Raw genomic sequence first — 57,671 nt, 5'->3', positions numbered from 1 at the left:
CCGACTCAGCATTGTACTGGCGAACCAGTTGCTGAGCGAAACGCGTGAGCACGTACGGTCGGCGATTGGCAATATCGGGATGAGGCATCTCCACTTGATCGGCCAGCATTTTGTAACGGTGGTACCGCAGTCGCGGCCACATGCGATCGGCGTCGGGCAGTACCCCTTCGCCTTGCTTGATGACCTGACCTTTGTCGTCGACCACCTGGTATTCGTATTCCACGATCATGCTCGGCCCGGGATCGGGACCAAAGAAACCATGGCCATGATTCAAATAGAGCGGTTCGGCATACCAGCGAAGCCACGGCGAGCGGGCGATCGCCGTGGCGGTCGGCGAAGGCTTCGAGCTGTAAGCGAAAGGATAGAAGAAGATGATGAACACGTGGAACGCCAGCACCAGAGTCAGCAGGACGCGAACCCACAGGCTCGGACCTTCGGTCGGCTCCGCCGAATCGTCGGTCGACCGCTTCTTCTTGGGAGGGGCTTCCTCCTTCTTGCCGCCGGTGCTCATGCTTTGCCTACCAGGTTCGTGTCGCTCCAGAAACGCTAGAAAGGAGTAATACGCATTCTAATTTAAACCTGCGCGTTTGAGCCGCCATCAACATACGGGGCGGCACAGACGGTTTTGATGAGTTCTTCGTTGAGCACGGCGGTCCGCCATGCGGTCATGGCCGCTTCTTCCAAGTCATCGTAGTCGTCGTAGGCCCGGTTGCTCCAGAAGTGGCTTTTGAGGTAATGCCAGAGGTTTTCGATTGGGTTAAGTTCAGGGCTGTAGGGCGGCAGTTGCACCAGCGACACGTTTTCTGGGACCTGAATTGCCTTGCTGGTGTGGAAGCCGGCGCCATCCCAGATCATCACGGCGTGCTCGCCCTCGGGGATCGTTTCGGAGAACGATTCCAAGAACGAGTTAATGATCTTCGTGTTCAGTTGCGGGCTCAGCAGGCCCTCGGCGTGTCCGGTTTCCGGGCAGACCGCCCCAATCACCCACAAGTATTCGTATTCGGTTTGACGGACGGCGGTCGGTCGGGAGCCCCGCTCGGCCCACAGGTTGGTGTTGGTCCCCTGCTGTCCGAACCGTGATTCGTCCTGGAAGTAGACCCGCAGCTGTTTATGGGGATGCTCCGCGGCGATCTCCTTGATTCGCTCAGGCCACTCCCGCTTGAACGCCTCGATCTTTTCAGGGTCTGCTTTGCGATGACGCGGCCTGGGACGCAGGTAGCTGTAGCCCAATCGGTGTAGCAGCCAGTACACCGCAGGCAACGACCGCCTCACGCCGAACTCCTCGGCCAAGATGCGTTGGAAGTCCTTGCCCCGCAACGAGCAGACAAGGTCTTCGCTCGTTGGCCCTGCCGCGAGACGCTCACGAAACGTCTGCTCTTGGTCGGCTGTGAGTGGCAGGTTCAACGACCCACCGCGGTGGTCGTCCAGCCCCGCCAGCCCGTGTCGATTGTATCGGGCGACCCACTCCTGGCACGCCCGTCGCGATAGCCCAACAGCGGCTGCCACAGCGGGGGCCGTCCAGCCCTCGTGACCTAAGATCAGAATCCGCAACCGCTTGGAGCGATTGACGTTCTTCTCCACACGCTCCAATCGCTTTAACTCCGCAAGCGGAAGATGCCCCGCCACTTTCATCGCGACCTCCATGTTCTCGGAAAGTCGCATTATGATGGGGGGAATAGGAAAGCGCAATAGAAAGCGCGCAGCTCTTCTTTAGAATGCGTATAACTACCAAAAATGCCTAGCTTACCCCAAGGCCAATTATGCGGGACCTGGCTGGCTGAATGTAGCCCACCCCCCTGCCCTGCGGTTTCGGCACAAAAAAAGCCACCCTCAACCATGCGGTCGAGGGTGGCTGGGTCGACTTGTTGCCAGGCCGAGCCTGCGAGGGCGTCGGCGGCTGGGCTTGAGTCAGTCGCGAAGCGCCAGGGCGTTTTCGCCGAAGTGGAAGTCGAGAGAGGTCACATCGCCTGCGTGCAGGGTGATGGTCTTCTCTTGCTTCTGACCGTTGGCTTCCACCACGATCTTGTAGTCCGACCAGTCGCGGCCAGCAGCCAGCTTGGTGGTCACGAACTCACGCTCGGTACCGGTTTGCTGAGTGGCAGCGCCAGCCAGGGTTACCTTGGCTTCAGCGGGAACGTTCAGCTTGAGCGTCGTGGCGACGGTTTCCACCGCAGCGGGAGCCGAGAAGGCGAGCAGCTCTTCGCCACCGGCGATGAGCGTGATCTGCTTCGACTCGGTCACGGTTTCGCCGTTACGCTCGTACTCGACGCGTACGTCGTACGAGTAGCTGCGACCAGCTTCAAGACCGTGCGACACGAACTGACGCTCGGTGCCGGTGCTGGTGGTCAGGTAGTCGTTCACGTACACCTTGGCATCGGCGGGAACTTCCACGCGAAGGGTGCCGCTGCCGGTGGTGGTCGAAGCGTACGACTCGTACTTGGTGGCCGGCGTGTTGTCGGCGCAACCACAATCGGAAGTCGTGGTTTCGATGTAGGTCGGTGTGCTGTAAGTTCCGTAGCTACCAGACGAGCCATACGAGCCGCTGCAGCCATAGCATCCACTGCAGCCATACGACACGGTGTAGCCACTGCAGCCGTAGCAGCCATAGCAACTACGTGCAGCGCGACGGGCGGCAATACGATCGTGAATACGAGCCAGCAAGCCATAGTGGCCATAGCAACCCGAGCAACCGTAGCTACCGTAGGAGCCGGTCGAGCCATAGCTACCAGACGAGCCATACGAAACCGTGTAGGTACGGCCGTAACTACCGTAGGATCCATAGCTGCCGGTCGAGCCGTAGCAACCATGACATCCCCAGAATGCATCGGACTGGCCAGCCAGTGCGAGCATTGCAATGAGAGCGAACGCGGTGGTGATCTGCTTCATAACGAATTGGTACTCCCTGTTTCACCTGTCGAATCAAAAACCAAAACCGTGCTTAGGGCGGAGGTCACGGTAGTGTAGCGCCGCGGCTCGAACTGAGTCGCTGGAATTTTTACCCAAACGCTTCACGGGTTAGCGATTCGCGCCAGGCACAGTGCCCCCACAAAGACAACTAAGAATACCAGTTGATTGCTTCAAATCAAGCAAATAGCGTAAAAACCGCGGGTCAGAGTGGTAAAGCCGATTGTGCTGGGTGGGAAATCCACGAGGTTTGGTCTGTCGAGATAAAAAGTGCGATTTTATGAAGCTTTTTTCACTCCGCCGACACTTCGATGCCGTCGAGATCGAGCTCGCCGGTCGCGCCGAGCAGGCCGATGCGGATGATCGCCTCGCGGCTGTGAACCGGAACTTCGATGTCGCGCAGCACATGAATCCACTCGAATGAATCGCGATAGGGACCAATCGCCTCGGTGGCTAGCATCCTGCGACGCTTGTCGTAGAACGTGATCGCGACATACGGCCATTGGTTGCGATCCTGCCCTGGGCGGATCGACTTGCCGCGGATGTGGAACTTGACCGACAGCTTCGAGACCTCGCGACCGTCGATGGCAAACCCCTGCAGGGCACGGCAACCGCGGCCTGGTTCCTCATTTGCGAAATGGATGTACCGCTGGCCGTCGGCCGCGTCGGCCGAGTTCTCGATGACCGTCGCCTGACGCAAGTAGTGCCAGCCTTCGGGAAGCTCTTTCTCGCCGACCACGGTTTCGAAGCTGCCGTTGGCTACCTCTGGGCGGGTGGGGTCGGGCTGCAGTTGTCGCTGGTCCTCGGCGGTGCCGGTCATCGGAACGAACAGCGTCGCCCGCAGGGCTTCGGACTGAAGCTCCCCTTCGCGTTTGCGGAACAAGTACAGGTTCTGCTGGTAGCGTTCGCCGACCGGCACGATCATCAACCCACCTTCGGCAAGCTGTTCGACGAGGGGATCAGGGACCTTCTCTGGCGAACAGGTGACGATGATCTTGTCGAACGGGGCATGTTCTTTCCAACCCTGAAATCCGTCGCCGATCTTCGTGTGCACGTTGTCGTACTTCAATCGCTTGAGCGTCTTCGCGGCGGTCCTGCCCAGTTCGGGGACGATTTCGATCGAGTAAACGTCTTTGACCAACGGGCTCAGCACTGCCGCCTGGTAGCCGGAGCCAGTGCCGATTTCGAGCACGCGGTCCGTAGGTTGCGGGTCGATCTGCTCGGTCATGTACGCCACGATAAACGGCGGCGAAATCGTTTGCTGCGAGCCAATCGGCAACGCCATGTCGTAGTAGGCCCGGGCGCGTTGGGCGCGGGGCACAAACTCGTGACGCGGCGTGCGGCGGATGGCCGCGATGACCCGCTCGTTCTCAATGCCGGCGCCGGCCACCTCTTCGTCGACCATCAAGTCGCACAATTGTTCCCAATTGCTGAGCGACTGCGCATGACCGATGGAGCTGGCGAAGCAGCTAAAGAGAACGAGAAAGTACTGGAGTTTTATGGCATTCATGATCGAAAGGCGGGCGAATGGGTCGCTCGTGTAGAAAGGGATAATGGCATACAATCCCAGCATACCACGTAATCCCGCATGACCAACTTTTTGATATGACAACCGAACCAACCACTACAAACGATCCGCTGGCACTGCTCTGCGAAGCGATGGAGCCCAGCCGCCAGATGGCGTATTTCGACCACGCCGCGCTGTCGCCCCTTCCTCGCCAAACCGCCCAGACCATTGTGGACTACGCGAATAAGTCGACTCAGGTGGGCAACGTGCACTGGCTCGAATGGCTGAACCAGGCCGAAGAGGCCCGCGACGCCGCGGCCGAGATGATCGGCGCCTCGCGCGACGAGATTACCTTCACGCCGAGCACCACCTACGGAATCAATCTGGTTTCCGAAGGGCTCGACTGGCGCGAGGGGGATAACCTGGTGACGCTCGAAGACGAGTTTCCCACCAACCTGTACCCGTGGATGCACTTGGAGTCGCGTGGGGTCGAGTGCCGGCGCATCGTGTCCGACAACGGTATCATCGACTACGACGCTCTCGCCGAAGCCTGCGACAGCCGCACCCGCTTGATCTCGGTCAGTTGGGTCGGCTACCGAACCGGCTACCGCATCGATCTGGCGAAGATGAGCCAGTTCTGTCGCGAGCGGTCGATCCTGTTCAACCTCGACGCCATTCAGGCGCTCGGCGTCTTTCCGATTGATGTGTCGAAGGTGCATATCGATTTTCTGGCAACTGGTGGGCAAAAGTGGTTGCTGGGTCCCGAGGGTATTGGGTTTGCCTATATCAAGCAGGAGCACATTGAGAAGCTGCGGCCGATTAACGTTGGTTGGAACAGCGTAGCGAATCCTTTTGATTACGGTCATATCGAACTCGATTTCAAACCCAACGCTGCCCGCTTTGCCGGCGGCGGTTGGAACATGTGCGGCACCATGGCCATGGGCCAGAGCCTCAAGTTGCTCAATCAGGTCGGCGCCGAGGCCATGTCGGAGCGAGTGCTGGACTACACCGACCTGGCCTGCGAGCGGCTGGCTTCGGCAGGTGCGGTGATTACCAACAACCGCGACAAGCAGCATCGAAATGGCGAGCACCGTTCGGGCATCGTTTATTTCGAGCTTCCTGGCCGCGATCCGGTAAAGGTTCGCGAGCAGTGCATCGAGCGAAACATCGTGCTGAGTTGCCGGGCAGGGAAGCTACGGATCAGCCCGCATGCTTATAATACGACAGAGGATCTCGATCGGTTGATCGAAGCGATTAGCGACGCCCAGTAGCGGCAGTTCGGCGGCGAGCAGGCTCGTCGGTTTTTGATTTCTAATTTTTGCCTTTTGCCCCCCTTTGTTGCTATGTCTCGTCGTGCTGTTTACACCGGTTCGTTCGACCCCGTTACGCTGGGGCATCTGAATGTGATTGAGCGTAGCGCTCGGCTGGTCGATGAATTGATCGTCGGCATCGGCATTAACATCGAGAAACAATCGTTGTTCACGGCCGACGAACGGGTAAGGCTGATCGAGCGATCGACCAGCCATCTCACCAATATCGTCGTCAAGCAATTCAATGGTTTGGCGGTTCGCTTCGTGCGAGAGTGCAACGCACGAGTCATTGTGCGTGGCGTGCGTTCGCTTTCGGATATCGAGGCCGAGTTCACCATGACCCTGGCGAATCGAAAGCTCGACGCCGAGGTGGAAACCGTGTTTCTGATGGCCGACGAAGAGTTCACGCACGTGTCGAGTTCGTTGATCAAGCAAATCACCCCGCTGGCCGAGGACGAAGAGCTGGCTCGATTTGTGCCGAAGTGCATTATCGGGGATATCCGCGCGAAGATTTCGGGGATTAGTCGTTAGCCTCCTTAGCTGGCGAGTTTCATTAGTTGCAGGACGATGGCCAGCACGCCGACGACCGCCAGGCCGTTGCGCAGGTTGTCGAATAGCCCGCCGGAGAGTAGCGGCGAGCTGGGCACCGCAGGCTCTGCGGGAGCAGCTTCGGCAACAGCCGGCCCGCTCTCGGCGGGTGGCTCCGAGGCTTCTTGGTCCGAATCGAACCGTGGCCAGGGCTCGCTGGGGGGAGCGGTCTGGTTGGCCACGCTCCACCGCTCGTCGGATCGCCAGTCGGGCCAGGCGTTCTCAGTCGCCGTGGGCGGCTTGGCGGCTGGCTTTGTCCCGAGCGGCTTGGTCGCGGTCGGTGTTTCGTGATCGGCTACCTGGTCGCAGCCAAAGCAGACATTGCCCAAATCGTCGTTCACCATGCATCGACCATCCTGGCAAGCCCATTGATTCGTCGCTTGCGGGCAGGTGGGGCAAACCGGTGGAGCCGCCGACCGCATCGCGATCTGCGGAGCGCCGTTAGAGTGCCGACCGACGTCGGGACCCAGCGAGGCGAGAAATGTCTTCACGCGGCCTTCGAAGCTGCCGAGGGTGGTCCCCTGCCCTGCCCCGAATAGTACGCCGGCGAGTTCGCCGCGGGCGTTGAAGATCGGCCCGCCGGAATCCCCTTGCCTGGCTTGCACGTCGAGCTCTACCAGTTCCTGAGGCAGGTTCAAACGCGGGGCGTAGTACTGCGTGCACCGCCCAGTAATCGAGCGATAGATGCCCGAACCGTAGCCGCAGATCGTGAGCGGCTCGCCAGGGCGCGGCGGACGGGCCGCCAGCTTCACCGGCTCGCAATCGGGACGCCAGACCACTAGCGCGGCCAGATCCCATTCGCTATCCATCTTGATCGCCCGCGCTTGCGACGTGAAGCCCGACGGAAAGCGGACCTCGATCGGGCCAGTCGCATCACGCACGACATGCCAGTTGGTGAGCACCAAACCGTACTCGTCGCGGGCGTCGATCAGCGTACCGCTGCCGTAGGCGGTGCCATCGCTTTCGGGCGTTACCACGCGCACGACCGCTGGGTGCGGGGTGTTCGGCGCAGCACGACCCGCCAACGGCAAAGCCGCGGTGGTCAGGCAGATAAAGCTGAACAGCAGGTAACGCATAGTGGCCCGAGTTGGGACTTCGTAAGTTGTGTTACTGAGGTGGTTGGTCCTCTTCATAAACGGATTAATTCACCAACCGAAACCGCGAAGCTTTTCGCTGGCGTTCGGTTTCGACGATCAAGTCGAGCAGACGGGCTCGCAACGATTGAATCTCGTCGAGTTCCTCCTGATGAAGTTCGATACGATCTAGCGGTGGGATAGGTGGTTGTGGATCGGCGGCTTTCGTGAAGGGGCGTCTAAGAATCGATAACAGCTTGGCACGGCGATGGACCGAACGCATGGAATTGACCTTTCATGCGGCAATCGGACGGCCTCCTTTCAAGTCCTCTTTGCATTGAGGGAAATCTTGCCTCTGCTGCGAATGTTGAAAGCAATCGAGTTCGCGACCTTAGCCTGTTTGGCCCATCGCAGGAGCCGGTTGTGGGCCCCATGGTCCACCAGGTCGTCAGTCGCGTCTCGAGCAATCCTCCAGCATTTGTTTGTCAGCAGGTGCAACGTCGCACGAACCATGTGCAACGCAAATCCAATCAAATCACGCTCGCAGGCCATGTGGTGCTCAGTCGCCTGAACCAGCCCGCACAAACACATACGGGCGAGTCGGTCGACTGTTACAGCTTGCTAGCAACGAAAATCGGACGATTTCCTGAGCCACTGCAAAAATCCGTGGGTTTGCCTTAAAGCTTCACGGATCGCGAGCACCGGGTGATTCGCAATAGATTTCCCCACATGCAAAACAGGCAGGATTAGCCGTGCTCCTTTCATTGATTTGACTTGCTTTATGCCCCACCAGAGAGAGGGGGGCGGGTTATGCGGGCCGCCGAGCCGCGGCGACACCCTGTTCGATGGCGGCTACCAGGCCGGCCATCGTGTAGTCGCTGGCTACCACCTTCGGGGGGAACCCGAGATCACGAAGCACCTCGCCGGTCAGCGGGCTGATGGCCGCCAGTTGGCTGTAGTTTAGCGACTCGCCAAGCATGGCGACCAGCGAGCGGGCGATCGCCGAACTCGTTGCGGTGACCCAATCGATATCGCCCGCAGTGAGTGCTTTCTCAACTTCTGGTGCGGGGCTAGTCACGTCGTGGCTTTCGTAGACCACCACCTGCTCCACTTCTCCGCCGGCCGCGCTCAGCGTTTCAGCCAGCACCTCGCGTCCTCGGCTGGCGCGCAGCAGCAGGAACCGCTGCCCACGGGCGCTGGTCGAAAGTTCTGCGGCCAGTGCTTCGGCGCGATACTCTTCCGGCTGGCAATCGACTCGCAGGTGATGCTCGGCCAGAGCGGCCGCGGTGCCGGGGCCGATGGCCGCGAGTTGGCAATGAGCCAGCGCCCGCCAGTCGTGGCCGAGCTTCCACATCCGCCGCAAGAAGTACTCCACCCCATTGCGACTGCTGAACACCAGCCAGTCGAACGATTCGATGCGAGCGATCGCCTGGTCGACCGGAGCCCAGTCGCTCGCCGGGGTGATCTCGATGGCCGGCTGATAGACGACGTTCGCGCCGAGTTCGCGGAGTTGGTCGCCGAGTTCGTCGGCCTGGTGGATTGCCCGGGTAACGAGAATCGACTGCCCAAACAGCGGACGGCTCGTGAACCACTCCGTCAGGCTCTGTTGCTGGGCGACCTTGCCGACGATCACGATCACCGGCGGGCGCAGCTTGTCGTGGCTCAGCAGCGTGGGGACCTCACCGAGCGTGCAAGTCCAGGTTTGCTGCGTGGGTAGCGAGCAATGTCGCACCACCGCTACCGGCGTGTCGGGCGACTTGCCGCCGGCAATCAGTGCGGTACTCCATACGGGAGCGGTGGTTACTCCCATGTAGAAGACGAGCGTTCCGGGGAACTGAGCCAGCGACTGGTAGTCGAGCGAGTCGTCCCCCTCCTTGCCGCATCGTTCGCGACCAGTCACAAACGCGACACACGAGGCCTCGTCGCGATCGGTAATCGCAACGCCCGCGTAGCATCCCGCGGTGGCAGCGGTGGTCAGGCCTGGCACCACCTCGAACGCAATGCCAGCCGCCACCAGGCCCGAGGTTTCCTCCACCAGGCGGCCGAAGATATTCGGGTCGCCCCCCTTGAGCCGCACCACGGTTTTGCCCGCCTGGGCGTACTCGACCATCAGGCGGTTTACTTCCTGCTGCGTGAGGATCCGCCCAGTGCCATGCCGGCCCAGGCAAACGCGTTCGGCCGACTCGGGGGCGTACCGCAGCAACTCGGCGCTGGCCAGGTAGTCGTACAGCACCACCTCGGCTCGGCGCAGGCACTCGATGCCGCGGAGCGTAATGAGTCGCGGGTCACCAGGCCCGGCTCCCACCAGATAGACTTGTGTTTGTTGTGGATTCATAGCGGCCCATTGTAGGTGCGAGGTCCCCCGCAGCCTACGGGATGGTTTCCCCGCATGGCTGGGTTCGAAATGCCCCCAAATCGCAGAAATCGATCCGTGGGGGCAATTCTTAAGGCATTTCGGTAGGTGCTAACTGAAGGACTGATCGCAGTTTAGGGCAATCGCCATCGACGTAAGTGGTTTTCAATGGCCCCCAGGGTGGGGGCAGAATCGGGCACGGTGGGGCAAGCATTCGGGGGCGACTCGCAAGGTTAGTTGTACTGTTCAAATGACCATGCCGCATTAGAGCAGATTGGCCCCGAATTGCAACAAAAATTAATGGCCATTTGTCGCCAGCAATCGCCGCACAAAGTCACTGTACGCGTCGCGATAACGAGTGCGCAGCATGTCGAGATTCAGTCGCATGTGCGTGTCGACGAACCGCTGCTTGTAGAAGGTCGATTTGCCGGAGGCTTGTAGTCCAATGAAGACAACTACTTCCATCTTGTTCAACTCCAGTAAGGGATGACTCGAGCGCGTTGCGGATGATGCATTCAGAAACACGTCACGCGTACTGAACATAAGGAGACCGTAATTCTTCACTCGCTTGCTCAAGTTGCGAAACTTTCCCACGGTATTCCAGAGAATTGGCAGATTAGGCTTAGAGATATCATCGCAATGACAGTAGTAGCCCTCTATAATCGATGTTGTTAGAAGGTGCTTGAGTTGGGGGGCTCGCGATTGTTCCGTAGCGAGCGCGCGGCATTCTTGAGACGTTCATGTCTTAACTTGGGGAGATCAAGCGATGAAGGTCGTTAAAATTTTGTTGGCGATTATCTTGCCACCGTTGGCCGCCTTTCTGCAGGTGGGACCGACATTGCACTTCTGGTTGAACCTGCTGTTGAGCTTCCTCTTCTTCTTCCCCGGCATGATCCACGCGCTCTGGTTGGTACTGACCGACCAGACCTGAACAGGCTTCGCCATTCGGGGGGGATCCAGTGCAAGAATCTAAATTGGACACTTGGGTCCTAATTTGGTGTTCGCTCGCTGCTGGGCGTTTGCCGGAGAAAAATTAAGGTAATTGCACGTGCGAAAGCACTAGCGGCGTGGGGCTAAAGTGCCTTGTTTTAGGCCGTTTCTTGTCGTCTCGGCTCAGCGTGCGCCTTAAGTGCGTTGTGTTGCGCAAAACTCAAGTCATAATTCAGAACACACCCTCTACCTGCCTATTTCAAAAACAAACTATTTGCAGGCCGAGGCAGGAGAGGATCACCCAGCCACGCTATGGGGGCCTTCAGTGGCGACACTGAAGAGTTGGCTGGGTGCTCCTCTGGCCTGCTTTCTTGCGGCGGACTTCGTCCGAGTCATTACCTAGAGCGACCACCCCTGGTTGTGGTGGTCCGTCTCAACAGGCTAGCCCGTTTGGGTGCCGAGTGATCCATCTCAGCCAAAGCGTTTAGGAAAGCTGCCGGCTGGGCTTTCCTCGCGCCTGCTTTTCGTTTGATAATGAGCCTTGTTCAATCTTCCGAAAGGAATTCGGAGCACAGGCGCATGACAAAGAAAAAGACCAAAGCAACGCGATCCTCTAACGGCGACTTTCAAGGGTACACGATTCACTTGATCGCCACCGCGGCAGGCGAACTGCTCAGCGGGTTGGCGACCGTCGCGATTTCGCAATTCCCAGAGATCGACTTTGAAATCGTTCCGCACCCACTGCAGGATACGACCGAGAAGCTCGAGGAGACTCTCGACCATCTCACCGGTCAGCAACCGATCGTGCTACACGCTTTGGCCGACGAGACAGCCAAGCTAGTGGTTCGCAACCGCTGCGTGGTTCGGCGGATTCCGCACTTCGACATCACCGGTAGCCTGTTCAACTTCATCGCCGACTGCGTAGGCATCCTGCCGAAGAACGATGTGTCGCACTTGCATCGACTCGATTCGGCCTACCAGAATCGCATCGAAGCGATGGAGTTCGCCCTGGAGCACGACGACAGCCTGGGGCTGCATTCGTTGGAAGAAGCCGACTTGGTGATCGTCGGCATCAGTCGCGTGAGCAAGAGTCCGACGACGTTGTACCTCAGCTCCCGCGGTTACAAGGTGGCCAACGTTTCGATTGCCCCCGAAACAGGATTCCCCAGCGAACTCGATCGGGTGTCGAAGCGCAAGGTGGTTGCCTTCACGATGCAGCCTAAACGCTTGCACGAAATCCGCGTGGAGCGAGCCAGTCGCATGCGGGTTTCGGGCACGTCGTACGAAGACCTGCAAAGCGTGATTCGCGAAGTGATGAACGCCGAGACGGAGTATCGTCGCCGCGGCTATTTGATCATCGACGTCACCAGGGCAACCATCGAGCAGACGGCCGCCCAGATCATGCAGGCAGTTCCGCTGAAACCAAAGTGAAGGGGTTCGGTGCCGGCTACTCATTCACGAAGAGAGCGGGCAAACGCGAAACGATAACCTGCTTGTGCGGGCGATCGATTCCGTAAATCACCTCGGGCGTTGAAGGATCCATCGCGATCGCCTGCCCGGTGATCTCGATGCCGAGGGTTCGTTTCCAAACCAGCGTAGAAGCCGCGCGGGGCAGCGCGAGTTCGTACAGCTCAGGGCGGTCGTGCCCGGAACAGTAGAACCTGCCTTGTTGACTCCAGACTCCGCCCGAACAGCTATGCGGGGCGAAGCGTTCGAGTACTTCGGACGGAAAGACCCAGGCCTCGAGTCGCCGCCATTCGTCGTCGAACTTCACCAGCGAGGTATACGTGTGCGGTTTGGCCTGCGGGTCGTCGTTCACCTTCTCCGAATAGTGGGCGAACACGCACCACCAGGCATTGTTGTGCCAGTCGGCCACGGTGAGCGAGCCTTCGTAGATGCCAAAGCTATGGCTATCTATATGCTGCAAATTCTCGGTTTCGAAGATCTCGACCGAGCTGGTATTCGGGTACGCTGGAAAGTTGGAGTGCGCGCAGTAAAGCTTGCCCTCGTGGCACACGCCTGAGTTCAGGTGCCGCAGCGGTAGGTCGTCGTTCGCTTCCCAAGCATCAAGCCGAACTCCCGTTTGCTTGTCGTACTTGGCGATCTTCGCATTGGCGATCGCGTAGAACGCCTCGGCGTCGACCGCCACGCCTTGGGTGGCTTCGGGAGCGTCCCAGCGAGCCAGGGTCTCGCAAGTTGGCTCCAGGGCATTCGCGAGTGGTGAGACGAGAGAAATAGCCAATAGCAGGGCCGTCGAGCGAACCATAGGAACCTCTAAATCAATGGTTTATCCGCTCGCCGCTGCTGATTCTACTGCCGAATTCGTGAGTCGCCAACCATCATGGCAACGCACTTTAGCAACGGTTTTCCCGTGCCAGATCGCAACTTCTTTGACGCGTAGCGAAACAGTGTCGATACTGGGAAGGTTGTTGATTGCCAGTCCCCTATCCTCCCTCCCCAGTTTCGCGAGATAAAGCCACTTTGGACCTGCCCGGCCTGAGAACCGATTGCCCCCCTGCCCTGCGGGTGCTGAGCCTGGTGATCGTCTGGGCGATGGTCGCTCCGTGCTGGGGATTCAACAGTAACGGGCAATGGACCTCGACCGCCAGCGAGCCCACGACCGCCGGACTCGGCAAGCCAGTGACCCTCACCTGGAGCATCGTGCCCGACGATACTTCGACGTTTGGTTCGCTGCACAGCGATTTGATCACCGATTTCGACGCACTCATCGGCGGCGGCACTGGCACCGTCGAGCAGCGTTCTTGGTTCTCCCTCCTTGAGCAATCGTTTGCCAGGTGGAGCGAAATAAGTGGCGTGAACCTGGTTTACGAGCCGAACGACGACGGGACACCGATGCCCAATAGTCTCGGCGAGCTTGGCGTGCGAGGCGACATTCGTATCGGTGGCAGCTTTCTCGATGGCAACGGAGGAACTTACGGATCGACCGGTTTTATTCCCTCCCCCCATATCACGCTCGACACCGGCGATACCGCGCGATATTCCGATTCGACCGATAACTACTTTGGATTGCGCCAGACGTTGACCCACGAGATTGGGCATGCGTTGGGTCTCGGGCATAATCAGGCACTCGGGGCATTTGTACTGATGCACCCCTTCGCCCAGACCGCATTCGATGGCCCGCAACTCGACGACATCTTGGGCATGCACTACCTGTATGGCGATGCCTACGAACGCGGTTTGCCCGATGGTAATAACCAGTATGCTTCGGCAACCGATCTAGGCGCGATCGCTGTCGGTGCTTCGGTCGCGATTGGCGACGACGTTCCGATGGTGCGCGGCAAAATCGAACCCGACGCCGACGATTTTGCCAGCATCTCCTTCGCGGGCGACGAAGACTACTACAAGTTTCAGCTCGAAGATTACTCGCTGGTCGACCTTCTGCTGACTCCTGGTGGGTTCCTCTACCAAGAGTCGGTCACCGGTTCGAACTTCGTGCCGATCGACACGCAAGCCCAAAACGATTTGACCCTAGCGCTCTACGCGGCCGACGGGGACCAGACGCAGCTAGTCGACTTTGCCAACAACACAGGGCTCGGCGGTACCGAGCAGCTGGCCGCCGTCCTGCTGGCTCCCGGCGAATACGCGGTGCGGGTTGCGGGCAGCAGTGCCGCGGTGCAGCTCTACGAGCTGGCGATCGACGTCGCCTTGGACCCCGCGATCACCACGGTAGCGGGCGACTTTAACGAGGATGGCCGAGTCGACCTGGCCGACTACACCGTGTGGCGCGACGCCCTAGGCACCGCCGGACCACTGGCGAACGCCCCGGGAGCTAGCGCGACGGTCGATGCAGCCGACTACGCGGTCTGGAAGGCGAACTTCGGAGCTATGAGCCTCGCCCCCAGCACCGCGCCCGGCGAGCGGCAATCGGTTCCCGAGCCAAAGAGCCTCATGGTGCTGCTGTTAGGGATGGCGGCAATCCGCATTGTGGATGGTGGAGGCCTCTTTTTTTCTCGCAGCCAATTCTCTCGTTCGCGCGAAAGTGGGCTCTGAATACCGAAATTTCCTTGAGGTTGAGGCCAAAAGCGTTGAGCCATCGGCCGACATGACTAGACTCTAGGATATTGTCCCCGGGTTAGAGGATATCGCAGGCGGCCCCGGACGACGACGAACGAACATCTGGACTGACCAATATCTTCCTACCGTGGGGCTGTGCTAATGTCTGAGACCAACAACGTGAAAGACTCCTCCGCTTCGGCGAAATCGACCAAGCGGATTGCTTATTCCTTAGCGGCAGGTGCCGCGGCTGGCCTCGCTGCTTCGCAGGCCGATGCCGAGATCGTGTACTCTGGCACGGTCGACTTGAGCATCGCTCAGTTCACAGCCGAGAACATCAACCTCGATGGCGATGCCTATAACGACATTCTCCTGAAGAACTACGTGTTCGGTGGTGGCAACTACCAAGGCGCGTACGTCAACTTCTATCCTGGCAAGTTGGTGGGCTTCACCACTGGTTTCAGCTACGCTTCGGCGCTTGAGATGGGCGACGTGATCGACGTCTCAACGACCACGGGAAGCTTTGCTGCTTCGATGGCCTACGGTGCAGCGAATCCCGATGCTGAGTTCAATACCGCCAGCGATGCCTACATCGGCCTCGCATTCCCGATTGCCGCGACCAACCACTATGGATGGTTGCGGGTCTCGATTGACAACGCAGCAGGCACCTTTGTGGTGCATGATTGGGCCTACAACGATGTGCCTGGCGAAGGTATCGTCGCCGGCCAGGTGCCCGAGCCGAGCACACTCGGTTTGCTGGCCGCTGGTGCTGCCGGCGTGGCCGCCATGCGTCGCCGTAAGAAGTCGGTGGCCTAGGCTCGCGAGGCACGCATCGTAGTAATGACGCGCGGGCTCGCAAGAGCCCGCGTTTTATATGAAGCAGTTTTCATCCGTTCAGTTTTGAGCTTCCCGTTCGTTCGGAGTTGTCCCATGTCGCGGTCCTCAGTTTCTCCATCCACCAATGGCTCTTCGCCCGATCGTCCCGCGAACCACATGCGCAAAGTCTATTCGGTGGCTGCTGCCGCGACGGCTGGTTTGGTTTCTGCCCAAGCCGACGGAGCAGTGCGTTACTCCGGCGTGCAGGACATTTCGATTGAATTAGGCTACTCGCAAGACTTGAGCATCGATGCCGATGAGTACGCCGATATTCGCTTGAAGAACTCAGATTATTTTGGTGGCCCATACCAGGGAGCATCGGTGCTGTTTTCGCCTGGCCGGCTTTTGACTTTTAACGTAGATGGCAGGCCGCTCGTCTATGCAAAAGCACTCGACGAAGGCTATGGCATCAATGCAAGTAGTATTGGCGACTATTTTTTCGGCTCGATGGCCTACGGAGTGGCAAATCCCTACGCTGAGTTCAACAATGTCGATGGGGCGTTCCTGGGGCTCTCTTTTCCCATTGCTGACGACCTTCATTATGGCTGGGTTCGCGTGACCATCGACAACGCCGCAGGATCGTTCGTGATCAACGACTGGGCCTACAACGACGAGCCTAGTGTCGGCCTTCTGGCTGGCGAAATGCCAGGTCCGCTCACGGCCGACTTCAATAACGATGGCCGCGTCGACCTGGCCGACTACACCGTGTGGCGCGACAACCTGGGCGCCGACGAGTCGACCGGCGTGCTCAACGGCAATGGCACCAACGACGGCCTGGTCGATTCCGCCGACTACGATCTGTGGAAGGCCAACTTCGGCAACTCCACGTTCACCGGGGACCCGATCGTTCCGTCGACCGCCCCCTTAAGCACTGCAGCAGTTCCCGAACCCGGAACGCTAGGGATGTTGGCGGCTGGGTCGTTAGGCATCGCGGCACTTCGGCGACGCAACGCGAGACGAGGCTAATGGCCATCCAACGCCGGTACGATCCGGACGGACCCAAACGCGTGCTGCTCGTGGGGTGGGATGCTGCCGACTGGCAGATGATCCACCCGCTCATCGAACGGGGGCTGATGCCAACCACCGCGGCCTTCATGCAGCAAGGCTCGTGGGGCAACGTTGCCAGTTTGCAGCCGATGCTCTCGCCGATTCTGTGGAACAGCATCGCTACCGGCAAACGCGCCCAGCAGCATGGCGTGTATGGCTTTACCGAGCCGAATGCCGACGGCCCGGGCGTGCGACCCACGTCGAGTACCAGTCGCAAGTGCAAAGCACTTTGGAACATCCTCACGCAGCAGGGGCTTCGCTCGAACGTGGTCGGCTGGTACGCCTCGCACCCGGCCGAGCCGATCAACGGGGTAATGGTCTCCAATCAATTCGAGGCATTTCGCGCCACGGAAGATGGCATCACGCCGCCTCCGTCGCAGTCGGTCTGGCCGGCCGAGATGACCGAAGAGCTAGCCGAGTTTCGCGTTCGCCCGATCGAAGTCGACGCGGCCGCCATCCTGCCGTTTGTACCGCAGGCGGCCAAGCTGCTGGAATCGAAGCCGATGCGTTTGGGCCGGTTGCAGCAGATGCTCGCCCAAACGGCCACCGTGCACGCGCTCGCAACGCATTTGATAGCCAATACCGAGTGGGATTTCACCGCGGTCTACTACGAGGGGATCGACCGATTCGGGCATGAGTTCATGGAGTTCCATCCTCCCAAGATGGAGCAAGTGGCCGACGATGATTTCCAGGCCTTTCAGCACTGCATGGAGGGCATCTATCGCTTCCACGACATGATGCTCGAGGCTCTGTTGACCTTGGCCGGCGACGACACCGCAGTGGTGCTGCTCTCGGATCACGGTTACTACAACAATCACCTGCGCCCCGATCCTCGCGAAGGCAAAGCGGGGCCGGTCGACTGGCACCGCCCGTTCGGAGTGGTCGCGGCCAAAGGACCTGGCATCGCTCCCGGTACCCGGGCGTACGGGGCTTCGCTGCTCGACATCGCTCCCACGGTGCTGCACTTGTTGGGACTGCCGGCCGGCGAAGACATGCCTGGTCGCGTGCTGGCCGAGATGCTATCGCTCGAGTCCACACCCGAGCGGATCTTCACCTGGGAAGAGATCGAAGGCGACTGCGGCATGCACGCCAGCGATGTGCGGGTCGATCCGGTCGAAGCCCAGCAGGCGCTACAGCAACTGGTGGACCTGGGCTACATCGATCCCCCTTCGGAGGACGACGAACAGCAGGTAGCCGACTGCATTGCCAACAACCAGCTTTGCCTGGCTCAATCGTATCTCGACGCGGGCAATTACTCGGCTGCCAAGGATACGGTGGACGGGTTGCAGGGCAAGCTGGCCTCGTCGGCATCGGCCGCCTTGCTAAGGGCCAGCAGCCTGTTGGGGCTTACCAAGCGTGCCGAAGCGAGAAAAGTGCTCGAGGAACTGGTGCAGCAGGCGGATGCCTCGCCGCGGGTGCTGATGATGCTCGGCACCCTCGAGCAGGCCGAAGGCAACACCGAAATCGCGCTGGAGTACTTTGAAAAGGTCGCCGCGACCGAGCCGCGATTGCCGGGGCTTCACAATCGCTTGGGACGCGTGCATTTAAGCAGCAAGAACTACGATCTGGCGAAAGCGGCCTTCGAGAAGTCGCTGCAGATCGACTCCGACAATGCGGTTGCCCTACAGGGGCTGGCCGAGGCGATACTCGCGACCGGCGACGCCCAGCAGGCGCTGGAGAAGGCGATGACCGCGGCCGAGTTTGTGCACCACTTCCCCCGGGCGCATTTGACTGTTGGCAAATCGCTATTGGCCCTAGTAGACTATGCCGGAGCGGTCGAGGCACTGGAGCTATGCACCAAGCAGGCACCAAAGATGGTCGAAGCGCATAAGACGCTCGCTACGGCCTACCGTGCTCTGGGAGAGAACTCCAAGGCGATGCAGGCGGAACTGCGCGCGAAACAACTAGCCACGTGACCCCATCAGCCCGCTGCCAGCGGTATTCACTTTTACCTTGTGAACAGTTGCCATGAAACGAGTGGAACGAATCCTGACTCCAATAAAAATGGTGTTAATGCTTGTGGTACTGGTGGTTGCCATGGTGGGCTGCGGGGGTGGTAGTGACAAAGACAACCAAGTTCCCGACAATCCTGCTCCGCTTCCCGATCCTAGCGATCGGTACTAGTGGAGAGCCTTTCTTCATTCCTCTGCCCAGGAGAGAACCCTTCCCATGGCTGCGATTGAAATTCGTTATGTGCCTGCGAAGCCAAGTATCACGGTCGTGAATGCCAATGCCCGGAAGCGGTCAGCGTTCACTCTGGTGGAGTTGTTGGTGGTCATCGCGATCATCGGCATTCTGGTCGCCCTGTTGCTGCCAGCGGTGCAATCGGCTCGCGAAGCCGCGCAGCGTTCAGCTTGTGCGAACAACATGCGTCAGCTCGGGCTGGCCGCGCTCAACTACGAGTCGACCAATAAGAAGCTTCCGCCGGGCTACCTGGGTACCGAGGAGCACGAGAATCCCAAAGCTATTGGAACTCGCCTGGCCGATGGCACCACCATTTACCATCAAGGCATTGGCGTCTTCGGCAACCTGCTTCCCTACGTGGAAGCGGGGCCGGTTTACGACGTGCTGACCTCCGACAGCTATCCGCTGTCGGCCGATTCGCACGGCCGGGTTTACTGGCAAGTAACGAATCCCTGGACCGCCGCGCAGGCGCGGCTCACCGTGCTGATCTGCCCGATGGCTCCCGTCGAAACCCCGAACGATGGGGTGGTGGACGTCGCGGTACCGCTTTATAAGGGCTCGGCCGGCGCTCCAGTGAACACCAGCACCTTCGAGGGCAACTACGTGCTCGATTCGTCGCGCTGGCGGATGCCGACCGGCGGAGCCTTGGGGCTGACTCACTATCAAGGCGTCTCCGGGGTGTATGGCCAACCTGGTCCTAATCTCAAGGTCATCGGCGACGACGGCAACACCTACGACGTCGAGAAGGACCTGACCGGCGTCTTCGGCGTCCGCTCCAAGACCAAGCTTGCTCAGGTGACCGATGGTACCTCGAACACCATGATGTTCGGCGAAGCTCCCGGCTCGATCGGCAGCAGCTTTTGGGATGCGGCCAACAATCAGGTTACTGGTGGCTTCTCCCAAGGCATTGCCTGGGCTGGCACCTGTGTACTGCCGACCTACCTGGGGCTCGATGTGTCGCAGGAGCAGGACTGGGCCCCCGCCGGGCAGCCGGCCGATTACGACACCAAGTGGTCGTATTTCGGCTCGCTCCACACTGGCGTCGTGCAATTCTGCTTCGTCGATGGCTCGGTGCATTCCCTGTCGCGCGATATCGACAAGTCGCTGTTCAAGGCGATGTCGACCATGCGGGGCGGCGAAACCGTCGATCCCGGCCTGTAACGGGGACGCTACTCATCGCTGTGGGTTGCAAATTGGCCCCTGGCAAGCCGCTCGGGACCCCCCCTGCTAGGCTCGACGACTCACGGCGGTGCGAAGCACTACCCCCGTGCACAGGAGCCTGTTTGGCTCCTCCGCGGTAAAAAGGGATGCCAGGTAGCCTGGGCAAGATGCAATCGCTCTACCGATTTTTGCGATTGTCTGCGTCGAAAACGCCGGAAGCAGGGCGAATTCGCGCGCCCTCAGCGCACCCCATACCTGTTCCGGCCAATCAGAACTTGCTATTGTTATTTTAACGATAAGTAGGTTCCAGTTGTCGCAAAGGCATTAATCGAGAGCAATCAAATGGCGAACCATCCAGACAAGGCGGAACTCCGTCTCGGCGATAAGAGCATTGAACTACCGGTACTCGTTGGTACCGAAGACGAAGTAGCGGTTAACATTGGGCATCTTCGCGATGAAACCGGCGTGATCACCCTCGACGAAGGGTATCGGAACACGGGCTCGGTTCGCTCGGACATCACTTTCATTAACGGCGAAGAAGGCATTCTTCGGTACCGCGGCATTCCCATCGAGCAAATTGCCGAGAAGTCGACGTTTGTCGAAACCGCGATGCTGCTCATCTACGGCGAGCTGCCAACTTCCGACCACTTCGACCACTTCCGTCATTTGCTGTCGGAACATCAGACCATCCACGAAGGCATGCGGAACTCGTTCCTCGGGTTCCCCCCCAGCGGTCACCCGATGGCCATTCTGTCGTCGATGATCAACACGTTGTCGTGCTACAACGAAGACGTGCTGGCCATGGAAGAGGACGACTCGTTCGAGAACGCCGCTGCTCGGTTGATTTCGAAGATTCGCACCGTGGCTGCCTACGCCTACAAGACCTCGATCGGTCAGCCTTGGATGTATCCCGAGCCCGAGTCGAGCTACTGCCGCAACTTCCTGCATCTGATGTTCTCGTTGCCGACCAAGCACTACGAGCCGAATCCCGACGTGCTGCGGGCGTTGTCGCTGTTCCTCATTCTGCACGCCGATCACGAGCAAAACTGCTCGACCTCGACCGTGCGAATGGTGGCCTCGGCCGGGGCGAACTTGTTTGCCTCGTGTGCGGCTGGTGTGTGTGCTCTGTGGGGCCCGCTGCATGGTGGTGCCAACGTGGCAGTGATTGAGCAATTGCAGCGTATTCACGCTTCGGGCGAGAGCATCGACAGCTTGATCGAGCGCGTGAAGCAGAAGAAGGAAAAGCTATTCGGCTTCGGCCATGGCGTTTACAAGAGCTACGACCCTCGCGCTCAGATCCTCCGCAAGCAAGCCGCCAAGGTGCTGGCCAGCTTGGGACGCAAGGATCCGCTGCTCGACATCGCCCAACGCCTGGAAGAGATTGCCCTGAAGGACAATTACTTCGTCGAACGCAACCTGTACCCGAACGTCGACTTCTACTCCGGTATCGTGCTGCGGGCGCTCGGTATCCCGACCGATATGTTCACCGTGATGTTCGCCATCGGCCGGATGCCTGGGTGGATCGCGAACTGGAAGGAAGTGCACGACTCGAAGAGTCGCATTTACCGTCCGCGTCAGGTCTACACCGGCCCGGCCCAGCGGGACTACGTCGATCTGAAAGATCGCGTCGACGACAAGCGGTAAGCTCACTTGCCTATCGCGACAGGAATAGAGCACGCCCGGCAGGACTCGAACCTGCGACCTGCGGATTAGAAGTCCGCTGCTCTATCCAACTAAGCTACGGGCGTAAGCCTATTTTATAGGCATTTTTTAATCATTCTGGCAAGTGGGTCAGGGGCACGATACCCCGTGCGATACCCCTTCACCCCGTGACCTACACTTGCAACATGAAACCAGCAAAGCCCTACCCCGGATTCCCGCTCACAGCCAACGGCAACGGTCAGTGGTCGAAAAAGATTCATGGCAAAGTCTATTATTTTGGGACGTGGTCGGATTGGCGGTCCGCCCTGGATAATTTCCACAACCAGCGGGACTACCTATATCTAGGTCAGACCCCGCCAACAACAGCGACAACAGTTGCAAATATCTTAGATGCTTTCTTGGATGATCGGGAGGTAGCCCGCGATTCGGGCGACCTGACAGAGCGGTCCTATGACGAATACCGCACAATCTGCGATACCATCGTCGCCACCCTGGGCAAGGCCCGGCCAGTCGAGGCCATCCACAATAATGACCTGGGGAGGCTGCGGTCGGTTCTCGGAAAAGGAAAAAATGGTCAGCAGCTAGCCCCATCGTCGCACAAACGGCACCTGACGATTGCCCGTATGATTTTCAAGTATGCCAATCAAGAGCTAGGCTGCGACATTCGCTATGCCGTCGCTCTGCGGTCGCCATCCGCTAGGGCAATTCGCCAGCGCAGGAACGAAGTGGGGGAACGGCTGTTTACAGCCGACGAAATTCGGGCTCTGGTGAAAGCAGCCAAGCCACAATTGCGGGCGGCCTTGTTGAACAATTAGTCACAAACCTCCGTAAAAACTAACGTGGAATGGAACCACGTACCTTTTTTACGGAGATCGAACATGGCTACGAAAGAAAAACGAACCTACAAAGTCACGAACTGGAAGGAGTATAACAAGTCGCTCATCGAGCGTGGAAACATCACTATTTGGTTTAGCGACGAGGCGTTGGAGAACTGGGAACATCCTAACGACCAGACAAAAGTCGGTCGCCCTTTTGTCTTCAGCGATACGGCGATCGAGTGCTTGCTGACGATTCGCGAACTGCTGAAACTTCCCTATCGGCAGACTGAGGGATTCGGCCGCTCGCTGGTGGCGATGTTGGGCGTCGAGGCAGCGATTCCCAATTATTCTTCGCTCGCCAAGCGAGCCAGCAAGCTGAATGTTTCGCTCGATATCGCTAACAAGAGGGGCGACATCGATATCGTGGTGGATAGCACCGGCATGAAAGTGTTTGGCGAGGGCGAATGGAAGATGCGGACGCATGGCAAGTCGAAGCGGCGGACATGGCGGAAGCTGCATTTGTCGGTGAATCCTGACACCCGCGAGATTGTGGCGGAGATTTTGACCGAGAACAGTTGCCACGATGCCGATGCGGTTCCCGAAATGCTGGAGCAGGTGGAGCAGCCCGTAAAAAAGTTTCACGGCGACGGTAGTTACGACAAGTGGAAGGTTTATGAAGGGCTGGAATCCGAAGGCATTGAGCCGGTGATTCCGCCGCAGCACAACGCCAAGATCAAACAACATGGCAACTCTGCGGAGGAGCCTTTGCCCCGGGACGAGGCAATTCGTCAGATTCGACGCAAGGGGCGTAGGAGTTGGAAAGAGGAAGTGGGCTATCATCGTAGAAGCTTGGCGGAAACGACCATGTACCGAGTGAAACAAAGCTTTGGGAGCCATCTCAAAAACCGAGTATTCGAAAACCAACAAACGGAAGCCCGCTTGCGCTGTAAAATCATCAATCAATTCACCCAACTCGGGCTTCCACAGTTCGAGTGGAGTTAGTCAACAAGGCCGAAGTGAGTTGTCGAAAGCAAAGTGATCTATCGAAAGAGTCCAAGTAGGAGGCTCGCACCAAAACTCACATTCAGATTGCTGCGGATCGAGTGCATCGATTACCGTGCGAACATGTTGGAGGTGGTATTCGCCTTGTTCGGTCACCAAGGGAAAAAGTCCCCATTTGGCTCAAGTAGGTCTTTTAGGGAATCGCAGGCTTTTCTGCCGACCCCAGGCAAGTCGCGGACGTCGGACTCCTCTTTGCCCGGCAAAATCGACCACTTTCTTGTCGAAAATGGCCACCTCTTCTGCTATAAAAGGATGCGGTACAGATGTATATATGTGTATGTAAGGAGATAGCCAATGAAGCACGAGAGCACTAGCAGCATGAATCGAACGCAGACGCCCGGCGCAATAGTCGGGGCGCTCTCGGTGCGGCCCCGGAAGTCACTACTCTGGGTCCCCAAAAGCGGCTCGCAGCGTGGGGGCCCGCTGGGCGTTTTGCCCCCACTCGTCAGCGGCCTGGGGCGAAACGCTGCTCGGTTGATGACCGGCCATGTAAAAAAGTGGCTGCAAATCGAGGGCAAACGCGACGCGGAGGGCGAGCGTACGGCAAAAATAAAGCCCCCACGAATCGATTTACCGAAAGTGGGGGCTTTTGAAATGTCGACTTAGCCGGTCCGCCAGCGGCGGCCCGTGTCGGATTGCAGGTGCTTACCGACGGGCTTCGGCGGCTTCGACCACTTCGAAACCAAGGTCGCGAAGCATCTGGTAGTCTTCTTCGGCGGCCTGGCCTTGGGTGGTCAGGTAGTCGCCGACGAACATCGAGTTCGCGGGATACAGCCCCAGCGGTTGCAGGCTGCGAAGGTGCTTCTCGCGACCGCCGGCAATGCGGATCTCGCGATCGGGGCAAACCATGCGGAACATCGCCAGCGCCCGCAGGCAGTCCTGAGGAGTCAGGTTGCACTTGTTTTCGAGGGCGGTGCCTTCGATGTCGTTAAAGAAGTTCACAGGAATCGAATGTACACCGAGTTCGCGAAGCTCAATGGCCATTTGCACCAGATCGGCATGCTTCTCGCCCATGCCGATGATGCCACCGCTGCACATTTCCATGCCGGCGGTGCGAACCGCCTTGAGCGTGTCGACGCGATCGCCGTAGCCGTGGGTGGTGCAGATTTCGCCGTAATACTCTTCGCCGGTATTGAGGTTGTGATTCACCCGATCGACGCCGCACGCCTTGAGGCGGTCGGCCTGCTCGGGGGTCAACAGCCCCAGGCTGGCACAGATCTTCAGGTCGTACTGCGATTTGATTTCAGGCACGATCGTCTCGACCGCCTGCATTTCGCGTTCGCTGGGACCGCGCGACGAGATGACGATGCAATACGTCTTGGCCTGACGCTCAGCGGCGACGCGGGCGCCGTCCATCAGTTTGTCGCGGCTCAGAATGTTGTACTTAGGAATCTTGGCTTCGGAGGTTTTCGACTGCGAGCAGTACTGGCAGTCTTCGGGGCACAAGCCACTTTTGGCGTTCATCAGCAGGTAAAGCTGCACCTGGTTCCCGAAATAATGGTGCCGCACGCGGTACGCGGCGTCGAGCAGCGTGAGCACGTCGGTGTCGGGGGCAGCGAGAATGCTCTCGGCCTCGGCAGCGGTAAGTTGCTCGCCAGCCAGTACCCGGTCGGCGAATTCGTGCCAGTGAGTGGGAGAAACAGCGGTGTCCGAAGTGGCGGTAGGTGCAATCATGCTTGAAGAATCTGGTATAAGAGGGATTGTGGTAAGTTTGTATTATTGCTTGTATCGGCACATTCGAGCAAGCCAGTCGTGCTGTCCTGCGAAACAGGCTATTCGTCCGAGAAAGGGATTGATGTCTTCACATATCGTACGCGTTGGCGCCATGGGAGTCGTGGGCCGATTCCGCTCACCCGATGGCACATGCTATCCGCGGGATCGTCGCGTGGTGGTGCGTACCGTGCGGGGACTCGAAATGGGGCAGATTCTCGCAGAACCGCAGCCAGAGCAACCCGCAGATCAAGCGGATGGCGAAGTGCTGCGGCTCATGACCACCGAGGACGAGCTACTGGCCGAACGGCTCGAACGACGCCGCGATCAGGCATTTACCGAGTGCGTGAACCTACTGGCCGCTCGCGGATTGAAGGCCGCGCTGGTGGATGTCGAGCTGCTGCTCGATGGCCAGGGGCTCTATTTTTACTTCCTGGGTGAAGTATCGCCGGAGGTCGAAGCGCTGACCTCCGAGCTGGCCGAGGTGTACGACTCGACGGTGAAATTCCGCCAGTTTACCGATACCCTGCTCGAGGGGTGTGGTCCCGGGTGCGGCACCGAGGAGGCGGCCGGCCAAGGGGGATGCAGCTCGTGCACCAGTTGCGCGGTTGCGAATGTGTGTAAAAAATAGCGCCCGCCTGGTGGGGGGAGTCTGCTACTCCCCTGCCCCGCCGAGGGAGATGAGGAACTCGCTCATCTCGCCGGCTGCGTGCTGATTGCCTTGCTGGCGAGCAACGTCGATGCCCGCCCGCAGCACGTCGCGCGCTTTATTAATCTGACCTAACCCAGCCAACTGCTGCCCAGCCATGAAAAAGGCAGGCACGTGAGGAGGATTATCTTCGATCAATTCCGTGAGCAAACCGAGGCTACGTTCGTGATTGTCTTCCTTGCTGAACTCCATCGCCAGACTGTAGCGCAAGAATTGATCGTTCGGCTCATCCTGGAGCATGGCTTCGATTTTTTCGCGACGAGTAGTCATCCGTTCGATTCAACCAAAAGAGGAACTCAGCAATTGCCCAACACTAGAAGCTCTTGGGGCCTTTCAACAGCTGGCCTTTGCCAGCGTTGGTGATGTACAGCGAACCATCGTTTGCGAAAGCAAGCGAGGTGGGATGGTCGACCTGAGCTACCAGCACTGCGTTGCAGGTTTGCTGGTTGGTCTCGGCGTCGAAGGTCGCCTGCAACCGATAGACGCCGCAGCGTTCGGGGGAGTCGGCCGCCAGGTTGGTCGCATACAGGTTGCCAGTGTTCTCGCTGTAAGCCAAGTCGGTAATGTGCTCGAGCCCGGTATCGAGCACCATCAAAGGAGCTGCGATTTGATTGACTGGATGATAGAACACCAACCGACACGTGGCCGCTGGCTCGCCGGTGCCGGCTTCGGAAACAACCACGTACCCTTTTTCGCTGAACACCAGCGCGGTGGGATTGCCAATGTTCGTTGCACTGGAGGTTTTCACAAAACGCTTGAGATTCGCCGCGGGGCCGTCCTGCAGCTTGCCACGCAGCAGCCAGTGGTGCTCGCCGGTAGCCAGCAGGATGCCATCGTGGTCGCGATCCATGGCTGTAAAGCTGATCGCCGAATCCGATTGGTACTTGAGCATCACATGGCGGTCGCTGCTGTCCATCGGCAACCGGTCGTCGTCGAGATTGTATTCGCACACGAGCGCCGGTTGGTCGCTGGTGCCCGACAGGGCAGCGAGCAAGCGATTGCGAGAGCGAAATACCAGGCTGGCAGGTGCTGGGCCTGTGGTGGTGTCGAAGCCCTCGAGCACCGTCTGCACTTTGGGCGACTCGACGGTCGAATCGATGCCGAGCACTCGGCCGGCTGCCCGCTCGGCGAACAGCAAATCGGGGCCCGAACGACTCCCACCAGGGCGAATGACCACCAGCCCGGGATCCTTCAGCCCTTCGGCCAGCACCTGGAACTCCACCTCGGCCGGCGAGTCGGGACCTTCGGCCCAGGCGTGGGGCGTCGCCATGGCGAACACCGCCAGGGCATGGCACATCCACCAACAGATTCGGCGGCTACGTGGGGCTGGAATGCATTCAGGCATGGGCGGCTTCGTAAGCGGCGATTTTGTCTTCGTGTTCCAGGGTCAGACCGATGTCGTCCAATCCGTTCAGCAGGCAGTACCGGCGGAACGAATCCACTTCGATCGGAGCGCTGAAACCATGGTCATCGGTAAGTACTTCGTTCTCAAGATCGGCAGTCAGTTGGTAGCCTTCGTGCTTTGCGGCACGCTGGAACAACTCCTCTACCTGCTCTTCGGTCAGCTTGATCGGCAGCATGCCGTTCTTGAAGCAATTGTTGTAGAAGATGTCGGCAAAGCTTGGAGCGACGATCACGCGGAAGCCGTAATCTTCCAGCGCCCACGGGGCGTGCTCGCGACTCGAACCCGAGCCAAAATTGCGACGGGCCATCAGCACGCTGGCACCCTTCGCTTCGGGGCGGTTCAGCTCGAACTCGGGATCTTCCGTGCCATCTTCCTTCTTGCGCCAGTCCCAGAACAGGAACTCGCCAAAACCGGTCCGCTCAATTCGCTTGAGGAACTGCTTGGGGATGATCTGGTCGGTGTCGACATTGGCCCGGTCCATGGAAACGACCAGTCCGGAATGCTTGGTAAATGGCTTCATAGCTTTAATATCGAGTGCGGTAGACGATGGTTGGAATCGAGTGGGCGAAGCAGCTGGCGGCGCGGGTTAGCTCCAGTCGCGAATGTCGACAAAGTGGCCTTCGATCGCCGCGGCGGCTGCCATGGCGGGCGACACCAGGTGGGTGCGACCCCCGCGACCTTGGCGGCCTTCGAAGTTGCGGTTCGAGGTCGACGCACAGCGCTCGCCCGGCGACAGCTTATCGGGGTTCATGGCCAGGCACATGCTGCAACCAGCCTCGCGCCAGTCGAAGCCAGCCTCGCGGAAGATCGCGTCGAGCCCTTCGGCTTCGGCCTGTTGCTTCACCAGACCGCTGCCAGGCACGACCATCGCGCTGACGTGGTCGGAGACCTTGCGACCCTTGGCCACCGCGGCGGCGGCACGCAGATCTTCGATGCGAGCGTTCGTGCAGCTGCCGATGAACACGCGGTCGAGCTTCAGGTCGGTAATCGCTTGCCCCGCGGCGATGCCCATGTACTCAATGGCGTTGGCCGTGGTCTTCTGTTCGGTGGGATCGCTGAAGTCGCCAGGGCTAGGCACCTTGTCGGTAACGCTGGTGACCTGACCTGGGTTCGTGCCCCAGGTGACTTGCGGGGCGATGTCGGCCCCGGCGTAGACCAGGCTCTTGTCGTAGCTGGCCCCTTCGTCGGTCGGCAGCTTGCGCCACTCGGCGACGGCTTTCTCCCAGGCATCGCCCTGCGGACAGAACGGGCGCCCCTTAAGGTATTCGAAGGTGGTTTCGTCGGGGGCGATCATGCCCGCCCGCGCGCCGGCTTCGATCGACATATTGCAGACGGTCATCCGGTTTTCCATGGTCAAGCCGCGAACGACTTCGCCGGTGAACTCGATGCAGTAGCCGGTGCCGCCGCTGGTGGTGATCTGCCCGATCAGATAGAGGATCATGTCCTTGGCGGTCACCCCGCTGCCGAGCTTGCCATCGACTCGCAGTTCGAGTGTCTTGGGCTTCGATTGCAGCAGCGTTTGCGTCGCCAGCACGTGCTCGACTTCGCTGGTGCCGATGCCAAAGGCCAAGGCGCCGAACGCTCCGTGGGTCGAGGTATGGCTGTCGCCGCACACGATGGTCATACCAGGCTGGGTGTAACCCAACTCGGGGCCAATCACGTGCACGATGCCCTGATGGATGTCGCCGAGATCGTAGTACTTGATGCCGAACTCGGCGCAATTGTCGCGAAGCGTGTCGATCTGCTGCTTGCTCACCATGTCGACAATCGGCAGGCTGCGGTCGCTGGTCGGCACGTTGTGGTCGGCCGTGGCGACGGTTCGCTCAGGGCGACGGACCGGGCGGCCAGCCAGACGCAACCCCTCGAACGCTTGGGGGCTCGTAACTTCGTGCACCAGTTGCAGATCAATATAGAGAATGGTCTGGCGACCCTCCTCCGAATGGACCACGTGATTGTCCCAGATCTTCTCAAATAACGTGCGAGGCATTACAGCAATGGGTTCGAGTTTAGGAATAGGTTACACGAGCAGTGCGGATGACTGCCGGAAAGACTACCAGTTTAGGCCGCAGGTTCGTCAGGGGCTAGATACTAGCCGAAATCGATTGGATGCCGGGAAAATTCGGCCTGGTGGATTATACGGCCGCGGCTTCCACCGCCGCGGCAGCCAGGGCCTTGCGCTGCGGGCAAGCCTTGCAATTCCACCAATCCGCGGCCAAATCGGGGGTCCAGACGTCGTCCAGTTGCAAGTCGGCCAGGGCATCCCGCAGCTCGATCACGCTCTGGTAGCGATGATCGGGGTCTTTTTCCAGGCACCGCATCACGATTTCTTCCAATTCCAACGTCGCGTCGGGGGCAAACTCCCGCAGCAGCGGAGGATCTTCCGAAACGTGGGCGATAATCACCTTCATCGGTTGTTCGTAGCTAAACGGCGCCCGCCCCGTAAGCATGTAGAACATCACCGCGCCGAGCGAGTAGATGTCGCTGCGGGCGTCGGCTTCGCGTTCGCCAGTGGCTTGCTCCGGCGGCATGAACAGCGGCGAACCGGTGATCGATCCCTCCTGGGTCAGCTGGCCGTCTTCCGACTGCAGCATCGGCTTCGCCAGACCGAAGTCGAGCAGTTTGGCGACGTCGAACTCACCGCCGCGGTACGCGCAGAAGATGTTCGCGGGCTTGATGTCGCGATGCACCAGACCAACGCCATGGGCTTCGGCCAGGGCCGCGCACACTTGCCTCATCAGGTAAGTCATCCGCGCGGGGGGGAGCGGGCCCCCCTGCTCCACCAGCTCGCCGATGTTGTGCCCGGGCAGGTACTCCATCACGTAGTAGAACGTACCATCGGCTGTGTTGCCGTAGTCGAAGATGTCGATCGAGTTCCAATGCGACAGCTTGGCGGTCGAGCGAACCTCGCGTTCGAAACGAGCGAGAATGCGGGAGTCGCCAGCCTTGTCGGGCTTGATCAGCTTGATCGCGCACGGCCGCTTCATCATTTGGTGTTCGGCGAGATAGACCTCGCCCATGCCGCCGCTGCCGAGTTTCTGTTTCAGGCGATACTGCCCCAGTTGCTTGGCGGCAAACACCTGGCGTCGCAGTCGGTTGATCAAGTGCACGCCGACCACAGCGGTCGACACGGCCAGCACCAGCCCAATGGACTGGTCGCTGATGTAGTTTTTGTAATCACTCGAGTGCAGGCATTCTTGGAATCCCGTGCAATAGATGCGTTGCATGAGCATGACACCGATCGGAGCCAAGCCCATTGGCACCAACACCGCAGCGGCTCGTTGCCAGTTGTTGGGGATGAACAAGGCGTAAGTGAAGATCAGGATCAGCCACGGGGTAAGGATGATCGGCAGGTGGGCCCCGTTTTCGAGATTCGCCATGTGCTGCAACTTTTGCTGCGACACGACTACGAAGTACACGCCCAGACCGACGAACAGCGTGAGTTCGATCAAACGCAACTTGGTAAGCGTGAGAGTCTTCGAGGCTTTCAGGATCAGGGCCGTGCAGGCCATGACCAGAGTAATGCCGCAATGCAGCCAGAGCAGCCAGGGCGAGCTGAGCGGTTCGCCGGAGAACAGCCACCGCAGCAGGAAGGCCGCAAAACCAGCCGAGAACATCGCCGAAGCAGCGAGCAGACGAATCTGCAGCACGTCGCGAGTCTCGCTGCTCAGGTGCGGCGTCGAGCCTTCGACCACATTCACCAGTTTGCGAGCAGCCTCACGAAGTTGATCGCCGCTGCTGGTGCGCGTAGGGATCGGCGATGGGGCTTCGAGGGTTTCCTGATTCGGATCGAATTGGCTATCGGCCATGACTTTTCTTCAGATCCTGTTACGCGGGCAGAAGCACCTGCCGCAGTGGTGGCCGATGCACGGGGACTCGTTATTTTACGCTCTCTAGTTCCCTATGGGCAGCCGAAATCGGTCGCCGAGGGTGGAATGGCTCACGGTATCCGGGGGTATTCGACAGGCATTACCCGCAACAGGGGGCAAAAGTTCCAGGATTCGTTATTTCGTTTCTCACAGTTGCAGCGGCCAGTCGGTGAGCAGCTCGACTCCCGATTCGGTGACCACGTAGTTTTGTTCCAGGCGGATTCCCGCTCGCAAATCGTCGGCATACAGCCCCGGCTCGGCGGTGAAGTAATCGCCCACCGCAAAGGTGTCGTCCCAGTAGGGATTCAAATGGGGACCCTCATGGGGGGCCAGGCCCACACCGTGGCCGAGGTGATGGTTAAACACCCCGCTCACGCCTTGCGTTCCGGCGTCGTCGAGGAACTGCTGCACTTGCTCGAACATCGCTTTGCAGCTCACTCCCGGTTTCACAGTCGACTCCACCATGCCGAACACCTGGCTCAGCGTGTTATGCGCGGCGAGTTGGGCGTCGGTCGGATCGCCATCGACCGCGATCGTGCGGGCGTTGTCGGAGTAATAGCCTCGGTAGCCAACGCCGAGATCGAGGATGTACAGCTCGCCCGCCTCGGCCTGACGGTCCCGCGGAGCGCCGCCGCGTGCGGCACAGCGAAAGTCCTGCCCGAAGTAAGTGAGCGGCTCGCCGAGGGTGTCGACCGCGGTGGCCTGCAGCGCACTGTAGAGATCGAGTTCGTTGACTCCAGGTTCGATGATCTCGCGAGCCATCTCGTACATTTTCTCGTTGGCCAGGTTGGCTTCGGCCATCATCGCCAGTTCGTCGGGGTACTTGTGCCGACGCAGGCGGAACAGGGTGGGCTCAATATCGACCCAGGCGTACTGGTTGTCGGTATCGAGGTATCGCGGGAAAACCGAAAACTCGCCACCCACCCGATCGAGCCCCTCACCCACGGCTTGAGCAAGCGCCTGCAAACTGGCTTGTCGTTGGTCGTCGCGCATCGTGGAGTGCCATTTGGCTTCGTAGCCGACTATCCGATCGGCAACAGCGGGCGTATCGATTTTTCGTTGCGGCAGCACGAGTGTCACCTGGCCCTGGGCATCGATGGCTGCGGATGGCTGCATCAGAGGGCCAAGGTACACGCCGGTGAGCCACTGGATCGACTCGCCGCGTGTCAGAACAACGTAAGGGAGGTCTAGTTCGTGCATCGCTGCCACCAAAGCCTTACGGCGTTCGCGGCAACCTTGTTCGGTGAGATCAGGCATCACTTACTTTGCTGGTTGAGTGTGAGAGAGCGGGGACTGTTATGGTCTCCTCTTCGGCTTTAATCGGCTAGTCCTTATCGACAGGAGTTGTCTCATTGACAGACGGAAATCCCAAAACGAGACGCCTTTGGCTCCGCGCGACTGCTAGCGAGCTTTCACGGCTATTCACAGCACCCCTTTAAACACAGGTGGAAATTGGAACTTGATGAAAAGTTGTGTGTTTTCTGGCTTTTGGCATTTGGGTTGCACTAGTTGTGTCAGTCTCACAGCGAGGCCGCTCTCCGAAACCCTGGAGATTGCCCCTACCACTAAGGACGGATCAAAAAAGGAGAACCCTATGCTCGTACTAAGTAGGAAAGCTGGTCAACGAGTTCACATAGGCAACGACATTGTCATCGAAGTTCGCCGCGTGGCGGGCAATCGTGTGACTATCGCTCTGGAAGCCCCGCGCGACGTTCGCATCCTCCGAGGTGAGCTGCAGCAGGCGGCCACCGAATTTGAGATCGAACTTCCGGAAGAGGAAGAGGCCGAAAGCAATAATCGAATTACACCGCATCTGGCTGGCATGCTTGCTGGCATGTCGACCGGTGAGATGGTTGGTTAACCAGCGTGATCGATTGGCGGCCACCAAGGTGGTTTCGAGCGAACCAGAGAAGTGCGAAGTGAGCCAGCTGCTAGCATTCAAGGCTAGCCTAAAAATCTGAATTGCGACGAATTGCACGGCCGTGCAATTTTCGGCCGCCCGAACAACGGGGAAGTTCGGGCGGCCGCTTTTTGTTGTGGCACAAAGAGTTGAATGAGGTTGATTGCTAGCATACTGCGACTCGCGTTGACGGCATTCGCAAAGCTCTCTATCTTCCTCGCTCTTCGACTTCTTTTACCTCGCTCGCCACCCTCTGATGAACAAACGCATGGAAGGATCCATGCCGAGATCGACGATAGCACGAAGCAACCCAAAGCCGATCCAAGCTTGGTGTGTGGGCACGCTCGCTCTATGCCTGCTGCTCACGCTCGGGTGTGCTTCGTCGAAGAATCATTGGGTCTCGGTGCGAAGCACGCCTCGTAATCCACTGACCGAGAGTCTGAATCTACTTTCGGGAGAAGGGCCTAAGCCTTCGGGCCGCACGGCTCAGATGCTGCGGCGGTACGATCTGGAGAAGTCGGCCGATCAAGATCTGTCGCAGGCCATTACTCGACTGATGGAGGTCTACGACGAGTCGCTCGATCGCGAAGTGCAGTACTCGATTGCCGAGCTAGCCTACATTGCTGCGAAACGGGCGGAGAAGGACGATAAACGCAAGGCCTTGGCGTTCTATGGAACTTCGCTCGTCCACGCTTACGACTATCTGTTCGACCGTCAGCAAGCCGATACGCTGAACCCTTACGATCCCCAGTTCCGCGGCGTATGCGATCTGTATAACCAGTCGCTCGAGGGGACGTTGCGACTCGTGCAGGCCGAGGGAAGCCTACGTCCTGGCACGCAAGGGGTGGTCAGCACTGTAGGTCACGAATGCAAGTTCGACGTCGTGCTCTACAGCAGCGGCTGGCACAGCGAAGACTTCGATAGCCTCAAGTTCGTGAGCGACTACCAGCTCAAGGGACTCAAGAACCATTACCACACTTATGGACTAGGCGTGCCGGTCATTGCCCAGCGGCGGTCGCATCCCGAAGAACTTGGTGCCGAGCGGTACTATCCGGAGAAACTCACGTTCCCGCTGACCGCGTTCCTTCGCATCGATCGCATCGAGCCGAAGGATGGCATGTCGCCCAAGGCTCGGCATCTGGTACTCGAACTGCACGATCCACTCGATCGACAGACCGTAGCGGTGAGCGGAGTTCGGGTTCCGCTCGAATCCGACATCAGCACTCCCCTGGCCTACTTCCTCGACCAGCCCGACTTCGAAATCGACAAAGTATCCACCCTCGGTTTGCTAAACCCTGGCAAGGTCGAGAAGCTGCAAGGGCTTTATATGCTCGAGCCCTACGATCCTGAAAAAATGCCCGTCGTAATGGTGCATGGATTGTGGTCGAGTCCTGTAACGTGGATGGAGATGTTCAACGACCTGAGGAGCGATCCTCAGATTCGCGACAACTACCAGTTCTGGTTCTATCTCTATCCCACCGGGCAGCCTTTCTGGGTGAGCGCTACCCAAATGCGGGAAGACATCTCGCGGATGCGTCTGTCGGTCGACCCTCACCACGAAGCGCCTGCCTTGGACCAAATGGTGTTGGTCGGGCATAGCATGGGGGGCTTGGTTTCGAAGCTGCAGAGCGTCGATAGCGGCGACCAGTTCTGGGCGACGATGAGCGATCAACCTTTCGGCAATTTAAAAGCTAGCGAAGAGATGAAGCAAGGACTTCAACAAGCCTTCTTCTTCCATCCGAACCCGTCCATTCGAAGGGTGGTCACCATCGGCACGCCACATCAAGGCAGTACCTTTGCAAATGACTTCACCCAGTGGGCGGGAAACAAGCTAATTAGCATGCCAATGAAGTTGGTCAACAGCCGACAGACCTTACTGGCGGACAACAAAGACTACTTCCGTAACAACGCGCCGATCGACATTCGTACGAGTCTCGATTCGCTGGACCCTGATTCCATCTTGCTTACGACGCTTCGCGAAGCCGATCCCGCACCGTGGGTGGGATATCACAATATCGTGGGTCGTCAGGAAGCGAGCGGCATCTATGGCTGGTTTAGCAGCGAAGGCGATGGTGTCGTATCACTTGCCAGCGCTAGCTTGGAGGGTCTACCGAATGTCCGCTCGCAGTTGGTTGTGCCTGCGGACCACTTGAGCGTGCACCGACATCCGCAAAGTGTTTTGGAGGTGCGACGCATCTTGCTGGAGCAACTAGGTGAGTTGCAGCGCAGCCCGTTCCCCGTCTCTTCGGTGGTATTGGCCAATGCCCAGTTGCCGGCGGACGAGAGCGGAAAGACTCCAGGTTCTGCGTCCGCGGCCGGGCCGACGTTGCCACCCTTTAGTGGGTTGCCGATACAAACCCAGCCAGCGGCGCCTCGGTATTAACCAGTTGGGGAATCAGCGTGGCGATGTCCTTCCGCGAAATGCGGGTCTGCACAACGGCCGACTCCTCTGCGTCGGAAGTTTGGTCCGCCATGTCTTCGCCATCGAAAGCGATCTCGCCGCGAAGTACACGCTTGTCGTTCGGGGCTTCAATGCCGAGCCGAACAGCCTTGCCTTTGGTTCGCAAAACGGTGATGACAATGTCGTCGCCGATACGGATGGTTTCGTCTGCTTTGCGTGTAAGTACCAACATCTCTGCACTCCTTTATAGGTTGGTTGAAAAGGTGGCTCTGGCTCATTGGCCGTTTGCCTGTAGGGCCTGCTCCGCAAGCCTTACCAGCCGGGGGGAGAAGCGATTTCTCCTCGGCGGTCATAATTGATACTACGCAGCACGCGTGCCATGGTTAGCAGCGTTGGGCGTTTTTCTCGAAAATAGCGATTTCGCCCGAGAAAATGCTACATGCAGTTTGCTAGCAGTTGCCGGAGCGTGATTGCAGAGAATGCAAAAGGTTGCAATAAGGTGGGTGGTCAGCTGCCAGACTGGCTGACTGGGGTGAGTTTAACGAGATCAACACACCTGCTAATGTGCCAATTGCTAGCAGTGTATTGGCTAGCTGCGTGGCTGTTTGTGTCTAGCGATGCGATCGCGAAGTTCTGCCGCTAGTTCGTATTGCTCACGGGCAACCGCTTCGGCCAGTTGTTTGCTGAGCGGCGGCTCGATCTCGTATTGCTCTTCGAGCGACTCTTTCATGTCTTCCAGGCGGAGCATAAATTCGTCTTCGGCCAGGTCTTCTTCATCGGCACCCTGCAGCCGGTACGCGTCGGCGATCTGATGAAGTCCATCCTCGATCTCGGAGATCGCCTTATTGGGATCGAGCGACTCGAGTGCCGAGAGAGCGGCCGCTTGCGTGCGGTGGAACAGTACAAACGGGCGGTACTGTTCGTGCATTTCGGCCCATTCCTGATGTGGGGCGTGCAGCGAGGCGAAATCCATCAGCTGCAGGGAGTGGTCCGCATCGGACGCGGCGCGATCGAAGTCGCCTAGGGCCAGCCAGGCGATTCGGCGGTGATAGAACTGCACAAACTCGCGATCAATCTCCACGCAGCGTCGATCGTCGAGTTCGAAATCGGTTCCCTCTTCCGCAGCCAGACGGCAAATGTAGTCGAAGTAAGTCAGCTCGCCGCCAGGATGGGTACCGTCGGGCCGCCCATTCACTTCCAACTGGAGAATGCCCATGTCGATTCGGAGTTGCAGCAGTTCGCGACCGTCATGGCCAAGGACCAGTCGTGCGACCACTTCGCCAAATTCGTAGGGCCACTCTTCAAACAAATCGTCCAGGTGCTGGGGGCGTTTCGTCATGGGATACTAACTCAGCGGGGGAAATCGGGATCTCAACTACAGGACGTCTCGTATTAACCGCCCACGACAATTGTATCCCAAGAACCCCTAATCAGGCGAGCGACAAACACTGAATTACAAGCGATTCAGCGAAGTAAAATAGTTGACAGAACCGGAAAAACAGGTTCGTAGTACCCGATTAAACGGGGGCGTAAAAGCAAGATGGCCGTTGCCGGCCCGGGTAGTCGCCGCTACGGGACACCCTGCGACATGCCGCCTATCGAGGGGGATCAGTCGTCCCATTTCGGCGGACGGCGGCCTCGTTTGCGGTCGGCCCGCTCTCGTTTTTCTTTCAGTCGCTGGGCAGTTGCCGCCGCCGACTTTTTGGGCTTCTTGCGAACTTTGGGAACGACCGCGGCAGCCAGGATCAATTGCCGCAGTTTTTCGAGGCAGTCATCGACATTGCGGCGTTGCACGCGATGACGACTGCTCGAGAGAACCAGTTCGCCCGCTTCGTTGATGCGTTTGGCAAACAACCGCCCAAAGCGAAGTTTGATTTCTTCGGGCAGGAAATCGCTGTCGTTATAAGCCCAATGCAAGGTTGCCTTGGTATTAAGCTTGTTGACGTTTTGCCCACCAGGGCCAGGGCTTCGCGAGAACGAGAATTTCAATTCGCTTCGCGGCAAGGCGATGGAATCGTTGATGGCGACGTATTCGGACACTTCGGCTGGGAGGGTCTGACCGCGAATTCTAAAGGAGGCAACGTGACATGTTGATTATACAGCAACCTTATCCCATGGGCATCGCCCCACGGGCATGGTCTTGCTTCACAGCAGGACAAGCCGAGGTGCCTTAGAGTTCGCGCCGGCTCGTGATTTGTTCCTCTACCGGCGAGGCGAACTGATCGAACATCGACGTCAGTGCTTCGTAAGTATCGGTGAGCAATTGTTGGTAATCGCAATGCTCAATTTCCGACCCCATCAGCTCGACGTCGAATGATCCATCATAACCTGCATAGAGCAACGATTCGACCGTGTCCTGCAGCGGCAGCTTGCCTTCGCCCAGCGGGCAGCGTTCCAGCTCGATGCTGTGTGGCAGTCGCGAGTCGGCAAGTTGCACCAAGGCGAGATGCGGCACCAGATCGGCGATGAGCGCCGGCGACTCAACGAGTTCAGGAAATTGGTAAAGATCGTAAACTAGTTTGAGGTATTCTGAGTCGTAAAGCTCCAACAGCTCAAGCGTCTCTTCCAGGCTGTTGAGGAACGACCAGTCCCCGGCACAAACCGGATGCATTGGCTTGATGGCCAGCGTCACTTCGGCCACCTCGGCGGCCATGAGCATCTCGTCGATCCCCTGGCGAAACAAGCGATTGCGATGCGGTCGAATGTGATTATTCTGGCCGCCAGCGATGACGATCAAGCAGTTAGCATTCAGCCGAGCAGCCGACCCTACCGCCGCTAGTGCATCGCGAATGCTCTCGTCGAGACTACGCCCGTCGCAGCCGGTAAAGCCGCCGGCAAAGCCGAGAGAACTGACGTTAAGTTCGGTGTCGTCGAGCAGTTCAATAGTTCGTTGCTCGCCGAAGTCAACAACTTTTCTACGCCATAATCCGATTGAGTCGAAACCTGTACGAAGCGCGTGGTGCACATCTTCGTCCAAGGTCCAGCGGTAGGTAGTCAGTTGGTTTATCGATATCGAAATCGCCTGCATTGACGTGGACTCGCAACAGGTATCTATCAAGTAAAGTTATTCGAGCGACGAGTATGCGACATTCGTCGCAAACTGGCAACATTGATCTAAAAGTGGACCTTTATAATCAAAAACTATATTGCGTCGAGCCGCACAGCTGTTACACTGCTAGCATGTGAAGTGGGGGCACTTCGGGGCATCAACCGTTTTGTCAATTAACCCAATTCGCATTCTGCTGCGGTAGTCAGGCCGCCGCGCTGGAGGAAGGATAGTTTCGATGGCAATCAAGCTGTTGGTGGTTGATGACCACCCGGTTGCCAGGATGGGCGTTCAACATATGACCATCGGCAGCGATATCCAAATCGTTGCTCAGGCCGACAACGCTGAATCGGCACTCCATCACGTACGATCCATGGAGCTCGATCTCGTGCTGCTCGACGTACGGATGCCCAAAAGCGATGGTCTACGCTGCTTGGCTGAGATTCGTAGCATCAAACCGGAACTTCCGGTGCTGATGTTTTCGGCGTATGCCAACCCCACCTACGTAGCACGCGCGGTCGCGCTCGGCGCCAAAGGATACATGACCAAGGATGCTTCGGCCGAAGCCTTGTTGGGTGCCATTCACGAAGTGGCAGCTGGCGGCAAAGTCTGGAGTCGCGAGGACATGCGTCGCGTCACTGGACCGATCGGCGAGCCGGATACGAATCTCGATATGGAGATTCCGCTTACCTCCCGCGAGATGGAAGTGCTCAAGCAGCTCGCCTTTGGCCTGACCAATAAGGAAATCGCCCAGGCGCTCGGCATCAGTTACGAAACGGTGAAAGAACACGTGCAGCACGTGCTCAACAAGCTGAGTGTCGCCGACCGAACCCAGGCAGCCGTTTGGGCGGTTCGCCGGGGCCTGGCCTGAGAACCGCTTGCGGTGAGCCCCGCTTCGGCGATAATCGAGGAAGTGCACCGCTGGTGGTGCGCCATTCCTTTCGCTGAAAACCGTGCTACGCCATGGATGAGTTTGGTACTCCTTCGCGCCCTTCCCTGTTCAGTCGTACGCTGCGCGATTGTCGTGAACTGTACGTGTCGAGCGGCGAATTGTGTGAGCGGGAGTATCCCCACTTGCTCGATCGCAAGGATGGCAAGTTCGTTGCCTTGATGGACGACTTGCATCGCGCGTTGGTGCTGAAAATATATCTTTCGATCTGTGAAGCCGATCGAAAGTGGTCGAAGCAAGAGCGATTCCTGGCCGAGGTACTTTGCCACCACCTGTGGGGCGAATGGCTCAGCGGCAAGAAACTCAACGAAACCATGCGGCGGGCCAGCACCGAGTCGACCAAGCTCACCTGGTACAGCATGGTCCGCCCGTTCGATCGCATTCCTCCGCTACGCGAGCGCGTCGGAAAGCTCGACTCGATCGTCGCGCGGCTATCAAACATTGTTGCGCGTGCCGATGGCACGATGAAGCCACCCGAAGCGGCCGTGGTTCGCTCGATACAACTCGAGCTGGATAGCCACCTGAAGCAGCGGACCTACGATGGTTCGTCGGAAACTCGCGAAGAAGATCGCAGCGGCACCCAAGCCGTGGAGGAACTTCGCCGCTCGGCCGACGACGGTATCTATGTGAATCCTCCAAGCCATCAGTCGGATTCTCGTGACTTTAAGAAACGCAAAACTACTCCGGCCGAGAAGGTGGAGTTGGCCAAGCCGCAAGAGCCCGAGCTGACCGTTGAAGAAGCTCTGGCCGAACTCGATAAGCTCATCGGCCTCGACGAAATCAAGCACGAAGTTCGTTCGCTCACGAACTTTCTGAAGCTGCAGCAGCGTCGCACTGCGGCTGGTTTGCCAGAGACCGACATCGCCTTACACATGGTGTTCACAGGCAATCCCGGTACCGGTAAAACTACCGTCGCCCGGATCATTGGCAAGATCTATCGGGCGCTGGGAGTGCTCGAAAAGGGGCATCTTATAGAGACCGATCGATCGGGCTTGGTCGCTGAATACGCCGGCCAAACGGGTCCCAAGACCAACAAGAAGGTCGATGAGTCGATCGGCGGCATCCTGTTCATCGACGAAGCCTACAGTCTGGTCGCCAACGGTAGCGAGGACCCCTACGGGCACGAGGCCGTGCAGGCGTTGCTCAAACGGGCGGAGGATGATCGTAAGCAACTGGTTGTGATTCTAGCGGGCTACCCCGACGAGATGCAGGAGTTGCTCGAATCGAATCCGGGCCTGTCGTCGCGATTCAATCGTAAGCTCCACTTTGTCGATTACAAACCAGCCGAGTTGGCCGCCATCTTTGGGTTGTTCTGTCGCAAGAACCACTACAAGCTCACGCCCGAAGCGAGGCTGAAGGTCATCCAGTGGGTGACTTGGCACTACGACGTTCGTGACAAGCATTTCGGCAACGGTCGCGCTTCACGCAACTTGTTCGAGCAAGCCATCCGCAACATGGCTAACCGATTGTCGACACTCACAGAGATCAGTGAGGAGCAACTGCAGTTGCTCGAAGCGAGCGACATTTCCTACGGCAACGTTCCGGAGGAAGTGTACGTCGACATCAACGATCCGGCCTGTCGTGTGCAGATTCACTGCGACAAGTGTCAGCACGATAAAGACGTGCCTGCGAAGTTCTTGGGGCAAAAAGTAGTTTGTCCCAAGTGCAAAGAGCAGTTCCAGGTGGAGTGGGGTAGCTTGGTGTGCGGCGACGACTAGTCGCTCGTCTCACCTTACGGCTGGTTGCTAGCTGGCGAAGTCGAGCCAGCCCATCACCTCGGCAACGGTCACACAGAAGTTGTAGAGCCCGTGCCCGACAATGGCGATGAACATCCACGGGGTTCCCAGCCCTAGCAGTGGGCGGTGTTTCTCGCGAATGCAGTTATCCCAGATGCGAGCCAGGCCGATACCTGCGACGAACGAGCAGTTCATGTGCAAGCCGATGCATACTGTCCACCGCCAGCGAGCCAGTTCTGCATTGGCTCCTGGGATATAAAGGTGGAGGTACATCAAGTTTTCAATCACACCGAACAAGATCCCTCCAGCGATCGCGCACAAGAGGATCTGGGGGATCGAACGAAACCAATACGGTCGTTTTTCAATCACCCACAACGCGAATGCCACCTTCATGAACTCCTCGATCGTGGGGCCGATGATCGAGACCACGACGATCGACGAGGCCGTGAGCGCTGAATAACCGTGCGGAGTAAAAAGTGTGCCGACGATGGCTAGCGGGCCCGACACAATGGCGACCCCAAGGGTGATCAGCCAACTTAGTCCCCATGGCATCGCTTCCACGTGTTTTGTCAGCCAGCGATCATAGGTAAGCTGCGATTCGTCGGGCTTGCCGGAAAAATCGGGGGATAAGGCTGGTTCGTCCCACACCACGTGTTCCACCGCATCGTCGTCGGTGGAGCGGCTTGCCTGGTGAGCCAGCACTTGCTCGGCTTTCCATTCGCTCGGATCCAATTCAAACAGATCCGCCTTGAACTGTGGTTCGTGTTCAATCGATGGATTATGGTCGGGCTTCGGCATGCAGATTCCAACGGAGCGTCTGCTCGCGCTAGGCGCGATGATAAGCGGTAGCCGATGCCAGGATGGCACACATCACAAACGGTTTTTGTTTGCCCGTGGGGACCGTGTTGCCACCGATGTCGGCCGTTTCAAGGCGTACATTGCAAATGGCGTTGTAGCCTTCGGCGCGGGCTTGTGCAATGATTCGCTGCAGGGCTTCTCGCCGCGCGCGGTCCATCAACGTGCGAAAACTCATGACCTCGCCGCCAAAGAAGTTTCGCAAACTTCCTAAAAATGTCTTGAGGTAATCGCTGCTGATCACCGCTTCGGCGAAAAACGCCTTGGGCACAGGGCCTGCCCCGGTGATGCCGGGATGCGATTTCACCTGCGTGACGAAGAAATCGTGATTCTGTAGTTCGCGTTCCTCGAGCGATTGCAGGTGAGAGCGTTCGATCCAGCCGCCAGCAAAAAAGCCCAGGCCAATCATAAATACGAAACCACCCACTGTAAGCACCAGGGCGATCAGGTCTTGCGTATCCATAGCAAAATGCTCCCTGGCAGTTAGCTGGCGCGTTGCAGGACGACTGCGGTTCCGTAAGCATAAAGCTCGGCCGCACCAGCAGTCACCGCACTGGTGGTGAAACGCACGTTCACAATCGCGTTGGCACCCAATTGCTCCGCCTGGGCGATCATGCGTTCCACCGCTTGGCGACGCGACTCGGTGAGCAATTCGGTATAACCGCTAAGTTCGCCACCTACCAGATTCTTAAAGCTAGCCGCAATGTCGCGCCCCGCGTGTTTGGCCCGCACTGTGTTGCCTTGTACCAGGCCCTTCACAGCAGCGACCACAAAGCCGGGAACGGTTTCCGTATTCACCACGATCATGTCAATCCCTACGAGAGTGTGAGTTTTCGTCTAAGGGTGTTTTCGCAATGGATTCAGCAATATTGGCAACCTGCGGCGCAAAGCGATACTCGGGCCAATAATAGAATGTCTGCAAACATACCACGCGGTTTGCGGCATGCGGCGAAACAGTCGGCAACGTGTCGAAGGACGGTGCGACGGACTTCCTCAATCGTGGTATGATGCGTATAGTCGCCTAGAATGAACCGAATACATAGTGCGAATTGTGCAAAAGGTGCGATCATGAAAACCCCTAACGATCTATTCGGTCGCTTGCCATCGGTGACCGATCTGCTGGAAAACCCGCGAATCAAAGGTCTCGTCGATCGGGTGCAGGAAATGGAAGTCACCACCGGCGTGCGGCAGTTTGTCGACCGCATGCGACGCGAAGTCAGCCGGCGGACGATCGATGCACCGATTCCCTCGATTACCGAACTGGCCGACCGCGCAGCGCGGTTTATTCTGGGCCGTCACACCAGCACGCAAAAACAGGCGATCAATGCCACGGGACAACTCTGGCCCGCGGGGCTCGTGGGTCCACCTTTGCCCGAGGACGCCTTGGCCGCCATGTCGGTGGTGTCGCAGCACTACCATGTCGGCGGAGCAACCACCGCAGCCCATCTGGCGAGTGAGCTAGCCGGGGGACAGGCCGCCCGACTGTATGCTTCGCCAGCGGGAGCCATGCTGGCTGCCTTGCACGCATGCGGAGGGTCCAAACGCGTGGTCGTCGCCCGTGGCGAGATGGGGACCATGGACAGCTGCATTCGGCTTACCGAGCTAGCCAAACAGGCCGGAGTCGAGCTGGTGGAAGTCGGCGCGGCCGACTCGGTGTCGCTTGACGATTACCGCACCGCCTTGGACGCCGGAGCCGCCATGCTGCTCCGCATCGAATCGCTGCCGCACGTGCTTCGCGAGCAAACTTGCCGCCCCGAGATCAAGGAGCTTGCGAAGCTAGCCGATCAGCACGGGGCCACCTTCGTGCACAACATTGGTCGGGGGCCCCTCGCCCCGTTGCCGGAACCGATCGAGGCCAGCGTGCCGAACGCAGCGGCCAGTTTGTCGGCCGGAACTGCGGTGGTCGTCGCCCGCGGCGATGGTTACCTGGGCGGCCCGCGGTGTGGCATCGTCGTCGGCCGCCGCCCTGCCCTGGAGTCACTCGATACCCCGCTGGCCGCCTTGCTGGCGGTCGACCCGTTGATCGAATCGGCCCTGGCCGCCACACTGGCACTGTGGAAGACGCCGGAACGCACAGCGTTGGCGATTCCCACCCTCGCGTTGCTTTCGACGCCGCTGCTCAACCTTGAGTCGCGGGCTGAGCGGATTGCCGCCCAGATCGAGACACTGCCGGGCGTGATATCGGCCACCCTGGTCGAAATCGAGCCGGCCACCGACCTGGGGGCGAATCGCTTGCTTCCCTCGTTCGGAATCAGTGTGCAGTGCGAAACCGATCATTCGGAGCGCATCGCCCGGCAACTCAGAGAAGGAGAGCCTCGGATTTTGGCTAACTGGTCGGAAGCACGCGTACTGCTCGATCTCCGCACCGTGGCCCCGGCCGACGATATCGCCTTAGTCACGGCTTTTGAACTCGAGCATCACGATGAGCCGAGCGAAGGGACAGCCGAGCCAGCTCCTGCTGAAACAACCAACGAAGAGTCCGCCTAAGCCCACTCGGACCCCTCACTTACAGTTTTGTAACGAACGGAAGACAGATTCGATGAAGTACGATCAAGCGATTGATTCGCTCTTGGACATCAACCTCGCCTGCAAAGCGGGCGAACGCTTGGCGATTGTGACCGACGACGCCCCGTTTGCCGGCAGCGATCCCGACGTGCCAACCCGCGTTGCTCTAGCAGAGCTCATTGCCGCCAAGGCAGCTGAGCGAAAGGTCGAGACGACTATCTCCACTTATCCCGGCGGTCAGCAATCGGGAGCCGAGCCACCACTGCACGTGTTCGAAGCTGTCTACCCTGCGGGCTTCATGGAATACCTGAAGACCGAGCAGCTAGCCGATAAGCTAATCGACAAGACCATTACGGCCGACGAAGTCGCCAAGCTCGAAAAGTACCTGTCGGCCGGCAGCGACTCGATCGACGTATTACTGGTGCTCTCGGCATCGAGCATCTCGCACACCAACTTCCGCCGGCTCCTCACCCGCACCAAGATCGCCCGCGCAGCGACCATGCCAGGTGTTGAGCTCGAGATGTTCGCCGGCGTAATGACCGCGGATTGGAAGCTGGTGGAAAGCCGCAGCGAAGCCGCCGCCACCGCCCTCTCCGCGGCCGACACTGCCGAGGTACATAGCGCCGGCGGTCGCGTGTTGCGATTCTCGCTCGCTGGTCGCGATGGCACCGCCGACACCGGCATCATCAACAAGCCGGGACAATTCGGGAATCTGCCCGGCGGCGAAGGCTTCATCGCCCCGATCGAAGGTACTGCCGAAGGTGAACTGTCGGTCGGCCCGCCTGAAGATCCTGCGCGGTGGTGGTTCCGTTTTGCCGGGGGGAATCTGGTCGAGGTCCTTGGCGATCCCCCGTTCTTGCCTAAACTTGATAAAGTGTTCGAAACCCATCCCGTGGCTCGGAACCTGGCAGAACTAGGTGTCGGCACCAACGAAAAAGCTCAGCCATGCGATAGCGTGCTCGAGTCGGAAAAGATTCTCGGCACCGTGCATTTGGCCGTTGGCGACAACGCTGGATTTGGCGGCAATGTGAGCGTGCCATTCCATCAGGATTACATCGTTTACGGTCCCACGCTCATCCTGAAGTCGGCCGAGGGAGAGACTCGCCTGGTGGATGAAGGAACGCTTACCGTCGGATAGTTTGCACTAGTTACTTCAGAGCGAAGTAAGTGCCAATCAGAACCATGACTGTTAAAGTCTGCTCGCCTGTGTGATCGGCCCCAATGTCGATGCCAGTTAAGTCGAATGGGGTCACACCGGTGGCGGCGATGATAATGGCGAGTAGCAAGATCAAGGGGCGCACGGGGTACTAACCTCGCATCAAGGGGGCATGGATGTCGACGTCTCAAAGCGACTCGCACAAGTATAGGCTACCCGCAGACACGCTAGGTGCGACGGTAACGATTGTGCCAGATGGTTTGACGCTAAATCCTGCAATCCCCTTGAACTAGCCTAGGGGAGTTCGTGCAATCGCTTTGCAGCAACAGCTTTGTGAGAGGCCAACAGCAAACCTGCGTCTGGTTCCTTTGCCCAGCAAGTTACGCAATACTGATGGCGAAGCTCGCCCGTAAGCTTCCCTGACACCCGCAAGCCGAAAGAGGCTCGCGGGAGTCAGGAATGCTGCCCACGGGTAAGTCTATTGGCCTTTAGAGACCACGATTCCAGCGTGCCCCGAAGCGACCAATCGTGCCTCGGGCTTCCGCTAGTTCGCCATCTTCGGCGAAGGCAAGGTCCCAAGCCGATTCGACGTTGTCCTTATTCACCACTTCCTTCGAAGTGCCGAACAGATCGGACGAGTCTTCTTCAACAGCGTCGCCTAGCAACAACAAGGCTTGGTCGCGTGCCCCGCTATCTTCTGCAACCGACTCGTCGGTGGAGAAGCTACGTTGGAAAGGCTGCGTTGCTGATTGCTGGACAGGACCCTGTAGCCAAGCGGTGGTTTCGACAGTCGACTCCACAGCTGTTGGTGCCTGGACAGCCATCACTGCTGTCGGCAGTTGCTCAGCGGTGTCCTCGGTACCAAGGCTTACGGGTGCCACGCTAGTCCCCATATCGGAACTGGCACTAGCCGTAGGAGCCTCGGTTGACGCCGAAGTCATGGCACTAGCGGTAGCAGGAGTTGAGCTGACCACAGAGAGGCCGAGTTGGTCTCGCCAGATCGTGTAGTCCGCTAGGCTGACCGTGCCGTCGCCATTGCCATCGGCCTGCAAATCAGTAGTCGAGCCGTACGTGGCCTTCCAGATGTCATAGTCGGCCTGGTCAACAGTGCCGTTGCGGTTGTAGTCGCCAGGGTAGGTGACTACCACACTGCCAGTGTCGGATGTCCAAACAAGGCCAGCATCCGTTGGGTCCAGCGGCGACACTTCGATAGTCGTGGTGTCCCCGGCTTCGGCCGTCGCTGGTATGGTATAACCCAGGTTAACGATCTGGTTCACACCCTCAGCCGCCGGCTGGAAGGCTGTGTTAGAGACCACGACGCGAACTTCGCCTTCGGAGACTTCGTTCTGAGTGAGTTCCCAATTGGTATCCCAATCGGCCCCTTTGCTCGCTCCTTGGAAGTCAACCACCCCGCTGTCGGTCAGGCTCTCGAACGCGGCTGCGTATACCGATGCACCCGATTCAATATCGAGTTCTACCGGCACTTGAACCGACTCACCTGGCACCGCATAGATGGTTTCCGGCAGGTTGAATGCTGGATCCAGCATTGCCGAAGCCAAAGGAGCGGTAATCGCTGGCAGATCTGGCACCTGCGGAGGATCGATCCCGGCAATCTCTTGGGCGATCAGCGAGCGATCCAAACCGCCGAGTGCTCCGTTGCCAGAGACATCGCCGACGATCGATGGGTCGGTGAGAGGATACGTTGCCTTGGACGCTTGACCGTTGGCAATGTCCGGGAACCCGGTTGTGACTCCGATCACCACACTGGCGAAGATACCAGTGTCGTTCGCGTTGTAGCTCATCGAACCATCGACATCGCCCACAAAGATGGCTTTGTGGATGGCCGAGTCGGTGGTAGCCGTGATCGCCCCTTCGTTGAGCGAACCAGCCAATCCTGCTGGAGTGACAAGTTCAATGACCTGAGAAGCACCGTAAAGTGCCTCGGCTGGTACCGAGCCGATCAAGTTCACTAGATTGAGCTCGGCTCCGGAAATGGGAGTCGTGCTACTGGCGGAGATGACGATCACGCCATTCTCGTTATCGATCGAAGCGAATACCGACAGTCCATCGATGGCAGAGGCCACACTATCGATCTGCAGCAAGGCGGGATCGTAGTGGACTTCGACATCGAGCGACAGCAGGTTCGTAACGTTGTTCACCCGAATCGGTAGATCCACATCCGCGGCATCACCCGGGGTGAGATCGACCCCCTGGCCAGGACCGCGGGCGAAGTCGGGAATCGAAAGGATCGAGCCCGAGGATCCGACGGAGAAGGTGGTGGTGAAGTCGCCGTTGGCGAGATTTCCAGCCAGAAGGTCCCCATCGGCACTGACAAACTGCTCGCTACCGCTCTTGAGCGTCAGCGTGTAGTTGCCAGCCGCCAGTGTCCCACCGGTCTTTACGAAGGTTAGGGTATTTGTGGCTTCGTCGTAGACCACCGAGCCCTTCACCGCGGTGCCGTCCCGCATGAGTGTCATGTCGGCTGCAGCACCGTTGATGCCGGAGTAAAGGTTCAGCTGTTCCATGTCTAGCGACTGGTTGAACTCGATGGCCACTCCACTGCTGGTGGGAGTAACGTTCACTACTTCCAGCGTGGTGTAGAACGCATCCGGATCGACGACGTCGACGGTGAAGGTTTCGACAGCACTTGTGCCACCAGCATTGTTGTCGTCGACCGTCACACTCACCGTATAGGTGCCGGTTGTCGTAAAGGTGCGAGCGAACTCAACCGTGCGGTTCGTGGTTGCAGTGCTGCCGGTGATGGTGTCCACGACCTTTCCGCCGGAATCTTCAATCACCAGCGTGTAATCAAAGCCAGCCGCTTCGGCACCCGGATCGGTAAACTGAATCGTCTTGGTGAACGGTTCGTTGATGTTTGCCGTGGTGTCGACTACCGGAGTTACAGTAGGTGCAACGTTGATTACCTGGAACGAAGTGGAGAGCACTTGCTCACCGCCGTCTTGATCTCGTAGTCGTACTCCGACAGTGACTTCGGTCTGATCGGTCGCAGGGGCAACCGAACCTCCCTCGGCCAGGAACGAAGCTGGTACGGCTGCCGAACTACTGGTGGAACCTACTAGGTCGTAGATCCCGTCGTTGTTGAAGTCGTAATCGAACACAACCTGGTCGGAGGTTCCCGGATCATAGACACCGACAACAAACACCAGCCCGGAGTTGCCTTCGTTTACATCACCACCGTTCAGCAGAAGCCCGGTGGGGGCCACGTTGTTTACCGTAACAGGAAGCACACCAGCATTGTCGTGATACCCGTCTTCATTGACCAACAGTACTTTAATGTCGCTAGTGGTGTTCGTCCCGTTCGCGAACGTATGAACGAACGTACTGGTCGTAAGCTCATATGTCTCGACGATTCCATCGCCCCAGTCGATTACGACATCGGTTACGGTGTCGTCGCCAGGATCATTAATGCTATCTAGCGTTAAGGTGTAGCTAGCTCCTTCGTTTACCGTGGCTGCACCCGATAGCGTTGCGGTAGGAGCAACGTCAGCAACAGTGATTGTCAGTGGTACGCTCTCCGATGTGTGAAGTGCACTATCGGTAACGGTGAGAACCACTTCGTAAACCCCGTCGTCGGCAAACGTATGGCTGACGACAGCTCCAGAACCATAGGTGCCATCGCCAAAGTCCCACGAGTACGTCAGGCTGTCAGTCGGTAGATCGTCATCAGTGGAGCCTTGCCCATCGAAGGTGAAGAGGGTTGTGCCTTCTTCACCTTCCGTGATATCCACCTCGGCGATAGCGTTTGGCACACTATCGTTCTGAGGCTCGATCTCAATCGTTACTGAAGCATCGCTAGTGACTCTGGTGTTCACATCGGTGATGGTATACGAGAAGGTGTCGGTGAAGTTCTCTGAACCATCATGCTCATAGAGTAAGGTGCCGTCGGCATTTACCGTCACGGTTCCATGGGCTGTTGGAATTGGAGTGCCTGCGGGAACCGTTAGGCCGCCATAGGATACTTGAGTGACCGACAAGCTATCGATCGGGTCTCCGGTTTCGTCCCCTGTGATGTCAGGGTCGGTATCGTTGTCGAGCAGGCTGAAGGTGCCATCTGCTCCTGACGCCGTATCGTAGACGCCACCCTCCAAGACTCCAGAAATCGAGTCTGCTACGGCTGTTGGTGGATCCCCATTTCCGTCCGTGATTACGATCTGGAAATCCATGGAAGTCGAAGTTTCGACACCAGAGGGACCGTCACTGCCATCGGTGATAGTGATGCGGATATCGAAGATTCCCGTAACATCGGTGGCAGGTACCATGACTAGATTGCCTGCTCCGAAAGGATCCTCAATCGAGAGTTCCGTAAATACAGTGGAATCATCAGCGACATTGAGTACATCGAAGCTGATGTTTGCCAGCGATTCTCCTTCTGAGTTGCCTAGATTCAGGCTCTGAAGGAATCCAAAGGCTGTAGAAGTCAGATCCTTCGTGATTAAGGGGTTCTCGCCGAGTGTGAACGTTGGAGCGTCGTCCACCGGGGTAACCTCAAAGGTGATTGTAGCCGTGGTCGACATTGGATCGGCTTCACCATTGGTCGTGCCATTGTCGGTAATTTCCACCTCGATCGTTACTGAACCAAACCAATCGGTGGCTGGCGTGAAGTCAATTGTTCCGTTCTCGGAATTGAAGCCCAGGGAACCGATGCCCTCCGTTAGGCTTACCCCGGTAAAGGTGAAGCTTTGCTCGGCTTCGTCCGCACCGCCTCCAGGCGAGGTCAATGCGAAGACGTCGAGTTGTGGCAAGCTGGTATCTTCATCAATGCTTCCCAGCTCAATCAGGTTGTCACCATCGATTACCGGAATATCATTTACATCGGTCACCAGAATGTCGAGGGTGTCGGTGCCAGTGAGGGGCCCGCCAACTCCGGCATTGCCGAGATCATCAACCGTGATAGCAATTTCGGCGGTGCCAGCAAAATCTGTAACAGGAGAAAAATCGAATCCAATGGAGTTGAGGTAAGCGTTCAGATCCTCCAAAGTACCTTCGAGAGTTACCGTGTTGGCGTCTACCAAGTTCACGGTGATGTCTTCCAAGTCGCTGGCAGTGATGGTACCTTGCCCAGCGTCTGAAGTGATTGTGACTCGTAGATTTCCGTCACCAACATCCGCGTCGCTGATCGCAGTTGTAGCCAGCTTAACGGTTGTTGTTCCTTCTTCCACCACGGTGGTGCCTGTTGCATCTTCCGTGGTGATGACTGGAGCATCGTTCGTATTCGTTACATCGATGGTGACAGTGATCTCTTCGCTCACATTTGCCGAGTCCATCACTTTGAAAGTGAAACTCTCGGTGACTGGCGTCTCAGCACCGTTGTGTGCGAATGCAAAGGTGCCATCCGGTTGCACGGTCAAAGTGCCGGTTGCCAGAGCGATCACGGTGTCTGGACCCACCGAGGTGCCATTCACCTCGGAGACAACCAGTTCGCTGTGCTCTGCAACGCCAAGGTCGGCATCACTTACTAACTGCAGCAGGCTTGTTAGCCCGCCCTGCAGTTCGGTTACTGCCTCAACAGCTCCTTCATCCACGGCAATCGAACCCTCGACACCCGTCGGGACGTTGTCGTCAATCGGAGTGATCGTCAGGCTGAAGGTTTGCTCACCGGTTGTTTGAGCACCTACGGCGCGATTATCGGTTACCGTGAACTTAAAGCTGTCGGTGAATGGCGAAGTCGATTGCTCCAGCGATTCGTCGAAGTCGTACGAGATCTCCAGATTAGTGATCTGAGCCTGCGTGAATGTCTGGTTTAAGTTAGCGGGAACATTGTTGATTAGTAACGACCCAGAGCTAGGCAACGCTGTGATCGTAAATGTGAGGTCGTCATCCACGTCGTCGACATCGGAGGCCGTCAGCTCGTTCGAGGTGAGAACCAGATTGGCAGCGTCTTCGTTGCCAAACTCAGCGGCCAGGGTCCCTGAAACCACAGGCGTGTCATTTGACTCGATAATCTCGATGTTGAGAGTGCCGGAGACGCTTTCAATACCGAGATCGGAACCACTGTCAGATACTGTGTAGTCAAACGAGTCACCTGCCAGCCCGCCGGCGGGTTCGAGGAGCGAAGTGTGCTTATAGGCTATTTTTCCATCGATAATGTCTTGCTGGGTGAAGGTCTCCCCTCCAACTGCGGCAACACCATCGATCAACAACTCACCATAAGCTGGGATCGAATCCACTACGAACATCAACGTGTTGTTTGCGTCTTCTTCGTCGCTGCCAGCAAGATCATCGATTTCGATGGGTGTGACGACAGGAGTGCCGTCGACTTCTTCGGTAGCGGTAATCTGATTGTCACCTGTTAAAACAGGTGCATCGTTCACTCTGGAGATGTTGATGTCGAACGAGACATTGGAAGTGATGTTCCCAGATCCATCGTTGATGTCGAACGTCAAGGTAACATGATCGGCACCGTCGAGCGCATCGGTACCAAGGGAATCGATGGTGAGCAAGCCTGCGTCGATATCGGCTTGAGTGAACGTGTTGTTTGTTCCACCGCCCGTGATCGGCCCAACGCCCTGCAGGTTCAAGCTGATCAATTCCACGTCGACATTGGTCAAGGTGTAGGTGATGTCGCTGGTTGCTGCCCCTTCGTAGTCGGCAAATTGCAGTGCTGCCATGGCAAGCGTATTGCCGGTGGAGTTTTCGGCGATCTCCATGCCCGTATTAGCAACCTCGTAAGGAGCGTCGTTCAGGGCGGTTACCGTGACTTCCTTGGTGGCGACATTCGAATCGAGGGTCGCATCTTCCACCATGAATTCGATGACGCGAGTTCCTTCAACGGGGTTATGTTCATTTGCCCCACTGAGAGAGAACTGTACCGAGGCCAACGCCGCTTCGAATTGTTCGACGGTTGCCCCATCTTCGACAGGGGTGAGTGTTAGCGTGGTGCCATCGAAGCTGCCGGTGATGTTATCGGTATCTACGAACACCAGGGTGTCACCCGCTTCCGGATTGGTGATCGTCACGTAGGCGTAAGCCAGGTACGTATCGTCGACGTCGGCGACCGAAATCTCAGGAGCTATCGCAACCGGAGTTCCTTCCTCAAATGCAGTGACTTCTTCGCCAACAGTCACCGTGGGAGCATCGTTGATTTTGTTCAAGATCAACGTGAAGGAGTCGGTTGAGGTGGCCAGATTCGAATCGGTGGCGATCACCACAATATCCAACGAACCGGGTTGCACGTCGTCTTGATCCGGAGTTCCTGAGAAGGTGGTGCCGTCGAACGTGAGCCATGCTGGCAGTGCTGCGCCGCCTTCGAGCTGGGCCGTAAGCACTGGTGGAGTGGCATCCTCTGCGTCTGTAAAGGTGTCGGGTGCCAATTCAAAAGTGTATTCCTGCTCTTCAGTTGCTGCTGGAGGCGATTGCTCGGAGATCTTATTGGTTAATGCGGGAGCATCGTTGATCGGGGAAATATTCACCGATACGGTCGCGTAGTCAGGAGTTCCGCCATCGTTGACCGAAAGTTCAAACTGGTCGCTATGGTTTTCGCTGCCATCGTGCGAATAGGTCACCAAACCGCTTTGCAGTTGAGCGAGTGTGAAAGTGCCATCCGAAGCTACGCCCGACTCCATGATGGTGCCCCACGTAGGAGCGGACTCAATAGTGATATCCACGTCAGCGGGATTAGTATCGGGGTCGATGACACTAATCGCCGAAGCAAGGCTGATCACTGCTCCTTCTGAGACATGCAATGTACCATTGCTAAACAGAGGAGAATCGTTGGATGGCTGGACCTCTACTTCCTTGCTATAGGCGAGTGACGCGTCATCGCCATCTTCTTCGCTGATTAGTTCACTGCTAGTGGTCCCATCATTCACAACGAACTCGACGATCCTATTGCCGCCAACGGGATTGTCGCCAATCGAGACAAACTTGACGGATCGCAACGCATCTTGGTATTGACTAACAGTTGCGGTACCCGAGAGAGTCAGGATTCCGTTGGCGTAGGAGCCGGAGATTTCCGTGGTGTCGGAGAATACTAACTGATCTCCCGCTTCGGGATTCGTGATCGTTACCGTGGCTCCCACCAAGTTCATGTTGTCGGCATCGGCAACACTCACTCCGCTGTCGATGACAATAGCGTCAGCATTTTCTTCATAGGTAGTGGTGCCAGTTGTTGTGGCTACCGTGGGAGCGTCGTTGACATTCACGAGAGTCAATGTGAACGAGTCGCTGACAGATACATTGGTAAGATCGGTTGCGATGACTGTAATCGTCAATGAGCCAGCTTGTACATCAGCGTTGCTAGGCGTGCCACTGAAGGTGGTACCATCGAACGAGAGCCAAGAGGGGAGGCCGGGAGCGGTGAGGGTGAGAACGTCGGTGCCAGGAACAACAGAGTTATCGGGGTCAACGAAAGTGTTGGCGTCGAGACTGAAGGAAAATGCTTCGTTCTCTACTGCGTTGGGGATCGACTGCGAGGCCAAAGAGACGTCCACAACTGGTGCATCGTTAACCTGAGTAACGGCAACAGAGATGACCGCGGTATCGTCGATCGGACCTTCGCCTGTTGCATCGCTTACACTCACTTCGAACGAATCAGTGGGGGCTTCACCGCCAAGGTGGGTGTAGACCACCATCCCTACGTTGAGTTCGGCTTGTGTAAAGGTGGTCTTATTGAGAGTGCCGTAGCTTGGCAGCGAGGTGACCGTATAGGTTATATCTTCGACCACAGAGTCGGGGTCGATCGCAGACAGGACACTCTGGGCAACCGTGATCTGCTGACCTTCTGCTACGGTGAAACTTTGAGTTCCACCGATGATCGGTTCATCATTGACCGCACTGATGCTGACCGGCACAACTTTATCAGAGGTTTGTGTGCCGCCACCGCCGGAGTAGCCATTGTCGCTGGCGTGGATCTCAATTGTGAATTCACCGTAAGTATCGAGTGCACCAGTGAACGCAAGAGTTGCCAGGGTATCATTGATATCGGTTTGGGTACCGGTGAGAGATAGTACTGCTGTGCCGCTGCTGTTACCATCTTCTGCATCGCCCGCTAGGACTACCGACAAGGTACCGCCAGTAGCAGTAAGAGTAACGCTGATGGGGTTCTCTCCAGCGTCGGAGTCGGTCACCGAGACACTGGGGATTGCTACAGTGGCTTCTTCCGCTAGCGTAATGGTTCCGGCGGGAGTCGAGATGACAGGAGCACTGTTCTGATCGATGATGTCGATCGTGAAGAGCTGATCGCTGTAGCTGGTGGTTCCATCGCTAACACTAAACCCGAAGGTATCAGTCGTTCCGCCGGTCTCGGAACCATCGTGGATATATTTCAGAGTGCCAAGGTCGTCTTGAGTAAAGGTATCGCCGAGACCGAGGAAGGTTGCCCCGTCGTCGAGTGATAGACCTGCTCCGCCGGCAAAGTCGCCATTTCCGGTGTACGCGGAGGGCAATGAGGTGATCGTGTAGGTGATCGTGTCGCCATCGGGATCGTCAGTATTCAGGTCAGCAGAGGTGATGACCTTTGATCCCCCTTCCGGTACGTCGGTTGTAGAATCGCCGCCGAGGGTGAACGAATCGTCGGTGTTGGCTACCACGATGGTAAGTGTCTTGGTGGTCTCTTGGGGGCCTCCAGGGCCGGTGTTTCCGGCATCGTTCGCTACGATGGTGAGTTGCTCATTGCCTTGGAAATTCCCGTTGCCGGTGTAAACCAAGCTGGCAAGAGTTGCGTTCAAGTCCGCGAGGGAGCCCATGAGCGTCAACGAACTGGATCCGGTACTGCCCGCTTCGATGCTGGCACTGCCAGCCAGTGTGATGTCGAGAACACCATGGTCAACATTCAAAGCAACCGTCAGATTCGAGGCGGCGGCTGCGTCGACATCGCTAACGGTGATGCCTGTGATCGCTTGGGAGGTTTCTTCTACGGCTCCTACTGTGCTAGGCGCAGTGATCACGGGAGCATCGTTTGTGTCGAAGACGGTGATCTGAACTGTTTCGTTCGTGAGACCACCTGCAAGAGAGTAATTGAAGCTGGCTGGGCCGGTGTAGCCGGTTGTGGGGGTGTATCGTAGGTTTCCGCCTGCAACTAAGGCCACTGATCCGTGAGTGCTACTTCCTGTCGAGAGACCTGTAACAGTAGTTCCGTCGAGTCTCGCATCGATTTCAAAAGCGGTGTTCTTGGGGACTGCAACCTGAAGTGTGTTTGAGCTGTCAACCTTTACTGTTCCCGCGGCATCGATGAAAGTGGCTGAACTTACGACTTCGGTTCCCGCATTGACCACAAAGGTGTTGTTGCCGCCATTTGTCGCTGTGCTGATATTGAGCGTCGCGCCAGCGTCTACTTGGATGAGAGACTCGGCAGCACCGGTGTTCAGTTCGCGAACGGTCGCGTTTTCGAGCGTAAGGGTTGTTCCGCTTCCGGTTACCAAAATGGCCGACTCGCCGTCGTAGGTGCTATCGGTAAAGGTGAGGCCATCCACGTCAAGCGTGGCGCCGCCGCTAACCGTGAGGGCGGGAGAAGACGAGGCGACTTCGGCACTCGTTCCAGCCGCAGTGATGGTAAACGTGCCAGACGATAGGGTGACTGCCTGGTAAACGCCGTCGTTGACCTGAATCGAGGAGCCGGCGGCACTATCGATGGCAGCTTGAATCGAGGCAAAAGCATCAACTCCAAAGACGCCTGCTTGGTCACCTGGGGTGATCGAGTCGACATCGGCAATCGGATCGTTGATGGCGTAGCTCGACCAATCGTCGTCGACGAAAAGGTCGGCCGCGAGCAGCACGCGAGATTCCAGGGATTGCAGACCTAGCTTGCGACCACCACGACTCATCGCGATGTGGGTGCCAGTCGAGGCGACAACCGAACGGGCCGCCTGGGCGCCTTCACGAAACGCGGTGCAAACGTTCTCGACAATCCGATCTTTCCACCAGCGAGAGAGCGATACCTTAGGGAAACACTTTCGCCAGCGGGCCACACGTTGCTCCCTCCGGTCTTTAGCAATCGTAGCATTGCGACGGGTAGCGGTACTCGTTTGACGGTGGCGAAAACGTGGAGTAGCCATGGTAGATGTGCCCAACTTCGTGTTCGAAAGAAAGTAAAATCAACGCGTGCGACGTGTAGAGACGATCAGGTAGGAAAAGCGAGCCTAAGTCATCACGTTATGACAACCAAACTAAGTGGGAAATCTTTCCGGATCAACGCACCGAGAGAGGTCCAAGGCGAGAATGTAGCGAACGTGCCTACAGCGTTCCTGTTGACTATGTGGGTCCATAATCCCGTAGGGTGATCCATGGAAACTACTAGTTTCGTAAGGTCTCGAGCCAGTCGGTAATCCATATGGCCATTCATTCTCACCAAAGCACAGTGCGTGTGTGCTATATCGCTCGCTCATGGTTTCCTATTAGTGTCTGGCGGGATGGGAGATGCCGGTGTGTCGCAGAGAAGCAGGCCCTGAAGTTAGGTGATTCGAGTGTAAAACCACTTCGCAGAGCAGACGCAGCGAGAGAGTGTGCCATCGCTTTGTTGGCTGACATCGGCGCCTGTGAGCTTACAAGTGCTCCGCAGACGTACGATCTAAGAGGATCTTCATGAAAAATAAATAATAGAAAATGTTTGAACTATTCGTGTACTCTCGGCGCCGTCCGGGGGTTATAAAGAGGGAGCAATCTGGGGGGACTGCAAGCGGTGAGTCTGTGGATTCACCCTACTTGTCCCTGCCTGGATGCGTGACATCTTTCTTGAGGCGGACAAGTTAACAGAGAGGGCATGGCGGTGCCAAATGATTTTTCAGAGGGGAAAAGTCGTGCAGCAAGGTCGCTCCATTGCAGTGGCCAGACCATCGCGACTTTACGTGACTCAGTCGGATTCACCCAAGCCGAACTTGCCCGACGAGCGGGCTATAGCACTCGTTTGATTCGCAAGGCGGAGTCGGGCGGATCGCTTGCGCGACGCACCATTCGCGACTTGGCCGATGCGCTGAGTACCGAAGAACGA

General features: G+C 58.0%; 46 protein-coding genes and 1 tRNA gene (2 of these 47 running past the window's edge). 21 read left to right on the top strand and 26 right to left on the bottom strand.

Going from position 1 to position 57,671, the window contains the following annotated elements; translation table 11 throughout:
- The 4 genes from Pan181_RS09745 to Pan181_RS09730 all read right to left on the bottom strand — a co-directional run.
- Positions 1-511, bottom strand: partial view of a hypothetical protein gene (locus Pan181_RS09745; protein WP_145246640.1) — the 5' portion only. It extends 239 nt beyond the left edge of the window; 511 of the gene's 750 nt are visible here — the first part of the coding sequence; its start codon is at positions 509-511; its stop codon lies beyond the left edge, outside the window.
- 62 nt (positions 512-573) lie between these two features.
- On the bottom strand, positions 574-1,662 hold the full coding sequence (locus Pan181_RS09740) for an IS630 family transposase (protein ID WP_145246142.1): 1,089 nt from the start codon (positions 1,660-1,662) through the stop codon (positions 574-576).
- Positions 1,663-1,908: 246 nt separating this feature from the next.
- Positions 1,909-2,886, bottom strand: a complete 978-nt coding sequence (locus Pan181_RS09735) for a TIGR03000 domain-containing protein (protein WP_145246639.1) — start codon at positions 2,884-2,886, stop codon at positions 1,909-1,911.
- A 310-nt stretch (positions 2,887-3,196) separates the two neighbouring features.
- Positions 3,197-4,414: a protein-L-isoaspartate(D-aspartate) O-methyltransferase gene (locus Pan181_RS09730; RefSeq protein WP_145246638.1), complete on the bottom strand. Its 1,218-nt coding sequence runs from the start codon at positions 4,412-4,414 to the stop codon at positions 3,197-3,199.
- Positions 4,415-4,509: 95 nt separating this feature from the next.
- Here Pan181_RS09730 and Pan181_RS09725 point away from each other — a divergent pair, with 95 nt between their 5' ends.
- Both Pan181_RS09725 and coaD read left to right on the top strand, forming a co-directional pair.
- Positions 4,510-5,682, top strand: coding sequence for an aminotransferase class V-fold PLP-dependent enzyme (locus tag Pan181_RS09725; protein ID WP_145246637.1), 1,173 nt, complete (start codon positions 4,510-4,512; stop codon positions 5,680-5,682).
- Between the two features lie 72 nt (positions 5,683-5,754).
- Entirely contained in the window at positions 5,755-6,252 is a 498-nt protein-coding gene (gene coaD, locus Pan181_RS09720) for a pantetheine-phosphate adenylyltransferase (RefSeq protein ID WP_145246636.1), read from the top strand.
- Between the two features lie 5 nt (positions 6,253-6,257).
- Here the strand turns inward: coaD and Pan181_RS09715 are convergent, their stop codons facing one another.
- The 4 genes from Pan181_RS09715 to Pan181_RS09700 all read right to left on the bottom strand — a co-directional run bounded on the left by Pan181_RS09715 (position 6,258) and on the right by Pan181_RS09700 (position 10,200).
- Positions 6,258-7,385: a S1 family peptidase gene (locus Pan181_RS09715; protein ID WP_197529109.1), complete on the bottom strand. Its 1,128-nt coding sequence runs from the start codon at positions 7,383-7,385 to the stop codon at positions 6,258-6,260.
- 64 nt (positions 7,386-7,449) lie between these two features.
- Positions 7,450-7,665: a hypothetical protein gene (locus Pan181_RS09710; RefSeq protein WP_145246634.1), complete on the bottom strand. Its 216-nt coding sequence runs from the start codon at positions 7,663-7,665 to the stop codon at positions 7,450-7,452.
- Between the two features lie 525 nt (positions 7,666-8,190).
- A complete protein-coding gene (gene cobA / locus Pan181_RS09705) occupies positions 8,191-9,717 on the bottom strand; it encodes a uroporphyrinogen-III C-methyltransferase (protein ID WP_145246633.1) in 1,527 nt (508 codons plus the stop codon).
- A gap of 315 nt (positions 9,718-10,032) precedes the next feature.
- Positions 10,033-10,200, bottom strand: a complete 168-nt coding sequence (locus Pan181_RS09700; RefSeq protein ID WP_197529108.1) for an ATP-binding protein — start codon at positions 10,198-10,200, stop codon at positions 10,033-10,035.
- Positions 10,201-10,501: 301 nt separating this feature from the next.
- Here Pan181_RS09700 and Pan181_RS09695 point away from each other — a divergent pair, with 301 nt between their 5' ends.
- Positions 10,502-10,666, top strand: coding sequence for a YqaE/Pmp3 family membrane protein (locus Pan181_RS09695; protein WP_145246632.1), 165 nt, complete (start codon positions 10,502-10,504; stop codon positions 10,664-10,666).
- A gap of 578 nt (positions 10,667-11,244) precedes the next feature.
- Positions 11,245-12,096 (top strand): pyruvate, phosphate dikinase/phosphoenolpyruvate synthase regulator, encoded by an 852-nt coding sequence (gene ppsR / locus Pan181_RS09690; protein ID WP_197529107.1) that lies wholly within the window; start codon positions 11,245-11,247, stop codon positions 12,094-12,096.
- Between the two features lie 16 nt (positions 12,097-12,112).
- Here ppsR and Pan181_RS09685 read toward each other — a convergent pair whose 3' ends face one another.
- On the bottom strand, positions 12,113-12,931 hold the full coding sequence (locus Pan181_RS09685) for a hypothetical protein (protein ID WP_145246630.1): 819 nt from the start codon (positions 12,929-12,931) through the stop codon (positions 12,113-12,115).
- A 215-nt stretch (positions 12,932-13,146) separates the two neighbouring features.
- On the opposite strand from Pan181_RS09685, the gene Pan181_RS09680 reads away from it, so the two are divergent.
- The 7 genes from Pan181_RS09680 to Pan181_RS09655 all read left to right on the top strand — a co-directional run bounded on the left by Pan181_RS09680 (position 13,147) and on the right by Pan181_RS09655 (position 21,591).
- The gene (locus Pan181_RS09680) at positions 13,147-14,676 is read left to right on the top strand and encodes a matrixin family metalloprotease (protein WP_145246629.1); all 1,530 of its coding nucleotides are present in this window, start codon (positions 13,147-13,149) and stop codon (positions 14,674-14,676) included.
- Between the two features lie 165 nt (positions 14,677-14,841).
- Positions 14,842-15,495 carry a PEP-CTERM sorting domain-containing protein gene (locus Pan181_RS09675; protein ID WP_145246628.1) on the top strand — a complete coding sequence of 218 codons (654 nt, stop codon included), beginning with the start codon at positions 14,842-14,844 and terminating at the stop codon, positions 15,493-15,495.
- A gap of 114 nt (positions 15,496-15,609) precedes the next feature.
- Positions 15,610-16,521: a PEP-CTERM sorting domain-containing protein gene (locus Pan181_RS09670; protein WP_197529106.1), complete on the top strand. Its 912-nt coding sequence runs from the start codon at positions 15,610-15,612 to the stop codon at positions 16,519-16,521.
- Complete coding sequence (locus Pan181_RS09665; protein WP_145246626.1) at positions 16,521-18,518, top strand: alkaline phosphatase family protein; 1,998 nt, start codon at positions 16,521-16,523, stop codon at positions 18,516-18,518. The genes Pan181_RS09670 and Pan181_RS09665 overlap by 1 nt, the downstream gene beginning before the upstream one ends.
- A gap of 52 nt (positions 18,519-18,570) precedes the next feature.
- Entirely contained in the window at positions 18,571-18,726 is a 156-nt protein-coding gene (locus tag Pan181_RS26030) for a hypothetical protein (RefSeq protein ID WP_197529105.1), read from the top strand.
- Between the two features lie 45 nt (positions 18,727-18,771).
- Entirely contained in the window at positions 18,772-19,947 is a 1,176-nt protein-coding gene (locus tag Pan181_RS09660) for a DUF1559 domain-containing protein (protein ID WP_145246625.1), read from the top strand.
- A gap of 342 nt (positions 19,948-20,289) precedes the next feature.
- Positions 20,290-21,591 carry a citrate synthase gene (locus Pan181_RS09655; RefSeq protein ID WP_145246624.1) on the top strand — a complete coding sequence of 434 codons (1,302 nt, stop codon included), beginning with the start codon at positions 20,290-20,292 and terminating at the stop codon, positions 21,589-21,591.
- Between the two features lie 30 nt (positions 21,592-21,621).
- On the opposite strand, the gene Pan181_RS09650 is transcribed toward Pan181_RS09655, so the two are convergent.
- Positions 21,622-21,695: transfer RNA gene (locus Pan181_RS09650), tRNA-Arg, on the bottom strand.
- Between the two features lie 99 nt (positions 21,696-21,794).
- Here Pan181_RS09650 and Pan181_RS09645 point away from each other — a divergent pair.
- Both Pan181_RS09645 and Pan181_RS09640 read left to right on the top strand, forming a co-directional pair.
- The gene (locus Pan181_RS09645) at positions 21,795-22,424 is read left to right on the top strand and encodes a hypothetical protein (protein ID WP_145246623.1); all 630 of its coding nucleotides are present in this window, start codon (positions 21,795-21,797) and stop codon (positions 22,422-22,424) included.
- Positions 22,425-22,487: 63 nt separating this feature from the next.
- Positions 22,488-23,429, top strand: a complete 942-nt coding sequence (locus Pan181_RS09640) for an IS5 family transposase (RefSeq protein WP_145244898.1) — start codon at positions 22,488-22,490, stop codon at positions 23,427-23,429.
- A 705-nt stretch (positions 23,430-24,134) separates the two neighbouring features.
- On the opposite strand, the gene bioB is transcribed toward Pan181_RS09640, so the two are convergent.
- The gene (gene bioB, locus Pan181_RS09635; protein ID WP_145246622.1) at positions 24,135-25,163 is read right to left on the bottom strand and encodes a biotin synthase BioB; all 1,029 of its coding nucleotides are present in this window, start codon (positions 25,161-25,163) and stop codon (positions 24,135-24,137) included.
- A gap of 121 nt (positions 25,164-25,284) precedes the next feature.
- Between bioB and Pan181_RS09630 the strand changes: the two genes are divergently transcribed.
- Positions 25,285-25,830, top strand: a complete 546-nt coding sequence (locus tag Pan181_RS09630) for a PSP1 family protein (protein ID WP_197529104.1) — start codon at positions 25,285-25,287, stop codon at positions 25,828-25,830.
- A 24-nt stretch (positions 25,831-25,854) separates the two neighbouring features.
- On the opposite strand, the gene Pan181_RS09625 is transcribed toward Pan181_RS09630, so the two are convergent.
- The 6 genes from Pan181_RS09625 to Pan181_RS09600 form a co-directional block, all read right to left on the bottom strand.
- Positions 25,855-26,178 (bottom strand): tetratricopeptide repeat protein, encoded by a 324-nt coding sequence (locus Pan181_RS09625; protein ID WP_145246620.1) that lies wholly within the window; start codon positions 26,176-26,178, stop codon positions 25,855-25,857.
- 43 nt (positions 26,179-26,221) lie between these two features.
- Complete coding sequence (locus Pan181_RS09620) at positions 26,222-27,253, bottom strand: hypothetical protein (protein WP_145246619.1); 1,032 nt, start codon at positions 27,251-27,253, stop codon at positions 26,222-26,224.
- On the bottom strand, positions 27,246-27,833 hold the full coding sequence (gene leuD / locus Pan181_RS09615; protein ID WP_145246618.1) for a 3-isopropylmalate dehydratase small subunit: 588 nt from the start codon (positions 27,831-27,833) through the stop codon (positions 27,246-27,248). The genes Pan181_RS09620 and leuD overlap by 8 nt, the downstream gene beginning before the upstream one ends.
- Positions 27,834-27,899: 66 nt before the next feature.
- The gene (gene leuC / locus Pan181_RS09610) at positions 27,900-29,300 is read right to left on the bottom strand and encodes a 3-isopropylmalate dehydratase large subunit (RefSeq protein WP_145246617.1); all 1,401 of its coding nucleotides are present in this window, start codon (positions 29,298-29,300) and stop codon (positions 27,900-27,902) included.
- A gap of 145 nt (positions 29,301-29,445) precedes the next feature.
- The gene (locus Pan181_RS09605) at positions 29,446-31,119 is read right to left on the bottom strand and encodes a serine/threonine protein kinase (RefSeq protein ID WP_145246616.1); all 1,674 of its coding nucleotides are present in this window, start codon (positions 31,117-31,119) and stop codon (positions 29,446-29,448) included.
- A 207-nt stretch (positions 31,120-31,326) separates the two neighbouring features.
- Positions 31,327-32,436: a M24 family metallopeptidase gene (locus Pan181_RS09600; RefSeq protein ID WP_145246615.1), complete on the bottom strand. Its 1,110-nt coding sequence runs from the start codon at positions 32,434-32,436 to the stop codon at positions 31,327-31,329.
- A gap of 337 nt (positions 32,437-32,773) precedes the next feature.
- Between Pan181_RS09600 and Pan181_RS09595 the strand changes: the two genes are divergently transcribed.
- Entirely contained in the window at positions 32,774-33,040 is a 267-nt protein-coding gene (locus tag Pan181_RS09595) for a carbon storage regulator (protein WP_145246614.1), read from the top strand.
- A gap of 373 nt (positions 33,041-33,413) precedes the next feature.
- Complete coding sequence (locus Pan181_RS09590) at positions 33,414-35,462, top strand: lipase family protein (protein ID WP_145246613.1); 2,049 nt, start codon at positions 33,414-33,416, stop codon at positions 35,460-35,462.
- Here Pan181_RS09590 and Pan181_RS26865 read toward each other — a convergent pair.
- The 4 genes from Pan181_RS26865 to Pan181_RS09570 form a co-directional block, all read right to left on the bottom strand.
- Positions 35,416-35,712, bottom strand: coding sequence for a carbon storage regulator (locus Pan181_RS26865; RefSeq protein WP_145246612.1), 297 nt, complete (start codon positions 35,710-35,712; stop codon positions 35,416-35,418). The two genes, Pan181_RS09590 and Pan181_RS26865, sit on opposite strands and share 47 nt — an antisense overlap.
- 357 nt (positions 35,713-36,069) lie before the next feature.
- Positions 36,070-36,819, bottom strand: coding sequence for a UvrB/UvrC motif-containing protein (locus tag Pan181_RS09580; protein WP_145246611.1), 750 nt, complete (start codon positions 36,817-36,819; stop codon positions 36,070-36,072).
- A gap of 269 nt (positions 36,820-37,088) precedes the next feature.
- A complete protein-coding gene (gene arfB / locus Pan181_RS09575; RefSeq protein WP_197529103.1) occupies positions 37,089-37,520 on the bottom strand; it encodes an alternative ribosome rescue aminoacyl-tRNA hydrolase ArfB in 432 nt (143 codons plus the stop codon).
- A gap of 130 nt (positions 37,521-37,650) precedes the next feature.
- Positions 37,651-38,445: a sugar phosphate isomerase/epimerase family protein gene (locus Pan181_RS09570; protein WP_197529102.1), complete on the bottom strand. Its 795-nt coding sequence runs from the start codon at positions 38,443-38,445 to the stop codon at positions 37,651-37,653.
- A gap of 319 nt (positions 38,446-38,764) precedes the next feature.
- Between Pan181_RS09570 and Pan181_RS09565 the strand changes: the two genes are divergently transcribed.
- Both Pan181_RS09565 and Pan181_RS09560 read left to right on the top strand, forming a co-directional pair.
- Positions 38,765-39,397, top strand: coding sequence for a response regulator (locus Pan181_RS09565; protein WP_145246608.1), 633 nt, complete (start codon positions 38,765-38,767; stop codon positions 39,395-39,397).
- Positions 39,398-39,489: 92 nt separating this feature from the next.
- Entirely contained in the window at positions 39,490-41,193 is a 1,704-nt protein-coding gene (locus tag Pan181_RS09560; protein WP_145246607.1) for an AAA family ATPase, read from the top strand.
- Between the two features lie 27 nt (positions 41,194-41,220).
- On the opposite strand, the gene Pan181_RS09555 is transcribed toward Pan181_RS09560, so the two are convergent.
- From Pan181_RS09555 to Pan181_RS09545, 3 genes are read right to left on the bottom strand one after another with little or no spacing between them, the layout of a single operon-like run.
- Entirely contained in the window at positions 41,221-42,009 is a 789-nt protein-coding gene (locus tag Pan181_RS09555) for a PrsW family glutamic-type intramembrane protease (protein ID WP_145246606.1), read from the bottom strand.
- Between the two features lie 28 nt (positions 42,010-42,037).
- Positions 42,038-42,529, bottom strand: a complete 492-nt coding sequence (locus Pan181_RS09550; RefSeq protein WP_145246605.1) for a YbjQ family protein — start codon at positions 42,527-42,529, stop codon at positions 42,038-42,040.
- 20 nt (positions 42,530-42,549) lie between these two features.
- A complete protein-coding gene (locus Pan181_RS09545; protein WP_145246604.1) occupies positions 42,550-42,873 on the bottom strand; it encodes a YbjQ family protein in 324 nt (107 codons plus the stop codon).
- A 261-nt stretch (positions 42,874-43,134) separates the two neighbouring features.
- Between Pan181_RS09545 and Pan181_RS09540 the strand changes: the two genes are divergently transcribed.
- Both Pan181_RS09540 and Pan181_RS09535 read left to right on the top strand, forming a co-directional pair.
- Complete coding sequence (locus Pan181_RS09540; protein ID WP_197529101.1) at positions 43,135-44,553, top strand: hypothetical protein; 1,419 nt, start codon at positions 43,135-43,137, stop codon at positions 44,551-44,553.
- 52 nt (positions 44,554-44,605) lie between these two features.
- The gene (locus Pan181_RS09535; RefSeq protein WP_145246602.1) at positions 44,606-45,709 is read left to right on the top strand and encodes an aminopeptidase; all 1,104 of its coding nucleotides are present in this window, start codon (positions 44,606-44,608) and stop codon (positions 45,707-45,709) included.
- Positions 45,710-45,719: 10 nt separating this feature from the next.
- Here the strand turns inward: Pan181_RS09535 and Pan181_RS26025 are convergent, their stop codons facing one another.
- Positions 45,720-45,872: a hypothetical protein gene (locus tag Pan181_RS26025; protein WP_197529100.1), complete on the bottom strand. Its 153-nt coding sequence runs from the start codon at positions 45,870-45,872 to the stop codon at positions 45,720-45,722.
- A 343-nt stretch (positions 45,873-46,215) separates the two neighbouring features.
- Positions 46,216-56,652: a cadherin-like domain-containing protein gene (locus Pan181_RS09530; protein ID WP_197529099.1), complete on the bottom strand. Its 10,437-nt coding sequence runs from the start codon at positions 56,650-56,652 to the stop codon at positions 46,216-46,218.
- Positions 56,653-57,443: 791 nt separating this feature from the next.
- Between Pan181_RS09530 and Pan181_RS09525 the strand changes: the two genes are divergently transcribed.
- On the top strand, positions 57,444-57,671 hold the start of the coding sequence (locus Pan181_RS09525; protein ID WP_145246600.1) for a helix-turn-helix domain-containing protein. The gene runs 456 nt beyond the window's last position; the window shows 228 of its 684 coding nt (coding positions 1-228); it begins with the start codon at positions 57,444-57,446; the stop codon falls past the right edge of the window.

It is taken from the genome of Aeoliella mucimassa (assembly GCF_007748035.1).
Lineage (GTDB): Bacteria > Planctomycetota > Planctomycetia > Pirellulales > Lacipirellulaceae > Aeoliella > Aeoliella mucimassa.
This window is presented reverse-complemented; position numbering and strand designations above follow the sequence as displayed.

Coding starts and splice junctions, on each gene's coding strand:
- Pan181_RS09605 (WP_145246616.1), bottom strand. CDS start 31,119: ATGGCCGATAGCCAATTCGATCCGAATCAGGAAACCCTCGAAGCCCCA.
- Pan181_RS09600 (WP_145246615.1), bottom strand. CDS start 32,436: ATGCCTGATCTCACCGAACAAGGTTGCCGCGAACGCCGTAAGGCTTTG.
- Pan181_RS09660 (WP_145246625.1), top strand. CDS start 18,772: ATGGCTGCGATTGAAATTCGTTATGTGCCTGCGAAGCCAAGTATCACG.
- Pan181_RS09595 (WP_145246614.1), top strand. CDS start 32,774: ATGCTCGTACTAAGTAGGAAAGCTGGTCAACGAGTTCACATAGGCAAC.
- Pan181_RS09735 (WP_145246639.1), bottom strand. CDS start 2,886: ATGAAGCAGATCACCACCGCGTTCGCTCTCATTGCAATGCTCGCACTG.
- cobA (WP_145246633.1), bottom strand. CDS start 9,717: ATGAATCCACAACAAACACAAGTCTATCTGGTGGGAGCCGGGCCTGGT.
- Pan181_RS09655 (WP_145246624.1), top strand. CDS start 20,290: ATGGCGAACCATCCAGACAAGGCGGAACTCCGTCTCGGCGATAAGAGC.
- Pan181_RS09555 (WP_145246606.1), bottom strand. CDS start 42,009: ATGCCGAAGCCCGACCATAATCCATCGATTGAACACGAACCACAGTTC.
- Pan181_RS09695 (WP_145246632.1), top strand. CDS start 10,502: ATGAAGGTCGTTAAAATTTTGTTGGCGATTATCTTGCCACCGTTGGCC.
- bioB (WP_145246622.1), bottom strand. CDS start 25,163: ATGATTGCACCTACCGCCACTTCGGACACCGCTGTTTCTCCCACTCAC.
- Pan181_RS09685 (WP_145246630.1), bottom strand. CDS start 12,931: ATGGTTCGCTCGACGGCCCTGCTATTGGCTATTTCTCTCGTCTCACCA.
- Pan181_RS26865 (WP_145246612.1), bottom strand. CDS start 35,712: ATGTTGGTACTTACACGCAAAGCAGACGAAACCATCCGTATCGGCGAC.
- Pan181_RS09710 (WP_145246634.1), bottom strand. CDS start 7,665: ATGCGTTCGGTCCATCGCCGTGCCAAGCTGTTATCGATTCTTAGACGC.
- Pan181_RS09580 (WP_145246611.1), bottom strand. CDS start 36,819: ATGACGAAACGCCCCCAGCACCTGGACGATTTGTTTGAAGAGTGGCCC.
- Pan181_RS09620 (WP_145246619.1), bottom strand. CDS start 27,253: ATGCCTGAATGCATTCCAGCCCCACGTAGCCGCCGAATCTGTTGGTGG.
- Pan181_RS09640 (WP_145244898.1), top strand. CDS start 22,488: ATGGCTACGAAAGAAAAACGAACCTACAAAGTCACGAACTGGAAGGAG.
- Pan181_RS09565 (WP_145246608.1), top strand. CDS start 38,765: ATGGCAATCAAGCTGTTGGTGGTTGATGACCACCCGGTTGCCAGGATG.
- coaD (WP_145246636.1), top strand. CDS start 5,755: ATGTCTCGTCGTGCTGTTTACACCGGTTCGTTCGACCCCGTTACGCTG.
- Pan181_RS09540 (WP_197529101.1), top strand. CDS start 43,135: ATGAAAACCCCTAACGATCTATTCGGTCGCTTGCCATCGGTGACCGAT.
- Pan181_RS09670 (WP_197529106.1), top strand. CDS start 15,610: ATGTCGCGGTCCTCAGTTTCTCCATCCACCAATGGCTCTTCGCCCGAT.
- Pan181_RS09725 (WP_145246637.1), top strand. CDS start 4,510: ATGACAACCGAACCAACCACTACAAACGATCCGCTGGCACTGCTCTGC.
- Pan181_RS09535 (WP_145246602.1), top strand. CDS start 44,606: ATGAAGTACGATCAAGCGATTGATTCGCTCTTGGACATCAACCTCGCC.
- Pan181_RS09645 (WP_145246623.1), top strand. CDS start 21,795: ATGAAACCAGCAAAGCCCTACCCCGGATTCCCGCTCACAGCCAACGGC.
- Pan181_RS09700 (WP_197529108.1), bottom strand. CDS start 10,200: ATGGAAGTAGTTGTCTTCATTGGACTACAAGCCTCCGGCAAATCGACC.
- Pan181_RS09730 (WP_145246638.1), bottom strand. CDS start 4,414: ATGAATGCCATAAAACTCCAGTACTTTCTCGTTCTCTTTAGCTGCTTC.
- Pan181_RS09665 (WP_145246626.1), top strand. CDS start 16,521: ATGGCCATCCAACGCCGGTACGATCCGGACGGACCCAAACGCGTGCTG.
- Pan181_RS09550 (WP_145246605.1), bottom strand. CDS start 42,529: ATGGATACGCAAGACCTGATCGCCCTGGTGCTTACAGTGGGTGGTTTC.
- Pan181_RS09715 (WP_197529109.1), bottom strand. CDS start 7,385: ATGCGTTACCTGCTGTTCAGCTTTATCTGCCTGACCACCGCGGCTTTG.
- Pan181_RS09625 (WP_145246620.1), bottom strand. CDS start 26,178: ATGACTACTCGTCGCGAAAAAATCGAAGCCATGCTCCAGGATGAGCCG.
- Pan181_RS09675 (WP_145246628.1), top strand. CDS start 14,842: ATGTCTGAGACCAACAACGTGAAAGACTCCTCCGCTTCGGCGAAATCG.
- Pan181_RS26030 (WP_197529105.1), top strand. CDS start 18,571: ATGAAACGAGTGGAACGAATCCTGACTCCAATAAAAATGGTGTTAATG.
- Pan181_RS09545 (WP_145246604.1), bottom strand. CDS start 42,873: ATGATCGTGGTGAATACGGAAACCGTTCCCGGCTTTGTGGTCGCTGCT.
- leuD (WP_145246618.1), bottom strand. CDS start 27,833: ATGAAGCCATTTACCAAGCATTCCGGACTGGTCGTTTCCATGGACCGG.
- Pan181_RS09740 (WP_145246142.1), bottom strand. CDS start 1,662: ATGCGACTTTCCGAGAACATGGAGGTCGCGATGAAAGTGGCGGGGCAT.
- leuC (WP_145246617.1), bottom strand. CDS start 29,300: ATGCCTCGCACGTTATTTGAGAAGATCTGGGACAATCACGTGGTCCAT.
- ppsR (WP_197529107.1), top strand. CDS start 11,245: ATGACAAAGAAAAAGACCAAAGCAACGCGATCCTCTAACGGCGACTTT.
- Pan181_RS09560 (WP_145246607.1), top strand. CDS start 39,490: ATGGATGAGTTTGGTACTCCTTCGCGCCCTTCCCTGTTCAGTCGTACG.
- Pan181_RS09630 (WP_197529104.1), top strand. CDS start 25,285: ATGTCTTCACATATCGTACGCGTTGGCGCCATGGGAGTCGTGGGCCGA.